This window comes from Bacteroides propionicigenes (assembly GCF_018390535.1).
In the GTDB taxonomy this organism is placed as follows: domain Bacteria; phylum Bacteroidota; class Bacteroidia; order Bacteroidales; family Bacteroidaceae; genus Bacteroides; species Bacteroides propionicigenes.
This window is the reverse complement of record NZ_JAHBBW010000008.1, coordinates 115343-173013: the sequence shown is the minus strand read 5'-3', so window position 1 is coordinate 173013 and position 57671 is coordinate 115343. Positions and strand designations below refer to the sequence as shown.

Below are 57671 nucleotides of genomic sequence, written 5' to 3'. Positions count from 1 at the left end.
CCATTGATTTTTTGGACACTATCAAACTAAACCTGTTTGCTTCGGAAATATTTGTGTTCACCCCAAAAGGCGAAATCAAGACAATGCCGCAAAACTCTACAGCGCTGGATTTTGCGTTCTCCCTGCACACAGACATCGGCAGCCACTGCATCGGCGCCAAGGTGAATCACAAGCTCGTCCCCCTCAGCCATAAACTGCAGAGCGGCGACCAGGTGGAAATCCTGACATCCAAGTCGCAACGTGTGCAACCGGAGTGGGAAGTGTATGCCACTACCGCCCGCGCCCGCGCCAAGATTGCCTCTATCCTGCGCAAGGAAGCAAAGGCTCACCAGAAAGAGGGCGAGGTTATCCTTGCCGACTTCTTCAAGAATGAGGATATCCGCATGAATGATGAGGCATTGGACAAACTCACCCGCCTGCATAATTTCCACACCCGCGACGAATTGTTCGTTGCCGTAGGCAGCCGGAAACTCGTATTGGGAGATGCGGACAGGAATGCGTTCAAAGAGAAACAAAGTACCAACTGGAAGAAATTCCTGACTTTCTCTTTCGGCAACAAAGACAACAAAGAAGCCAAGGAACAACCCGAAGAGAAAGCTCCGCAAGAAAAAATCAATACGAAGCAGATATTGAAGCTGACGGAAGAAACTATCCAGAAAAACTATATCATGGCGGACTGCTGCCATCCCATTCCCGGTGACGACGTACTGGGATACATAGACGAACAGAACCGGATAATTATCCACAAACGCCAGTGTCCTGTGGCGGCACGCCTCAAGAGCAGCTACGGCAATCGTATCATCGCCACCGAATGGGACACCCACAAGGAGCTTTCATTCCTCGTCACCATCTACCTGAAAGGCATTGACTGCATGGGATTACTGAACGAAGTGACGCAAGTTATCTCTCGCCAGCTGAACGTCAATATCCGCAAGCTGACCATTGAAACAACCGACGGTATTTTCGAAGGCAAGATTCAACTTTATGTACATGACGTGGATGATGTACGCAGCATCTGTAACAACTTAAAACTGATACAGAACATCAAGCAAGTGACAAGAATAGAAGGATGATTCTCACAGGCGCTCTTTTGCAAGGTTCTCCTTCAACGCCTCTACATCTTCGTAGGTAAAGGCGTCGAGTGATTCTTTCATTCCGATAAGTTCTTCACGAATACCCTTCAGCCGCTCTACGATTTCAAAATTCCGGAGAGTGGCTTCTTTATTGTCTTTCATGCGCTGGCGCGCGCCGGGCAATGTCATTCCGCGCTCCTTCACCAAGTGATAAATCAGCTTCACTGTTTCAATATCCTCCTTACGGTATTGGCGTATCCCCCGCCCCCCTTTCTTGGGGTTGAGTTGCGGAAATTCTTTCTCCCAGAAACGAAGCAAGGATTCGTTGACATCAAACATCTTTGCAACCTCGCTAATGGAGTAATACAGTTTCAGTTCTTTATCGGTATTCAGCATGGCGGCACTATCAATTAGTCGTTATACAATCCATTAATCGAGCACTTTACCATGATTGGCCGCAATCTGTATCATACGGTCGTAATCTTCGGCACTCAAATCCATAAAATAATAGTTTACAGGATTCACCACCTGTCCCTTTACGTGTACCTCATAATGCAAATGAGGACCCGTACTTTTGCCGGTGCTGCCTACTTCGCCGATAACCTCACCCCGCACTACCCGCTTGCCAAGCTGCGTACGGAAACCCTGCAGATGGGCATACCAAGTCTGATAACCGAAACCGTGGTCTATGATAATGGTATTGCCGTAACCGGTTTCCCATCCCATCTTCACCACCTTACCATCGCCTGTGGCATATACTTCCGTTCCCGGATGGGCCGAGAAGTCCATTCCTGCATGAAACTTGGTAGTTCCGTAAATAGGGTCGATGCGTGTTCCGTAACCGGAAGCAGTCTTACGTAAATCCTTATTTGATATAGGCTGGATGGCAGGGATGCAACGCAACATTTCATCATGGTTCTTACACATCTCCACCACATCATCGAACGAACGGGATTGAATATAGAGCTGTTTCGTAAGCATATCCATCTTCTGCGTAGTGTTTACCACCAAGTCAGAATTAGCCATATCCATCAGATGTTCATAACGGTTTGTACCGCCATATCCCGCTTTACGGATAGCCGACGGAATCGGGTCGGCCTGAAATATTACGCGATACAGATTGTCGTCACGTTGCTGTACATCCTGCAATACCCCCATAGCCTCGTCCATTCTTCGCGAAAGGACATTATACTGCGCTTTAAGTTGGCTGTTTTCTTTCCGCAGTTCCTTCTCGGACGGTGAACCGAAAATCAGCAATAGCAGGATAAAACTGCCGGCTCCCAAGCCCATGCCGAAAAACAACCGACGCAAGATGCTCAACGCCCGTTGCCGAACGGTAGGATAAATCCGGTCATAAGTCTGTGTCCGTGGATTATAAATGTAGTAAACTTTGCGCATTGAGAGTAAATAATTCATTATCAATGCCACAAAAATACGAAAAACAAGCTATCTTTGCACAGTTTTTTCAAGAATTATAAGATTTACTATAAAATAAGAAGTATGTTGACTGCAAATGAAATCAGAGACTCATTCAAGAGTTTCTTCGAAAGTAAAGGTCACCAAATTGTGCCTTCGGCTCCGATGGTGATTAAAGATGACCCCACGTTGATGTTTACCAACGCAGGGATGAACCAGTTTAAAGATATCATTTTGGGTAACCACCCGGCGAAATATAAGAGAGTAGCGGACTCACAGAAGTGCCTTCGCGTCAGCGGAAAGCACAATGACTTGGAAGAAGTGGGTCACGATACCTATCATCACACTATGTTCGAGATGTTGGGCAACTGGTCGTTTGGCGACTACTTCAAGAAAGAAGCCATCTCTTGGGCATGGGAATACTTGGTAGACGTGCTGAAGCTTGACCCGAAAGACCTCTACGCAACCGTATTCGAAGGCAGCCCCGAAGAAGGTTTGGAACGTGATAATGAAGCCGCTTCCTACTGGGAACAATTCTTGCCGAAAGACCATATCCTCAACGGAAACAAGCATGATAACTTTTGGGAAATGGGCGATACAGGCCCTTGCGGACCGTGTTCGGAAATCCACGTGGATTCACGCTCGGAAGAAGAAAAAGCCAAAGTGCCCGGTTCGCAACTGGTAAACAAAGACCACCCGCAAGTTATCGAAATCTGGAACCTCGTATTCATGCAGTTCAACCGCAAGGCGGACGGCAGCCTTGAAGGACTTCCCGCCAAGGTAATTGATACCGGCATGGGCTTTGAACGTCTGGTACGTACACTGCAAGGAAAGACTTCCAACTATGACACCGACGTTTTCCAACCGATATTGAAAGCTATCGGCAATATGGCAGGAACCACATACGGCAAAAACGAACAACAGGACATCGCCATGCGCGTAATTGCCGACCACATCCGTACGATTGCCTTCTCCATCACCGACGGCCAGCTGCCGAGTAATGCCAAGGCAGGTTATGTAATCCGCCGCATTCTTCGCCGCGCAGTGCGCTACGGTTATACATTCCTCGGACAGAAACAGGCTTTCATGTACAAGCTACTGCCTGTATTGATTGAGAATATGGGCGGTGCATATCCCGAACTGAATGCACAGAAAGAACTGATTGCCAAAGTGATTAAAGAAGAAGAGGATTCCTTCCTTCGCACATTGGAGACAGGCATACGTTTGCTGGATAAGACTATGGCAGATACCAAAGCCGCCGGTAAGACCGAAATCAGCGGTAAAGACGCCTTTACGCTTTATGATACTTTCGGTTTCCCCCTCGACCTTACGGAACTTATTCTTCGCGAGAACGGCATGACAGCCGACATCAAAGAATTCGATGCCGAAATGCAGCAGCAAAAACAGCGTGCACGTAATGCCGCCGCTGTAGAAACCGGAGACTGGATTACTCTGCAAGAAGGCGCTACCGAGTTCGTAGGTTACGACTATACAGAGTACGAAACATCCATTCTGCGCTACCGGCAGATAAAGCAGAAGAACCAGACCCTATACCAGATTGTTCTAGATAAAACTCCGTTCTACGCCGAAAGCGGTGGTCAGGTAGGTGATACCGGTGTGTTGGTTAACGAATTCGAGACAATTGAAGTTATTGATACAAAGAAAGAAAACAACCTTCCTATCCATATCACCAAAAAGTTGCCCGAACATCCGGAAGCTCCGCTTATGGCTTGTGTAGACACAGACAAGCGCGCCGCCTGTGCCGCCAACCACTCTGCCACCCACTTGCTGGATGCCGCATTGCGCGAAGTATTGGGCGACCACGTTGAACAGAAAGGCTCTTTGGTCAGTCCGGAATCCTTACGTTTCGACTTCTCTCACTTCCAAAAAGTAACAGATGAAGAAATCCGTCAGGTAGAGCACATCGTAAATGCCAAGATACGCGCCAATATTCCTCTGAAGGAATACCGCAACATTCCTATCGAAGAAGCCAAAGAATTGGGCGCTATCGCCTTATTCGGCGAGAAGTACGGCGACCACGTACGTGTTATCCAGTTCGGTTCTTCCATTGAATTCTGCGGTGGTACACACGTAGCCGCCACCGGAAATATCGGAATGATAAAGATTGTATCCGAAAGTTCCGTTGCTGCCGGTGTCCGTCGCATCGAAGCCTATACCGGAGCCCGCGTAGAAGAAATGCTCGATACATTCCAAGATACAATGCGCGATTTGAAAGCGCTCTTCAACAATGCTCCCGACTTGTCCGGTGCTATCCGCAAATACATCGAAGAAAATGCAGGTTTGAAGAAACAGGTGGAAGACTTCATGAAAGAAAAAGAAGCACAGCTGAAAGAGAAACTTTTGCAGAACATCCAAGAAATAAACGGTGTGAAAGTTATCAAGTTCTGTGCAGCCATGATACCCGCCGACACGGTTAAGAACATCGCTTTCCAACTACGCGGAGAAATCACGGAAAATCTCTTCTTCGTTGCGGGAACCGTATTTGAAGGCAAACCGATGCTGACAGTAATGCTAAGCGACAATCTTGTAGCCGGCGGTCTGAAAGCCGGTAATCTCGTGAAAGAGGCCGCCAAACTGATACAAGGCGGTGGCGGTGGTCAACCTCACTTCGCAACTGCCGGCGGCAAGAACCCAGACGGGCTGAATGCTGCGGTGGATAAAGTGTTGGAACTGGCAAATATCTAAACAACCACTTCAACCACTATAATAAGAACTCCGTTTCGGCTTTGCTTGCTGAAACGGAGTTTCTTTATTCATTCAATCTGTTCTTTTGGATAATTCACCAAATACAACGTTCCCGTAGCACGGGTAAAGGCCGTATACAGCCATCGGAAATAATCGGGTGTCAGATACTCGTCCGTCATATATCCCTGGTCAAGGAAAACATTCTTCCACTGCCCGCCCTGCGCTTTATGGCAAGTCACGGCATAGGCATATTTCACTTGCAAGGCATTGTAGTACGGGTCTGCCTTCATCTTCTTCATCCGGTCACGCTTCACTGTTACATCCGTATAATCTTCAAGGACTGTATAAAACAACCGGTCATTATCCGCTTTCGGCAATGCGGGGGCATCGCTATGCAAAGTATCGAGCAAGAGATTCACTTCCAACTCAAAATCATTATAATCCGGAAATGACAAGGTTACATCAGCAAAACGGAAGCCATATAACTCGCGAGTACGGCGCACCCGACGCACTACGGCCGTTTCACCATTGGCAATAAAGTCCGGAACTTGCGCCACCGCTTCCTTCTTCTCCCCGTTTCGCAGCATATCCGCCTGAAGTTGTTCCGTCCAGAAATAATTATTTTTCGCAACCATCAGCAAGTCTCCCGTGTTCAGTTCATCCTCCCTCCAAAGAATTTGGGCACGGATGCCGTTATTGTAAATATTTGCCCGCTTGTTAGAGCGGCATATCACAATTGTTTCGTCCTCCCCGTCATGGTCGTAGCACGTTTCAAGCATATCAATCAACTCATTGCCCGGCAGCACTTTAATATCCGCAAAGCCCGTCACCTTTATTTTCGGTAATGTCTCATACACAGCTTCGGCTATCAGTTGCCGCAAACGAGTAGCATTCCACAATATTCCCGACTGTTGCTCCTGACGGACAACTTGTGTCAGATCCACTTCCTGCACCTCCAGTCCGTACCCTTTCAACGCATCGGCAAAAAGAGCCGGACTTTGTTCTTCCCCCACCGGCGGAAGCTGTGCCGTATCACCCATCAGCAAAAGACGGCATCCCATACCGGAATAGACAAACTGCACCAAATCGTCCAACAAACGTCCCGTGCCGAATGATGCTCCCGATAATCCCTCATTGGAAATCATCGATGCTTCATCCACGATATACAAAGTATGAGTTGTCAAATTATCGTTCACAGAGAAGTTACTTGTCTCGTTAGAAAAAGATTGCTGTCTATAGATTTTTTTATGAATTGTAAACGCCGGATGTCCTGCGTAAGCGGAAAAAACTTTTGCCGCCCGCCCCGTTGGAGCCAACAATATCACCCTTTGTTGCAACTTGTCCAGTGTTTTAACCAAAGCGCCAACCAACGACGTCTTACCCGTTCCGGCATAACCACGAAGCAGAAAAGCCTCCTCGTTACGGGGCGACAGAAGGAACTCAGACAAAGATTTTATTGCAATTTCCTGCTCCGAAGTTGGTTGGTAAGGAAAATTTTCCTTAATTTGCCTTTCTAAATAGTTATTTATCATTTTTGTAATAGAAAAAAGTAACGGGAACTGTCGTTTTTAAATTTATTTCTTTTATTTTTGCGGTGCGAATATAACAACTAAAAAACATATTTATCATGAAAACAGTATTTAATATCGTTTTAGGCTTATGTGCTCTGGTCTTAGTTTATATCTGCTATGCCAGTATCATGGGTCCTATAAACTTTGAAAAAGCCAAGAAGCACAGAGACGCAGCAGTCATTGCACGTCTGATTGACATTCGTAAAGCACAGTTGGAATATCGCGGTTTGCACGACCAGCAATACACAGCCAGCTTCGATACGTTGATTGAGTTCGTAAAGAACCAAAAGCTTCCGTTCATCTTCAAACAAGGCGAATTGGATGACAAGCAGTTGGAAGACGGTTTGACAGAAAAGAAAGCTATCAACATCATCAATAAAGCCAAGAAAACCGGTAACTACTCAGAAGTTAAAAAATGGGGCTTGGAAAACTTCAAACGTGATACTATGTGGGTAGCTGTATTGGATACTATCTTCCCGAAAGGTTTCAATGCAGATTCTATGAGATACGTTCCTTTCGGAAATGGTGCACAATTTGAAATGGCAATCCGCAACGATACCGCTAAATCCGGCGCTCCTTTCTGTCTGCTCGAAGTTAAGACTCCGTACGATGTATATTTGAATGGTCTGGACAAGCAGGAAATTGCTAACTTGAAAGACCTTCAGACTAAGTTGGGCAAATACTCCGGCTTGATGATTGGTAGCTTGGAAACAGCTAACAACAACGCCGGTAACTGGGAATAATCCACCGACACACGTATGATAGAAACGACTGATTTTAGTAAATCGGAACAATATACCTTATCCATCCGTCTTAGTACGGATGGATTTTCTTTTTCTATATTCAATCCCCTCGGTGACGGTGAACTTGCTTTCTACGAACGCGAGGTAGACGCTTCCTTGTCTCTTACCGCCAACCTAAAACAGGCTTTCCGGGAAGTGGAGTGGCTGAACCGCTCATTCCGCCGTGTCAACATACTCATGGCAAACAAACGGTTTACGTTCATTCCTCTGGAGTTTTTCGAAGACGAGCAGGTAGAAACTGTATTCTATCATAACCACCCCCAACAAGACAATGAACTGGTGCAATACAATATATTGCATAAAAACAATATAGTTGTACTGTTCGGTATGGACAAAAGCGCCTGCTCCCTTTTACGCGAGCAATATCCAGACATCCGTTTCTACTCACAGGCAAGTCCGTTTATAGAGTTCTTTGCTGCCAAAAGCCGTTTGGGCAACTGCCGAAAAATGTATGTACACCTGCGGAAAGAAGCTATAGACATCTATGCTTACGAACGAGGCCGGCTAACTTTTGCCAATGTCTTTGCCTGCAAGGAAACCGGCGACCGTATCTACTACATTCTCTATATCTGGAAACAACTTGGTATGGAGCAGGAACGCGACGAACTTCATCTCACCGGTGAATTGTCCGACAAGGAACAACTGCTGCCCGAACTGAGAAAATTCATCCGACAGGTATTCATCATGAACCCTGCCACTAATCTTGACCTACAAGCCATTAACTTATGCGAGTAATCAGCGGAATATACAAAAGAAGACGCTTTGACGTGCCTCATACATTCAAGGCACGCCCCACTACAGATTTTGCCAAAGAAAACCTGTTTAATGTATTATCCAATTATATAGACTTTGAAGAAGGTGTACGTGCCCTCGACCTATTTGCCGGTACAGGCAGTATCAGTATTGAACTTGTATCCAGAGGTTGTGAACAGGTTGTCAGCATAGAGAAAGACCGCGACCATTACGCTTTTATCTGCAAAGTGATGCAAGAGCTGAAAACCGATAAATGTCTGCCTGTCCGCGGTGATGTATTCAAATATATACGGGGAGGCCGCGAACAGTTCGACTTCATCTTTGCCGATCCACCTTACGAACTAAAAGGACTTGAAACCCTGCCCGACCTGATTTTTGAGAATAATCTTTTAAAAGAAGACGGCCTGTTTGTTTTGGAACACGGAAAAACAAACAATTTTGAAGACCACCCTCATTTTGTAGAAAGAAGAGTATACGGCAGCGTAAACTTCTCACTGTTTAGTTGAAACTTTCAACTACAAAAGCGGTGCCAACAAGCGTACCACGCTTTCCGCAGCTTTACGATACCAAGGACGTTTCGCCCAATTCTTTGAGAATACTTGCACGCATTCCCTTTGATCCTGCAAGAATATTTCACGCATTTGAAGGGCTGTTTCCGTATCATATATAAATGCGTTCACCTCAAAATTATGCTCAAAACTGCGGAAATCCACATTGGTAGAGCCCACTGTAGACAACTCATCATCCGACACCATTAATTTGGAGTGCAGGAAACCTTTCTTATAAAAATAAACTTTCACTCCCGCCCTCAACGCTTCTGCCAAATATGAACAAGAGCCTAAATGCGTCAATCTGTTATCTGCACGATAAGGGAGCATCAAGCGCACATCCACTCCTGCCAAAGCCGCCGTCTGCATAGCGACGGCAACGGCTTCCGTCGGCAGGAAATAAGGTGTCTGAATATAGAAATACTTCCGTGCTCCGGTTATTGCCATGACGAGCCCCTGCATAATTTCTTTCCAAGGCCCTATAGGTTCACTTGTTACAATCTGCGCCAATGAAGTGCCGCAGTTATCCACCTTCGGGAAGTAGCGGGCAGAAGTAATCAGCGTGCGGTCTACAAAATACCAATCGAGCAGAAAGGCTGTCTGCAAACCATGTACAGCCTTGCCTTCCAATAAAAGATGCGTATCACGCCAGATTCCCCAAGAAAAACCGCGCATATAACGCTCTGCCAAATTCATCCCGCCGACAAACCCGATACGACCGTCAATAATCACAATCTTGCGATGGTTACGATAGTTTACCTTGCTGGTAAACAAAGGAAAACGTACCTTCAAGAAGCTTCGCACGTCCACTCCTGCCTCACGCATCTGTTCATAAAACCGGTTGGGAACGTGCCAACACCCCACGTCATCATAAATAACGCGCACCTCCACCCCCTGCTTTGCCTTATCTATCAGCACATCACGCACCATACGCCCGATAGCATCATCCTCAAAGATATAGAATTCCATGTGGATGTGCTTCTCAGCCCTCTGCAACTCGCGCAGCAAAGCCTGAAGCATGGAAAGCCCACGCGTATAGACCTCCACACGATTCCCATCAAACGGAAAAGCCTGATTGGTATTTTGGAACAAGGAGATAAGACGGCTGTAATTCATCGGAAGCATACACGAATCCTGAGCGAGATATTCAGCCATCGGTTTTTTCAACAGACGGTTGTAACTCTTCTTCCCTATGACACGTACACGCCGCTGACTACGACCGAAAAAGAAGTAAAGCACAAGGCCCACTAACGGTAAAAACATCAGTATCAGTATCCACGCCATCGTCTTTACCGGGTTACGGTTATCAAGAATAATAACCGTAATTGTTCCGATAATCGCACCAAAATAGATTATATCGAATGCTACTGTGGCTATGAGGCCGGCTATAAAGTTCCAATCAAGCATACATTTGTCATAAAGGGTAAAACAAATGTATAAAAAACAAAAGAACTTTTACGACCTATTACATTGATTAACATTAGAATGGACGGTGTCCTCCACTAAAGCCGCCCCGATGCCCACCGGGGCCGGGACCGCCAAAGCCCCTTCTGCCTTGCATACTTTCGCGCGCAGACTTATTTCCGAATATATTCAGACGGTAAATAAAGTGTAGCATACAATAGCTGTTGACACCATTGTAAGAAGATACCGAACGGGCATCCGCCGTCAGCGAACGACTGATATTGCTCTGTTGTTTTAGAATATCATACATCTCAAAACTTACGGTAGCTGCACCTTTCAGAAAAGATTGCGAAAGTTGGGCATTCCAAATCAATTCGTTACGGTTCATGCTGCTATCCGTATAGCCGCGACGGCTTTGATTGGTGATATTGGTAGAAAGCGTCATCTTCCAAGGCATCGTTATATTAGTCAAAGCGCCGTAAGAAAAAGTATAAGGTTCCTGATTATTCTCCGGACGCAGTTTGCTACGTTCGGCAGTATAAGAGATAGAGCCGTTCAACCCGAATTCAAACCATTCATTACGATAAGCACCGTTCAACCGCTCACTCAGCGTAAGTCCGGTAGTAGTATTCTTGTCATCCACCTTGGTATCGTTATTATACAAGAAAGCTACATTATTATTATAACTGATATTGGAAAAGGAATTAATTGTAAACTTCTTATTCTTCAATGCCGTATTGAATCCGAACATACCGAAAGCATTCCAGTTACCGTTGATATTCTTTGGAATAGTAGTTCGTCCACCCGTCTGCTCATTATATATGGTGCTGTTGCTGATACTGTTCTGTGTAGTCGAGAAATTGACATGTGCCATCATGCCGCGCTGCAGCTCCGCATTATACGTATTATAGAAAAAACGCATATTATGTGTGAATGAAGGCTTCAAGCCCGGGTTCCCCACCCGGATATTCAATGGGTTTGAATTATCAACAATAGGTAGCAAATTCTCCATACTTGGCTGGCTGCTACGTCCGCGATACATAAAACGCAATTGGCTCACTTTGGAGAAGCGGTAGCGGAAGTCAATATTCGGAGCAAAGTTGAACACATTGCGCGTTGTATCAATCATGTAATCACCACGTTTATAAGACAGTATAGAATGCTGGGGTTGGAAAGACATTCCCGCACTCAACTGATACTTCTCACGAATGAAGCGTAACGATACAGAAGCATCGTGATTATAATACCGATACTCCGCATACTTACCTAAACTATCCACCGGATGTGCCTCATATCCGGAAGGCAAAGGCCCGTTGATGTCCCAGTCCGGAAAACTCAGCATATCGAAAGTAGTCTTGTCACTCTCGCTATATTTATGTTGGAATTGATAACTGAATTGCAAGAAAGTAGCTCTGGCAATCGGCTCACTGTAAGTCAGCTGAACACTGTAATTGTAATTATAAGTGGGAGTCGTAACATATTGATTGCGATACAAAACAGAATCTCCTCCCAATGCATTCAGAATCTGGTAATAACGGGTTTCCGACTGTGTATATTGGTCATTATCATTATCACCGTAACCAAAGCGCCCGCGGAAAGTGATGTTACGCCCTCTGTCGTTCAGCTTTCTGTTCAATTGCAAAGTGGCCGCCGTAGAAATGCTCTTGCTCTTACTCAAAGAAGCGCTGTTTGTAGCATTGACACGAATATCTTTCAAAGGATCATCCTCCAACTGGTCAAAATTAAGAAAGTCGTTCGGGTTGGCAACCAAGTTGTACGGGTCGGTATTGAATGTGCCCGACTCTGAAGCAGATGCATTATCAGTCTTACCATAAGAGAAATTCGGACGGAAAATAATATTCGTCATAGAATCCGGCTTCCACTCCAGACGGAAGTCCGCATTAAAGTTAACATTCTTGTTCTTATTGACAGAATTGGAGTTGGAATATGAATTCCCGTTTTGCAAGAAACGCTCAGACGAATTGGTACTGATAATGTCCGAACCTCTGTAATTATATCGTGCACTACCGCCAATCTCCAATTTGGATGACTCTATGGCAAAGTTTGCACCTAATGTTTTTGTAGCCACCAAACCGTTGTTCCTGCGCCAGCGCGGACCGCCGCCACCACCGGAGAATCCTTGGTCGTTCACATTATTTGCCGAACCGATTAAAGAGAACTGTGTTTTATCCACAAAATGATTCACCATCATACGTGCCATGTAGCGGTCTTCCGTACCATAAGCCACGTCCGCATTGCCAAACCAACCCCTGTTCATACCTTTCTTCACTGTGAGGTCGAGTACTGTTTCTTCTTCACCATCGTCTATACCGGTGATACGGGCCAGGTCCGACTTTTTGTCGTAGGTTTTCAGTTTATCAATCATATCGACAGGCAGATTCTTCAAGCCGGTTTTCACATCACCGCCGAAAAACTCCTTTCCATCCACCATGATTTTCTTCAACTCCTTGCCGTTAATCTTCACATTACCGTCATCATCAATCTCCGCACCGGGAAGTTTTTTCACCAGTTCTTCCAGCATCGCACCTTCCGGCGTACGGTAAGCGGTGGAGTTGTACATTAATGTATCTTCCACCACCTGCACTTGCGGCGCTTCAGCGGTCACTACAGCCTCAGCGAGCATAATGGCATCCGTTTCGAGTGTCAGTGTACCGACATTCTTATTGAGCACGTTAGCATAAAGATGCAGAGGGATAAACTTATTCTTAAAACCAATGTAGGAAACTTTCAATACATACTTTCCGGCACTCACTTTCGGTAAGGTGAAATAGCCTTTGCCGGTAGTGGCAACACCGGCAGCATAGGCGCTGTCCGGCAATGACAACAATTGGATAGTAGCTTGTACCGCGGGTTCATTCGTATCCTCAACCACGCGGCCGGATACAGTAATATTTTTTGTTTGTGAGAAAGCGGACAATGCAGTTGCCAACAACAACATCGTTCCGGTGATAAATCTTTTCATGCCCTGTCTTCTAAATGATCAACAATGTTTATTTGTAACTGCTTCATTTGACAAACTTACGGGCAAAAGGTTTAATGCCTTACAGATTGATTTTGTTTAATTATCGATTATTCCGCTTAAACAACCGATCAACGGTCGCTTTTTTTATACCAAATTCCAAACAAAGAACATTCATAATCAAGAATATCAGGAAAGAAGAGGAGTCTACAGATAAAATATCCCCTTGTGCCACGCGATAAAGCATACCTCCAAAAATGAAAAGCACCGTCAGGAATATAGCGTTACGTGTAGCTTTGTTGCGTATATCCTCCACCTCCTTGCATTCGCCTTTCGTCAAAGCAAATAGAATCATCAATGCTCCCAGCATCATCAAAAGTTTGGAACACTCTTTATAAAACAACAAGTTGGCATCCGTAACCCTGCCCATCATCATCATCAGGAACGGAAGAAACAGGGCGAGTGCTATTACAAAATATCCAAGCGGACGACAATATACGGGAAGTAAAGCTTTCATTTGAATTTCAGATTTATGATTTCAGATTTATTTTCATAAGACAAAGGTAGCATTTATTGCCGAAAGAATTATCTTTGTCCCGCAATAAATCACAAATCCGCAATTTTCTCATGAGTAAACAAGAAGTAATCCTTTGCGAAGAACTTGAAAGCTGCTTGACGCATGCCATTGAGAAGTGTCCGCACGATAAGCTTTTCATCCTGACCGACGAACATACCCACCGCCTTTGCCTGCCGCAACTGCAAAGTATTCCTGCACTGCAAGATGCCGCCGAAATCATTATCGGCGCAGAAGATATACATAAGAATCTGGAAACACTGGCCTCCGTATGGCAAACGTTGAGCGAACGGGGGGCTACCCGCCATTCATTATTGATAAATCTGGGCGGCGGCATGGTTACCGACCTCGGCGGTTTTGCGGCTTCCACCTTTAAGCGGGGAATAGCTTATATCAACATCCCCACCACTTTGCTTGCTATGGTAGACGCATCAGTAGGCGGAAAAACCGGAATCAACTTCAACGGGCTGAAGAACGAAATCGGAGTCTTTGCTCCTGCCGCCAGCGTATTGCTGGAAACAGAATTCCTCCGCAGTCTGGATGCCCATAATTTTTTTTCCGGGTATGCCGAAATGCTGAAACATGGCCTTATCAGCACTCCCGAACATTTGGCGGAGCTGCTCTCTTTCGATACGGAGAAAATAGACTATACCGCTCTCAAAGCCATGGTAGGTCGTTCTGTCCAAGTAAAAGAGGATATTGTGGAACAAGATCCTAAAGAGCATGGCATACGCAAAGCGCTCAACCTCGGACATACCGTAGGACACGCTTTCGAAAGCCTTGCTTTGGCAGAGAACCGTCCGGTGCTGCATGGTTATGCCGTAGCTTGGGGAATCGTATGCGAGCTCTATCTGTCGCACATAAAAACAGGCTTTCCAAAAGAAAAAATGCGCCAAACCATTCAGTTTATCAAGGAGAATTACGGAGCATTTACCTTCAACTGCAAGCAATACGACCGTCTTTACGAACTGATGCTGCATGACAAGAAAAATACCGCCGGCATCATTAACTTTACACTACTGAAAGAAGTGGGCGATATTTGCCTGAACCAAACGGCAGATAAGGAAACCATATTCGAAGTTTTCGACTTCTATCGGGAATGTATGGGGATATAAATCTATCCCCATACTACTTTATTTTATCCTCTGCAGTTCCTTTTTGCTATTCTCTTTCATCTGATATGAACTTTTCGATTTTCCAAATTTAAACATAATGGAGAGACTTATAAAAGAAGAGTCGAAATCAAGTTCTTGCGAAAATCCAATATCATGCATTTGTGTCCATACCTTTTGCTTCCGACTATTAAGCATATCATCATATTTCAGTGACAGAACCATCTGTCCTTTCATTAACGACTTACTTAGCGCGCAATTCATAACATGATTGCCGGAGTGATAAAAAATGCCGTTTACCCCCGCTGAATTGTACTGATACGTCAGAAACAAATTAAAATCAGCAGGAAACCTGAATCCTTGAGAAGTATAAAGATAAACCATTGTCCGCTTCCTCTTCATCGGTATGTTTTCACTCCGAAACGTTACACTATTGAAGGTTACTCCAACAGAATTCTGCATTGTCCAATTCTTATACTGAAAAGGAACAGAAGCCGATGCAGTCCAGATATGTTGCGAATCCAGGTTTTCCGCCATAGCCAAGCATACAGGTGAATCCGGTTCAAGCCGTTTGACAAAGAATGATGTAAGCGGGTTTTGAATCTTATTGTAAGCCAGTGAAACATTGACGAACTTATTATATACGAAATCCAATCCTATATTATAAGAATATTCGGGTCGCAGGTTCATATTTCCCACGTAGTATGTAAACGGGTCAACATAGTGCATAGACGGGTCAAGATCCTGAAACGCAGGATACAAGACTTTTCTCGAAAAAGAAAGATTGGTTTGCAACCGCTCATTTACTTTATAGCCAACTTCCAACGAAGGAAAGAAATCATTGTAAGTTTTGGTATAGTTTTCCCCTTGCTTATTCCTATTCTCATAATTTACATATTCATATCGCACTCCGGCTGTAATATGTATGTCGCTCCATTGTCTACGCAAAGAAACATATCCGGAAAATTTATCCTCATTAATATCAACCCCATTATATGATTCTATTGCTGCTTTTCCGGAATCATAGCTTTCTGTTCCATCCTGCATATTATAGTAACTATTATTCTTATTACGTGAAAAACAGACACCCGCTTTTCCGGTAATCCCCTGTTTCGTCTTATGTGTATAGTCGGCATTCACTGTATATAGTGTAATATCAGCTTCCGAACAAGAACTCTTATCCGTATTCCGGCTATCGTGCAACACTGTTATGGTGTTATTTTCATAAGACGAATAATCAACATATCCCATATTGACAGACAGTTTTTTACCGATAGAGTCAACCTGAAAAGTATAACTCAGATCATAAATATTTCTGAAGTTTTTAAAATCACCGTCTATATTTGTTCCAACGGTTTCCGTTATGGAGTTTGTCCGGAGATTATTTACATTCGTAGTTCTCCTTGTAGGATGCGTATTAAAATTCTGATATTGTACTCCGATAATATGCCGAAAATGTGGAATATAGTCAAAGCCCAGCACCGCATTATGGTTTTTAGCGGTATTCCTTTTCTGAATTATGGTATTATACATCTGACTGCCGTCTGGAAAATCACGACCATATTTTTCAATAAAGTTCCGTTTATTGGGATTATAGTTCGCACTTCCATAAATATTGAACTTATCGGTGGCATATCCTAATTGCAGCGAATTCTCCAAGCGCCAAAAATCTCCCTTTGATACAGTTGAAGTTATCTGTCCGTTAAAGCCTCTGATAAATGCCTGCCGCGTAATGATGTTGACTACCGCCATTCCGCTTGCATTATATTCTGCCGAAGGATTGGTTATTACTTCTATTTCCTTGATATTGTCAGAAGAAAGCAACTCCCAGTTTGTATTCTTGGGCGGAAGTCCATTAACAAGTATTATCGTATTCTTTCTGCCAAACACATCAATCTTGTTTTCAGAAATAGAAAGAAACGGGATTCTCCGGAGCACATCATCCAGTGACGTGAGATGTTTAAAATCCGTATTATTCTGGATATTATAAACCATCTTACCTTCAGTGAACTTCAATTTAGGCGGTGTTGCAACGATTGTAACTTCATCCAGACTCATCACATCCGGTTCCAACTGAATCAGCCCCACATCAACGGTAGCTACACTATCGCAACTTACCGTTTGTGAGTAGGGTTTATAAAGAAGCGGAGACGATATCCGAAGAATAAAGTTCTTCTGTTTGATACCCTCCATGATAAAGTCAGGCGCATCAAAATATCTATAATCAATGATTACAGAATCTTTTTTTGCTTGGACAGAGACATAGTAAAAATCACCTGCATTGATAGATACTCTACCTTTCACAGTAACGTTTTGAGAGCACAGTTCGTACAAAGGATACATCACCATCGTAAATACCAGAACCAATTTTGTAAAATTTTCTTTTGTCATAGCAGCACTATTTTCAGTTTTATTGGCTGCAAACATAAAATGAAAAAAATCAGTATCACAAAAGCTGGGACAGACAGAAAAAATTGGTGGCAAAATGCAGAAAAAGTAGCCTCTCCCCTGCTTTTTGTGGCAAATGACACAGAAAAAAGGTTACATGATTCTTTCTTTTAATACTTGTATATAGGTTCTTGACACAGGTATCTCCTTAGACACATTTAGAAGTTGCAGCTTATATCCTTTTGCATTACCTTCAATGCTGTCAATATGGTTCATGTTTATGATATAAGCTCTGTGACAACGTACAAAAAAGCCATAATTTTTCAGTTGTTCTTCAATTTGCTTTATAGTCGAACGCAACAACTTATGCTTAACTTCCCCTTCTTCCAAATAGTAAATATCCATATAATTATCAGCCGCTTCAATATAAAGGATGTTATCCGGATTTGTTTTTAATTGTTCTTTGGTACTTCCGGTCAATGTGACAGTCTGCTCATCCTCCCTTATCTCTGATTTTATTCTGTCCGATAAAACATTGTTTAATACTAAAGCATCCTGAAGATTCTGATTTAGCACAGCTATCCGCGTTAGTACAAATGTGAAGCCAATCGGTGCAACAGCAATGGCAAACGCAACCAATAAGTCCGTAAGTATAATACGCGTATATCCTTCACCTAAGAATGAAATACTTGTGTGCTCTATATTTAATCCGGGTAATAGAATCTGCTCATACACAATAATCTCTATACTCAACAACAGTACAAACAATAGATTATTCGCTATATGCTTACCTATCGTCCATTTATCAGGTGCATAGAATCCTTTAAACACTTTTGGAAACAGTATAAGAGGAACAGCTGTTCCAAACACCGTTATAAGTACAAAATGAATTAAAATCCAAAACTGGAATATGGAATCCAAACGATAATGAAACGGTTCAAAAACTATTAACACCAAAACAACAAATACAACGGAAGATGCTATTATCTGCCACGGTTTTCCATATTGTGGATAGGGATGACTCAAGTATTTATATATCATACTCATTGACTGGTAATTTTCATGTATTTTGAACACAAAATAAATATAAATCTCCAATGAAACCAAATTAAAAGGATAGTTTTCGTACCTATTCGGATTCAGATTTTAATCCAAAACAGTTCCATTTGTATCATCATAATACACTAATAAACAATAGCATACAACAAATATACAACAAAAAGTTAAGGAATTATTTGCTATTTCAAAATAAAGCCGTACTTTTGCATCCGCAATTCGGGGTGTAGCTCAGCCCGGTTAGAGTACGCGTCTGGGGGAACCAAAGAGCTAATTTTCAAGAACTTAATATTACTTTCAGATATACAAGGAGTTAGAACAATCAGTTCAACTCCTTTTTCTTTTTTCAGTACAACTCTCCTAAAACAATCTCTACAATTTAACTCAAACTGATACAAATCAACATCTAAAACATCCATAACTTTATAGCATTTAATTTCACTATAAAGGTCCGACATACTTTAACCACGGACAACAAAACAGACCATTATTTACAACACAGTTCTTTAATGTCAATCCCCATATATTCAGAACACACAATATTATCTTCCTTATAGTGGCAAAACATATATAAAAAGAATGCCATTCAACAAAATAGTCAAACGGCATTCTATTTTTCGTAATTAAATCCAATATCTACTGAGAAGCTATTTTCTTTTCCAATATAAACAGCCCCCTCTTCGTCTCAATTAGAGATTTAATATCTTCAATATCATTGGCAATCATTTCTGTGATTTCTTCTAAAATAGATTTTCTCATCTTTATATCTATCAAAGTAGGCAGAATTCTCTTTATATATTCAACTCTGTCTGCCACCTCATAATTTTCAAGCAAGTCAATCCCATAATCTCTAAACATATAGAACATATACTGTTCTACCATATCAAAATTACCTTCTTCTATATATTTATCCAAGACACTAATTATATGTTGCTCTGCCAAAGACAACTCTATTTCATGCCCAATTTCCATATATTCTTTTGACAATTTCTCTCTGTACTTTTTCATCCCAAGAGAAATTTTCCGTTGAAGGTCCTTTTCTTCTTGCAAATAATCTTTCTGACAACTCTTCAAGTCTTTTATATTTTGCTTATTCTTGTCAGCATGAAATTTTTCTACATTATTAATTATAGTTTCAACCATCTTTTCTGTTAATTTCTTTCTCTCCTCTTCAGTAGCATGATGAATTATGCTTACACCTCTCGTATCATTCCAACGAGGGTGAACTGAATATTTTCCTTCTTTTTCCATTTTATTATTCTGAAATATAGTTTCTATTAGGGTTAACAAGTCGCAAACTTAGATAGGTTGTTCTTATTTTCTATATTTATGAAATGCCTTTTTATTAAATTATTTTATTCATTAGACCAAATTTATCAAAAAAGTATCAATCATAAAAATGCCAAAAACATTACTATCATTAACAAAACAATAAAAGCCACAAAAATCATTACTATTTTAGAGGTATCCACTTCCCCATTATCCTTCTCTTCTGAATTTACATCTTTTGTGTCAGCAAAAACTTCTTTTTCTTGAGGCAGACTGGATATAACATGTTGCAGTTCTTTCATATCATTACTTACAGACATTATCCATTTTCTTTCTTGAACAAGCCTTTCTTTACGATGTTCATCAGTTTCACCCTTAAGCCACAACGCAAGAGCACCTAACAAAGGAGAAAAAAGAAGAGAGAAAAACACCCATACACCACCATCTCGCCCTAATCTATTAGCATAAGTGTATATACACGATAACAAAATTAGATAAGCAACAACAAATCCAAAAATTAGAAATGTGTTCAAGGCAGACAATAGTCCTAAATACTCATTCGAATTGTACATAATCAATTTATCATTAAAGTTAAAATCATATTTATAGAAAATTCCGTATCAGCCTACTTTTATAATTTAGTTGTTAATTATTAGATCAACCACCCTATTTATAATTGATAACTATCACCCTTTTTTCAATAAATCCCAACGATTAATATAGTCCTTTATATCCTTTTTAAAGATATTATAAGTTTTCCCACCATCTTTTAAGTCATATTTTGTTCTATTCTCTACCACATATTTACTTGGAACAATATAAAATTCAGGTAGAGTAAGAACATCTTCGAACTTATTATTATATATCACAAAGACAACATAATGATTATCCTTAGCCACCACATTACCAACGGGAACAGAATCAAAGGCACGAACTGATTTTACATCTATAGAGATGTCTGATCCATCATCATTCTTTATCCAAATATCTACACTTTTCTTATTTCCCAATGTCATATAAGCATCAATACCAAGACGATACAACATAGAAAGTACCAAATACTCACTCGCAATCCCAGTATCAAAACCCTTATTCTTAGTCTCCATAATCATAATATTTGTCTGTTACAATAATCATACACCATATATAACTATCTATTATAGTGCTATTTAATTAATCACAAAACAAATATATTTAATTAATTTTGACTCTCAAAATATTTATTACATAATTTTTTATAAAACAAAAAAAGGACTTACTATACAGGAAACCAGTAATATAGAAATTATTATCCCACTAATTCAGTCTTAACATAGACCTTTCCACCCCAGGTTTTCTCTGTCCCAATAGGAGAGCCTTTCTTAGCTTTCTCTATAATTTCGTCCACAATCTGATTTAAAAGTTGTTCATCTTCTATTTTTCCCTTAATTATATTTAACTCGTTATCCTTTTCGTTGGTATTCTCAAATTTTCTTACGATATTTACAGCATCAGAAAGATAGTCTTGAATATCATTGTACTGCGGGGTTGACTTTGCTGAGGACAATAATTCAAGACTATCTTTTTTATTTACCCACACTAAAGATTTATTCTCTACAATAGGAGAGATTATATTTTCCATTTCTCTTCCGTGAAACGATTTAATATCATCAACAATAAGAATACCTTTATCTCTATCTTGTTGACTTGGATTGTCCTGATTAAGATGAACCGCAACAAAGATATTCTTATTGTCATTATCTTTAGCCCTAATTAAAACACTATAAGAATCGCCTTCTTTTCTTTTGAAAATCATTAAAGGATCAGAAATAAGAATAGGTAAATTCTTTATTTGTTTAACATCAACATTATGTTTCTTTCTAATCCCCTTTGAAATAACTCTTTGTCTCAAAATGATAGGATTGTTATTAGGAACAATTTTAGCCAATATACCTTTTGCCTTCCCGAGATGAATTACTTCATTTACCTTCATCTCTCCATTTTTATATCTGTCAAGTTCCTCGTTGAATCTATCGTTAAATTTAATAAGTTCTTCGTCAATAAACTTTTTATTACTACCATAAGGTATACCAACTCGACCTAAATGTCTATTCTTAGGGTTATCTTTATAATAACCACTACGGGCTTTCATCAATTCATCAAACCTATTTTGAATTTCTATTTTAAGAATTTCGTCATTCACCATAAAACTATTATATTTGTATCGTTACAAAAAGAACGAATTATAATTATGAAAAATCTTACCAAAATCAAGTGTGCTAAGTGCAAAAGAGAGATGATTGTTCCAATAACAGTTGAAAATATCGTTTGTGACAAATGTGGCTCCATTAATCATCTTTATCTCGTAGAAACGCACCCTTCAGAAGATAGGAAATCTCTAAATAAAGATATAGAAGACAACCCCTCTTGAAGCTCTTCGAAATCAACACCTTTTTCAAGAAGTTCTTTACAATAAAATTCGTCCTGCTTTTCCTCCATTTTAGTAGGATGGAAGATTTCACGAACAGCGTTATCAACCTCCCTCCTACTTAACCGTTGAAAACTTTTACTTTTCAAGCAATATACCTGTTGCTTGTGTAACAACTTACTATAAACCTCTTCTGAAATACCTAAAGAAACAGCCTTCTTCCTTAGTTGTGAGTTAGGTATTGTAAAACTGAACTTTTCTGCTGACATATTTTCAAATCATTTATAAAACAGAGGTTGGAACTTCTTTACAGAAATCTCCAACCTCTCCGAAATACTTAATGCATCTGTAAACGATACTTCGTTTGTTTCAATGTTGCAAGAAAATCCTCTATCCACGACACTTCACCAACATAGGCAGAAAGATTGTAAATAAGCGTTTTTTGCACAATTATAATTTACTACTAATAACGATACCACCTTTAATAAATACCATATCAAAAAACGAATAAAAACGATATTTACACGATATATTTACTATCAATATATTTACTAAGAATCTCCATACGAGCAGGAGTAACATTATATCGCCTTTTCAACATAACATAGACATTCTCTATTTTTTTCGTCAGCTCATCTACTAAAGACACTTTGTCATAATCACAATAAGTTGCCCCTATTCTTCGTAACTCTTGTAAGACAGCAAACTTAACAGCGCTGTTTATCTCTTTTTTTACAAAAGCCTCTTCAACTTTCTCGAACATATTTATTTCAGACATACATAAGGCAACACAAGATTCTTTCATACTCTTTATACCAGTAAACTTTATACCAACTTCCTCCACCTGCTTATCAATATCCATATAACACCTATACCATTTATTCAATAACAACAAACAAAAATCAGGATGATACAAATAGCTACCCCTTACTTCACCCAGCACTTTCGTCACCCTCTTAAACCTGAACTCATATCTCAGCACATTCAAATGTGCCAATTCTTCCAATTCTTCTACACCACAACTTTTTAATTCACTCATCTTGTCATAGAACACCAGTTGAACATCATACTTATCCAAATAGAGGGTCTCTTTTTCTATATTTGAACGATGATAACCATCAGAATAAAGCAACCTCTTCATGTACAACCAAGGCATATATGCCACACTAAAATTAAAAGCTATATCAAGCCTTACCACTTTAGCCATTTCCAATGGAACACCAAGAGCAGAACTTAAACTCTTTATCGCAACCCTAATATCCCATAAGGATAAACTTTTTTCATAATTATTACCTAAAAGCCATTTAGTAAGACTACCCTCAACAACTAAAGTGGTATCACGAACTTCCACCCTCATATTTCTAATATGACCTACCACCTTATTATTATAGTACTTCACATCAGTCAGTCTACAAGAGATTTCTTCCATAAAACTAATTTCATTATTTAGTTCTTCTTCTCTCAATATTAATTTTAAGGTATCATACATAATACTATATTCTTAAATTACTAATATTATATTACTTATTATTATACACACCATCTTGTTGCTCCAAGAATTCATCAACCGTCCCTATCCGATGTCTCAACATCCAAGTTCTAATCTCAGGACGGAGAAAACGCAAGACACTACGTTTACTCAAAGTTGACTTATAAAAAGGTATTTCCTTGTTAGATGTCTTCTTATAAACAGTATACTTCGACAGACCAGTCATTTCACAGACTTCATCTATACCGATTATATCAGAAGGTGGTGTCTCACTTACGTGCATGTGCCCTTTTAACAAATCACATATATTTTTCAAAACTTCTTCTTTGTTATCCATTGTCCCCAACTCCTTTTTCTTCTTAGGAGTATCAGGGCATTTCTCTGACCACAACCTTAATTCACCAAGATAAATATTCAAATTATAGTTCTCAATTTCGTTCAAATCTCCTAACAGACAAGGCAGATTATTCCAATCTTTCTCTACCTCAGACCAAAAGGTCAAATCGTCAGCAAAGTTCTGTCTATATTTGTTAATCTCTTCACGAATATAAGCAAGAGACTGTTTGTCCCCCTCTATCAGCTCAAATCCGTTACCAGTTCTTAAACATTGAATATTATCTTCCATTGTTAGTATTCCATGCCTTTCATAGCGTGCTTCTATCACTTGTTCAACATCAGCAATTTCTTGTTCTGTCATTTCTTTCGAAACAAATATTTCACGTATATACCTACGAATCATATTATTATCAACTCTATAATTAGGATTGATAAGTTTTTGTTTAAAATCTATTTTTCTCATAATTTATAAGTTTCATTATATTATACATTATTATAAATTAACACTGTTTTTATACAAAGCACCTATTGTAACTCTCTCTATTTCAGCATCACCAAAGCTGTCCAAATAAGTATTAGTCGTTTCCAAATCCTTATGTCCCATTACTTGACTTATCATTTCACGGGAAACACCGTCAGCTTGTAAAGTCATAGCCATGGAATGCCTACTTACATAACTCGTCAACTTTTCTGTAAACCCAAGTTCTTCACCTATTTCTTTCAAACGGTCATTATAGCGTGCCAATCTTCTACGTAAGTGATCATATAACTGTTCACCTTTATAATCTTTCGATACCAAAGGAAGAAGATAATCACCAATAAGGGCAGTGTTCATCTCGAACCATAATAGCAGATTTCTTAATTCATCAGTCATGGGTATTCTAATAAATTTGGCATTCTTACTATGTTCTGTTTTGTGCCTCTTATATATAATATATTCTTTTCCTCCCTCCACCTTGATATTTTCTTTTTTTAGGTTTGCCATATCAATGAAACTCATCCCGTAACAAAAATAGGAGAACAGAAACAAGCGCCTTGCCACTTCACGAGGCTTGTTTTCAAACTTACAATTCATCAAAGCTGACAAATACTGCTGTGGCAAATATCTTTTACGGGTTTCTTCTTCCAAAGCGGAAATACAGAAACCACCTTTTCCAAAAGGATAAGTTGTAGGTGAACATTCTTTCAGAGAAATAGCCTTGTTCAACATAGCCCGTAACGTCTTCAATTCATGCTTGCGAGTATTACCACACCAACCTCTTTTTTCCATAAACTGATTGTAGCCGTTTACATACTTCAAGTCTATTTCTTGAAAATAACGTGCAGGCAGTTTCTTATCAAATAAGCGCAGGTTATAGACCACTCGTTCCCATACCTTGGCATTCCCAATATGTCCCGTCTCTTTCATTTCATTAATACGCAGACATACAAAATCAAGAAATTTCCCTTGTTTACTTTTATAGAGGAAAGCGCTTTCAAACTGATTTAAAGTCCAGTCTATTTTATCATATTCAAAATCACGCTCGACAGTTTGTGCACGAGCCAATAGTTGCAATATTCGTGCATTATATTCCTTATAATTAGAACAGACACGTTTGTCACATCTGAAACGTCCACATTCACTATCCCACTCTTCCTTCCTTGCATAAAGTCCAAGTGAGATATACTTAGATTTCATATTCTTTATTATCCTCAAAGAGACGGGATAAGTCCCGTCTTTTCTTCTATTAGAAGCGTGAAGGAGCACTTTAAAAGTTGCCATATAATATTTATTTTTAGGTTTGACAATTTTATCGTGCTACAAAAATATACGATTATTTTCCAAAAAAAGAACGAGTGATATATAAAAAAATCAACGATTTAACACCCGTTAGGAAAATATATATACCTCTTTTTGCGCACATCTTTTCCCTAAAACATTCCTAAAATATTAGAGATAACTTTGTACAAACAGATACAAATAAAATTAGCTCTAATCAACAGAATAAACATTTAATAATCAGCATATTACAACAACAGAAAGAAGAAATATCACCACTAAAGCAAAAAAAGAGGGGAGAAAATTTGCACAATCCCCGTAAATACGTACCTTTGCACACGCAAAACAAAAGTGCGGGGTGTAGCTCAGCCCGGTTAGAGTACGCGTCTGGGGGGCGTGTGGTCGCTGGTTCGAATCCAGTCACCCCGACTAAAAAAAAGCATTGATAATCTGATGATTATTGATGCTTTTTGCTTTTATACAGTTCTTATGGTTGTACCGGTTGACGCTGTGGTTGACTTTTTGGTGGAACACGCATGAACTCGATTAATGTCCATTCCGCCTAAATCTATTCGTCCGACAGCTGTTGAATTATCGTCCGACAGCTGTTGGACGATAATGTAACAACTGTCGGACGATAATTCAACAGCTGTCGGACGATTAAATTTTAGTATCCTAAAAATTTCACCTTTTCTTTTTATTTAGGTAAGAATAGTTACTTTTGCAAAATAAAGGACATAATTATGGGAGCAGGAAAATGGATTGGCGGTATCATCGGCTTTATGGCAGGCGGACCGCTCGGAGCATTGGCAGGATATGCACTCGGTTCATTAATTGAATTCGGCGGCAGCTCTGCAAGCTACACAACAACCTATGGTAATGGGCAAGCAGAAGAAGATATGTTTCGCGGACAGCGGAACAGTTTTCTATTCTCAATGCTGGTAATGGCATCGTACATTGTACGGGCAGACGGACGCATTATGCACAGCGAAATGGAGTACGTCCGCAATTTCTTACGGGCAAACTTCGGTACCGCGGCAGTCAGTGAAGGCGAACGGATATTGCTCAACCTCTTTGAACAACGCAAACGCATGGATATGCAGAATCCTCTTGCATTCAAGAATACAATCCGCGACTGCGGTATGCAGATTGCAGCCAACCTGACATACGAAGAACGCCTGCAGCTACTGGGATTTCTCGCAAATATAGCCCGAAGCGACAATAACGTCTGTCGTGAGGAAATAGAGGCGTTGAAAGAGGTGGCGGCTTATATGGGATTATCCGAAAAAGAAGTGGAATCCATGCTCAATCTGGGAGGAAACTCACTGGATGCAGCCTATAAAGTGCTGGAAATAGCCCCCACAGCCACTGACGAAGAAGTACGTGCCGCATATCGCAAACTGGTGCTGAAGCACCACCCTGACCGGGTGGCTACATTGGGAGAAGACATCAAGCGCGCTGCTGAAGAAAAATTGCAAAGCATCAACAATGCCAAAGAGATTATCTATAAAGCAAGAGGAATCAAATAATAATCCAATATTTTTTTGAGACAAGACTTTAATATAAAATTCCTAATTCAATAGAAATACATCTGTTATGAAGAAAATATTTGCCTACCTCGCACTCGGTTTCACCACTCTTACCGGTTATGCGGCAACTCCGCTCTGGATGCGCGACATACAAATCTCACCCGATGGAACAGAGATTGTTTTCTGTTATAAAGGAGACATCTACAAAGTTCCGGCAAAAGGCGGTGCAGCTACGCAACTCACCACACAGGACTCCTATGAATCCACCCCGGTTTGGTCGCCCGACAGCAAGCAAATAGCATTTGCCAGCGACAGATACGGCAACTTCGACGTATTCGTGATGTCCGCCAACGGCGGAACAGCCCGGCGGTTGACTACCAATTCGGCAGGAGAAATCCCGTCGGCATTTACCCCCGACGGCAAATACGTTCTCTTCTCAGCAGCCATTCAAGACCCTGCCGAGAGCGCGCTCTTCCCCCGCTCTGCCATGACCGAACTCTACAAGGTTCCCACAAGCGGCGGACGCACCGAGCAAGTACTGGGTACACCTGCCGAAGCTGTCTGTTTCGACAAATCGGGTGAACATTTCTTTTATCAAGACCGGAAAGGCTTTGAAGACCAATGGCGAAAGCACCACACTTCATCCATAACTCGCGATATTTGGATGTACGACATCCGCACAGGCAAACATACCAACCTCACCGAGCATGCCGGTGAAGACCGCAATCCCATCCTTGCACCGGACGGGCAAACCTTGTATTTCCTGAGCGAACGTAACGGCAGCTCATTCAATGTATACGCCTTTCCACTCACCCGTCCGGAATCCGTAAAAGCGGTGACTACTTTTAAAACCCACCCCGTCCGATTCCTTTCCATGAGCAGTAACGGCACATTGTGTTACGGCTACGATGGTGAAATATACACGCAGCAAGACGGTTCGACCCCGCAAAAAGTTCAAATAAAAATCATCCGTGATGACCGGCCTCAGACAGTCCACCTGAATTATACCAACGGAGCAACTTCGGCTACTGTATCACCGGACGGCAAACAGATAGCCTTCATTGCACGTGGCGAAGTCTTTGTAACCTCGGCAGACTATGCCACAACCAAACAAATCACCCACACCCCCGCCAATGAGAGCAACCTGTCCTTTGCCCCCGACAACCGTACACTGGCCTATGCCAGCGAACGCAACGGCAACTGGCAGATTTATCTTGCCAAGATAGCCCGTAAGGAAGACCCCAACTTCCCCAACGCTACCATTATAAACGAAGAAGTATTACTGCCTTCCGCTACCATTGAACGTTCTTGCCCGCAATTCTCACCAAACGGTAAAGAATTGGCATTCATAGAAGACCGTATCCGTCTAATGGTACTGAACCTCGAAACAAACAAAGTGCGCCAAGTCACCGACGGTTCCACTTGGTACAGTACAGACGGCGAGTTCAGCTATGCCTGGTCGCCGGACAGCAAATGGTTCACCCTCGAATTTATCGGCAACAAACACGATCCATACTCTGACATAGGACTGGTCAGCGCACAAGGCGACAGCCCCATAATCAACCTGACTAATAGCGGCTACATGAGCGGTTATCCCCGCTTTGCGCTCGATGGCAATGCAATCCTGTTCAAAACAGAACGTTATGGTATGCGCGCCCACGCTTCATGGGGATCGCAGGACGATGCCATGCTCATCTTCCTCAACCAAGATGCATACGACAAGTACTGCCTGAGCAAAGAAGACTATGAACTGCGTAAGGAATTAGAGGTTGAGCAAAAGAAAACACAAGACAAAGATACCGCCAAAGAAAAGAAGAGCAGCAAAAAAGGAAAAGAAAAAGACAAAGACAACGATGAATCCCAAGTGAAAGACATCGTTGTTGAGCTGAAAAACATTGAAGACCGTATCGTACGTCTCACCCCTAACTCCTCGGATTTAGGTAGCGTCATCATCTCCAAAGACGGAGAAAGCCTTTATTACTTCGCTGCCTTTGAAGACGGCTACGACCTCTGGAAAATGGATATCCGCAAAAAAGACACCCGACTGCTCCATAAAATGGATGCCGGCTGGGCTTCTATGGAGATGGACAAGGACGGCAAAAACCTCTTCTTGCTGGGAGGAAAAACCATGCAGAAAATGAATTTGGCATCCGACGAGCTAAAACCAGTCACCTATCAGGCACAAACCAAAATGGATTTGGCGGCAGAACGCGAATATATGTTTGACCACGTGTACAAACAGCAACAGAAATGTTTCTACAACACCAATATGCACGGTGTAGACTGGGACGCCATGACTACCGCTTACCGCAAGTTCCTACCTCATATCAACAATAACTACGACTTTGCCGAGTTGCTGAGTGAATGGTTGGGCGAGCTGAATGTGTCGCACACCGGCGGTCGTTATTATCCGTCCGGACAAAGTGAACCGACAGCCAGCCTCGGACTGCTCTTCGCCTGGAACTACCCAAACAAAGGTGTGCTTATAGCCGAAGTCATAGAGAAAGGTCCGTTCGACAACGCCAATACTAAAGTAAAAGCGGGCATAGTTATCGAAAAGATTGACGGCACGGAGATTACACCCGAAACTGATTACTATACCTTACTGAACGGCAAAGCCAAAAAGAAGACCCTTGTCTCGCTATACAACCCGCAGAACAAAGAACGCTGGGAAGAGGTTGTAATCCCGATAAGCAATAGTACGCTTGATGATTTGCTCTACACTCGCTGGGTAAAACAACGTGCAGCCGACGTAGATAAATGGTCCGGCGGCCGTCTCGGCTACGTCCACATTGAGTCAATGGGCGATGACAGCTTCCGTTCTGTGTACTCGGATATTCTGGGCAAATACAACAACCGTGAAGGCATCATCATCGATACCCGCTTTAATGGCGGAGGCCGTCTGCACGAGGATATAGAAATATTGTTCAGCGGCAAGAAATACTTTACACAGGTAATCCGCGGCCGCGAAGCCTGTGATATGCCCAGCCGTCGCTGGAACAAGCCGTCTATCATGCTGACCTGCGAAGCCAATTACTCCAATGCGCACGGTACGCCATGGGTATATCGCCACCGGAATATCGGCAAGTTGGTGGGTATGCCCGTTCCGGGAACAATGACCAGCGTATCATGGGAACGTTTGCAAGATCCTTCTCTCATTTTCGGTATCCCTGTTGTAGGCTACCGCTTGCCCGACGGCAGTTATCTGGAAAACTCCCAGTTAGAACCCGACATCAAAGTTGCCAACTCACCCGAAGCCATCGTGAAAGGTGAGGATACCCAGCTGAAAGTTGCTGTGCAAGAATTACTGAAAGAACTGGACTCTGCCCAGTAAAGAGATAAATATTCGTCTTACAGGCATAAAGCGTTTCCGCTAATCGTCCATATCATTCAGATGTATCTCCAGAGCCTTCACGGAGATATAAATTTCGTACACGGAAATAGTGAGCGAAATAATCAGAAGCACCAGCGCAAAACCGAAGATATAAACTGAGGCAAGATGAAGCCGGATATAAATAAAGAACATGCTGACTACACATAGCAACAGGCTTGCTATGCCTGTCACCTGCATGGCGCGCGTCAGGTACAACCTTTTGCGCAGGTTGGCAATCTGCGCCGCGGTCACAGAGGAGTGACTCTTTTGGTGTTGCTCCTTCAAAGCACGCACAAGGCCTGCATACGACAGAAAACGGTTGGTGTACGCCAACATAATCAGGGATATTGCCGAAAACAGCAAAGCGGGGGTAGTCAAATCTATTTCCATAAGAGGGATTCCTTTAAATCTTTAGCAACTGCAAAGATAAATAATACTTTCTCTATCTAACTTTTTTCCATTACCTTTGTTCCCTCGAAAAGACTAATTCATCAAGCCTATGTTCACAGACCTGCTCAATTCCTCTTATTTCGCCCTTTTCCTCATCGTAGCTTTAGGCTTCATGTTGGGAAGAATCAAAATCAAAGGATTGTCTCTCGATGTTTCCGCAGTAATCTTCATCGCCCTGCTTTTCGGGCATTTCGGTGTGATTATCCCCAAAGAGTTGGGAAACTTCGGACTTGTATTGTTCATTTTCACTATCGGCATACAAGCCGGTCCCGGTTTCTTCGACTCTTTCCGAAGCAAAGGGAAGACACTCATCATCATCACCTTGCTGATTATTTGTTCTGCCGCCTTGACGGCAGTAGGACTGAAATACGCTTTCGACATTGACACGCCGAGTGTGGTAGGCCTGATAGCCGGAGCACTTACCAGTACGCCGGGACTTGCAGTTGCCATCGACAGCACTCATTCACCGCTGGCCTCCATCGCCTATGGTATCGCTTATCCGTTCGGAGTTATCGGGGTTATCCTATTCGTAAAACTGCTGCCCCGTATCATGCACATCGACCTCGACCGGGAAGCCCGCCGTCTGGAGAAAGAACGCCGCGGACAATTTCCCGAACTGATAACGTGCATCTATCGTATTACAAATCCTGTCGTATTCGGACGTACCCTGATGCAAATCAATGCCCGCGCCATGACCGGAGCGGTAATCTCCCGCCATAAGCATGACGAGCAAATCGCCATCCCGACCGCCCACACCGTACTTCACGAAAACGACTACATACAAGCCGTCGGCAGCGACGAAGCGCTGAACCAACTCGCCACTCTGGTAGGTGAACGCGAAGAAGGCGAGCTCCCCCTAAGCCATACCCAGGACATAGAGTCCCTGCTGCTGACAAAGAAGGATATGATAAACAAACAGCTGGGTGACTTGAATCTGATGAGGAACTTCGGCTGCACCGTGACACGGATTCGCCGAAGCGGTATCGACCTTTCTCCCTCACCCGATCTTGCGCTAAAATTCGGTGACAAGTTGATGGTAGTCGGCGAAAAAGAAGGACTGAAAGGCTTGGCACGCTTACTGGGAAACAATGCCAAAAAACTGTCCGATACGGATTTCTTCCCAATTGCAATGGGCATCGTACTCGGAGTACTGTTCGGCAAGCTGAACATATCCTTCCCCGGCGGTTTGTCATTCTCACCCGGATTGACAGGCGGCATTCTGATAGTTGCCTTGTTCCTTAGCGCTGTTGGCAAGACAGGACCTATTATCTGGTCCATGTCGGGTCCTGCCAACCAACTGTTACGGCAACTGGGACTTTTGCTGTTCCTTGCCGAAGTAGGTACATCGGCTGGAAAGAATCTGGTAGCGACCTTTCAGGAAAGTGGCTGGTTGTTGTTCGGAGTAGGTGCTGCCATTACTTTAATTCCCATGCTGATAGCTGTAATCGTAGGCAGACTCGTATTCAAAATCAGCATCCTCGATTTATTGGGAACCATTACAGGCGGTATGACAAGTACCCCCGGTTTGGCAGCTGCCGACTCGATGACGGACAGCAATATTCCGAGTGTGGCCTATGCTACGGTTTATCCTATTGCAATGGTATTTCTCATACTGTCCATTCAAATCATTGCAACATTGATTTAGGACAATGAGAACATTGGACAAAGAAACAGCTATCGCCCGGATGAACACATTCGGGCGTCAGGACATTCCTTTCCTGTTTATCATCGATTACAAGCAAGAACACTCATTCGTTGAAGCCCTCGCCAAGATAGATACATCCGCCTGCCTCTACCAATTCGGAAAGACGGGCAATGCTCCCGATACGGATACCCGATATACCGGAAGAATAGATTGGGAATTCACTCCCCCGCTTCCCGCCGACTACCACCGTTCTTTCGACATCGTAAAGCGTAACCTGCTGGGCGGCAACAGTTACCTGACCAATCTGACGTGCAAGGTTCCGCTTCGCACTAACCTGACGCTAAAAGATATATTTCTGCATTCCCACGCTCTATACAAACTTTGGCTGAAGGATTCTTTTGTTTGCTTCTCTCCCGAAATCTTTGTACGTATGGAAAAGGGTTTTATAAAATCTTTTCCCATGAAAGGAACAATTGACGCGACCCTTCCCCATGCCGAATCAATATTGTTGGATGACGCCAAGGAAGCCGCGGAACACGCCACCATTGTCGATTTGATACGCAATGACCTCAGTATGGTTTCCGACCACGTTACCGTAACATCCTATCGCTACATAGACCGCCTGCAAACCAACAAAGGGCCTATTCTGCAAACAAGTTCCGAGATATGCGGCATTCTGCCCGATGACTACACCGAACGGCTCGGTGACATCCTTTTCAAACTATTGCCTGCCGGCTCCATTACCGGTGCCCCCAAACCCCGCACCATGCAAATCATTGCCGAAGCGGAAGGCTACGAACGAGGATTCTATACCGGAATCATGGGCTGCTACGCCAACGGCCGACTGGACAGCGCGGTCATGATACGCTTCATTGAACAAGAGAACGAGCAACTCTACTTCAAAGCCGGCGGCGGCATCACCGCCCAAAGCCGATGGGAAAGTGAATACAACGAGGTAAAACAGAAAATATATGTGCCGATTTATTGAAACCATACGTGTTGACGGCGGAGTGGTTCGCAACTTAGCCTACCATGAACGGAGACTGAACGATACCCGAACACACTTCTGGCCGGAAAGTACCGCCCTGCAACTGACAGCATACCTGCCCGCCATTTCTGCAAACGGCATACACAAGTTACGTATAGCCTACGGGCAGAAAGGAATCGAAGATATATCTTGCACTCCCTATGCCCTACGCTCCGTCCGTTCACTGGCTTTGGTACGAGCGGACAACATTGACTACACCTATAAAAGCACCGACCGCGAAGAGCTCAACCAATTGTTTGCACAGCGCGGCTCCTGCGATGATGTGCTTATTGTCCGCCAAGGTCTACTCACCGATACCAGTATCGCTAACATCGCTCTCTTTGACGGCAAACAATGGTACACTCCCCGGCATCCCTTATTGAAAGGGACTAAGCGTGCCGAACTATTGGAAAAAGGCATCCTCACTGAGAAAGATATACACACGGAAGACCTTGTGTTTTACTCCATTGCACGCCTTTTCAATGCGATGATAGATTGGGGTGAACTGGAACTTCCCGTCAATTGTCTAAAGCCAATATTCTGAAAAAGAACAGGGTTGCATAACCATCTAAGAATAAATTCATTATATTTGTAATGAGCAACTAAACCTAAAACCCAATGACAACAAGAATCACCCCAAACAGAATTACCGAACTGAAGTCCAATGAGATATTCGTATTCGGCAGCAATCTTGAAGGAGCACATGGCGGCGGAGCCGCCCTACTGGCATGGCGTGAATGGGGTGCCATCTGGGGACAGGGTAGCGGGTTACAAGGACAGACCTACGGCATTCCAACCATGCATGGTGGTCCTGAAGCTATCCGGCCCTATGTGAATGAATTCATTCGTTTTGCCCGCCAACACTCCGACACCGTATTCCTCGTTACTGAAATAGGTTGCGGCATCGCAGGTTTCAAACCCGTCCAGATAGCCCCGCTATTCAAAGAAGCGGCGGAGGTTCCTAATATTTACCTGCCTCAACGGTTCTGGGACGTATTGAATGCAAATGTATGACAAGCAGACTTCCATTTCCCAAAGATTTATTTTACTTTTGCATCGGAATATAAAGTTTTCTACCACCGTCACTAAACAAGTACAACTATGCGTTATACCGTTTCCGCCCCCGACACCCCGATACATGCCGCTATTCAATTGCCGGCATCCAAGAGTATCAGCAACCGTGCACTTATCCTGCATGCCCTTGCTCATGGTAAGCAAACGCCCTGCAATCTGAGCGATTGCGATGATACCCGTGTCATGGTGCGCGCACTGCAAGGCAATCCCGAACATATAGACATTATGGCAGCGGGGACGGCCATGCGTTTCCTCACCGCCTATTTCAGCGTGACACCCGGCAGCCGTATCATCACCGGAACGCAACGTATGCAGCAACGTCCCATCCGTATCCTCGTAGATTCTCTACGTTTACTCGGAGCAAAAATCGATTACGTCGGGCAAGAGGGATTCCCACCTCTACGCATCACAGGGGCGGAATTGCAAGGCGATGAAATATCTCTTGCCGGAAACGTCAGCTCGCAATATATTTCCGCCCTGCTGATGATGGGAGCTGTGCTCCCCAAAGGACTACACCTACACCTTACAGGCAGTATCATCTCCCGTCCCTACATCAACCTCACGCTTCAGCTTATACACGACTTCGGCGGACGTGCCAGTTGGAATTCCGAAAACAGCATCACCGTATATCCCGGCGGTTATCGGGATGTCCCGTTCACCGTGGAGAGCGACTGGAGCGCGGCATCCTACTGGTATCAAATATTGGCACTGAGGGGAAATGAAGAACGAAGAATAAAGAATGAAGAATCTCTGAAGGGTTATGAACATGAAACGGTGGAGCTGTTCGGGCTGTTTCCTCACAGTTATCAAGGGGATAGTCGCGGAGCGGAGATTTTCTCCCGTCTGGGCGTACATACCGAATATACCGATCTGGGCGTACGACTGACATTGGCGGGTACACCCGTCTCGCGCTTGGAGGAAGATATGGTAGACATTCCAGACCTGGCACAAACCTTTGTCGTAACTTGCTGCCTGATGAACATACCTTTCCGCTTTACCGGTTTACAAAGTCTCAAAATTAAGGAAACCGACCGTATCGCCGCCCTTATCACCGAGCTGCAAAAGTTAGGTTATTTGGTACGTTCCGAACAGGACAGCATTCTGTTATGGGACGGGGAACGTTGTCCTACTGAAAACGCCCCGATTATTTCCACTTACGAAGACCATCGTATGGCAATGGCATTTGCTCCTGCCTGCATCGTATTACCGCAGATAGTGATTGATGAACCTCAAGTAGTTTCCAAATCCTATCCGGCTTATTGGGAAGATTTAAAGAAAACAGGTTTCACAATCTCCAAAGGACAAGGATAAAAGCGATGTTTCTCTTTGTCATTCGTCAGTTTCTCCGAAGAGAATCAACCTTTTTGCCCATTCAAAAGAAGTCAGATACGAAAACAATGTGTATCTTTGTCCGTTCTATTTTATAAGGACACTTTTTTTCAAGGAAAGAGAACGTATGTGGATACTGATTATTAGCCTGATTGCCCTCGCCATCGTAGCTGCCATAGCGGGAATAGTACGCAACCGCAGACTTCAAAAGAAAATTGATAACGGCGAATTGGATGCCATGCCCGAAGTGCAGGAAGTAGATATGGAATGCTGCGGCCAGCATGAAGTATGCGAAAAAGAAAGCCTGCTCGCCGCCGTCAGCAAAAAAATAGAATATTATGACGATGAGGAACTGGACAAATACATCGGGACTGCTTCCGACCGATATACTCCCGAACAAGAAGAAGAATTTCGTGACGTATTCTATACCATGCAATCGGAAGATGTGGCCGGGTGGGTGCGCAGCTTACAACTGCGCGGCATTGCGCTACCGGACAATATAAAAGATGAAGTGTTCCTGATAGTAGGAGAAAGGAGAATTAATCACTAATCACCGCCACATGGAACTGTTACAATATACTTTTTTTCAACATGCCCTTATCGGCAGCCTGCTGGCAAGTATTGTTTGCGGAATTATCGGTACATACATCGTTACCCGGAGACTGGTATTCATCAGTGGCGGACTGACGCATGCTTCTTTTGGAGGTATAGGAATGGGGTTGTACACGGGAATCTCGCCGATTCTTTCGGCAGCTATCTTTTCAGTACTGTCAGCATTCGGTGTGGAATGGCTTAGCAAACGGAAAGATATGCGTGAAGACTCTGCTATTGCAGTATTTTGGACGTTAGGAATGGCATTGGGCATCATCTTTACATTCCTGTCTCCCGGGTTCGCTCCCGACCTGTCCGCTTACCTGTTCGGAAACATCCTGACAATAACGTTTGGTGACATCGCCTTGCTGGGCGGGCTGGCAATATTGCTTATCTTGTTTTTTTCGTGTTTCCTGCATCCGATAATCTATGTAGCATTCGACCGCGAGTTTGCCCGTTCACAAGGTATTCCGGTACAAGCTTTTGAATATGTACTGATGATGTTCATCGCATTGACTATCGTGGCCTGCCTCCGTATGGTGGGCATCGTGTTGGTTATCTCATTACTGACAATTCCACAAATGACAGCCAATCTCTTTTCGCACAGGTTTCACCGTATTATATGGTTATCCATCGGTATCGGCTATCTTAGCTGCCTGGGCGGCTTGCTCATCTCATATTATCTCAATGTTCCTTCGGGAGCAGCCATAATCTTCTTCTCCATTATTATTTATGCAATCTGTAAAGGAGGAAAAAGTTTTTGGCTATCTTTGCAGAAAAATACAAGATAATGGAAATCAAGATTCAGTCCTTAGACCAGATTCATGAAGCCGCCCGCCAATTTATAGAGGCAATGGGTGACAATACAGTATTTGCTCTTTATGGCAAAATGGGAGCCGGTAAAACAACCTTTATCAAGGCTGTCTGCGAAGAGCTCGGTGTATCCGACGTTATTACTTCTCCTACATTTGCCATCGTAAACGAATATCGTTCCGATATTGCCGGAGAGTTAATCTATCATTTCGACTTCTACCGTATCAAAAAGCTGGAAGAAGTGTACGATATGGGATATGAGGACTATCTGTACAGCGGTGCGCTCTGCTTCATTGAATGGCCGGAACTGATTGAAGAACTTTTACCCGGAAATACCGTGAAAGTCACTATTGAAGAGGTGGAAAACAGTGAACGGAAAGTTACATTGGAACAACTGGATTAATACACGTTACTAATCATACAACCACCAACGCCCCACATGAGCCAATACATCGTTCAAGGCATCTTTGTCGTAGCGGGAGTTATCTCCCTATTAGCCGCAATTCTGGATTGGAATTGGTTCTTTACCGCCCAAAACACCCAGTTTGTAGTACGAAACGTAGGTCGCCGACAAGCACGCTGGTTTTATGGCGTATTAGGAGTGATACTCATCGGAATGTCAGTATTCTTCTTTCTGAATACTCCACCGATAGCATAAAAAGGAAAAACAATAAACAAACATTTATAAAGAAAAAAGGCGCGGATTTAAATCCGCGCCTTTTTTCTTTTTGTCTAAGCTGTGACTTACTCATCGTCCAAAGATTCAGTATATTCCATTTCACCTTGTACAATGAACAGAATTTCATCCGGATCGTAATCGCCCATCTCATCTTTATGAGCTTCCTTGATGATGTAGTCTACGATTTTTCCCAGATCAACTTCGATATATCCATCACCGTCGGGCTGCACATCAAGGATGCCGCTCTCGGAATAATACTCGTCAATCAAATCGAGGAAATAATAAAACTCGTCGTCAGAGAACTTCTCTTTCAACTCCTGCGGCAAATAGTTTTTGATGTACTCAATGGTCTTTTCATCATCGAGATCATTCTTCAAAAAATCGTCTTCCAGTCCCATAGCTTTATATTTTAAAAGGATTATAACAATGCCTCAATTTTTGTTACATAAGTAGGTTTGGGGGCAGAACCTACTTGTTTATCCACCAACTCTCCGTTCTTAAAGAACAATACGGTAGGAATGTTACGGATACCGTATTCGGCAGCCACATCACCGTTGTCGTCTACATCACATTTACCGATAAGGACTTTGCCTTCATATTCACCTGCCAGTTCTTCAATGATAGGACCTACCATTTTACAAGGTCCGCACCACGGTGCCCAAAAGTCAATTACTACAGGTTTACCCTCTGCCAAGATTTCCTTGAAATTGTTGTCTGTAATTTCTAATGCCATTTTTCTAATTATTAAGTTTAAATATTAATTCAATACTCCTGTATCAAGCATCATCCACTCATTATTATCAGTGAAGCAAAGATAATTAATTTATCCGAAACTCAAGCTCCGGACGCTCTTTTAAATAAGAGATAAGTTCACGACCTACGGAAAGCTTCACCGGACGGGACACTAAGTCAACAGTCATCTTATTATCCGGATCAGTCACTCTGAAATAGAGTTCCGTAGTGCCGGGACGGTCTTTCGTCAGTTCCGCCAACTCCGTCACCAAAGCCTTGTTCAATACACTGAGCGGAATAAGAATCGTTATCTTCTCTATCAGCTTCTCTTTTACGTCAGGCAGCAACTCCATAGAAGTAATCTTCAATTCCAATTCATCTTGCCGCCACTGTTTAGGTTGACAACGCGCCTTTATATAAAGGAAAGTACGCTCACCTAAATAACCCTGATAAGTCACCCAGTCATTTCCGAAGAAAGGCAACTCCGCCGAACCTGAATAATCCTCTATCTTGGCAATACCATAAGGGTTGCCGTTTTTGCTGATACCCCGGCGAACAGAAGTAACGATACCTCCCATAGTAATTTCACGTCCCACAAGGGCTGTTTTATCTTCCAACTCCGCCATATGAGTATTACAAACGTGTTCCAATACTACGGAATATTCATCCAGCGGGTGAGCGGAAAGGTAAATACCAACTAAATCACGTTCTTTATTCAAACGGTCAAGGTCACTCCAATGCTCTGCAGGAAGAATCTCCGGAGTAGCAATATCCACTACATTCTCACCACCGAACAAAGAATTGACCGCCGCCGCTTTATCCGCTTGATAACGGTTGCCGTAGCGTACCAATGTCTCAATAAAGGCTTCATTCTTGGCATTGACGGCAAAGTACTGTTCACGCTTCAACTCCGGGAAACTGTCAAAACCACCGGCAAGAGCGAGGCACTCCAAGTTCTTCTTGTTACAAGCGTTCAAGTTGACACGCTGTACAAAATCGAAGATACCCGTATACAGACCGTTTTTCTGACGTTCTTCCATAATGCTTTGCACAGCTCCTTCACCCACTCCTTTCACAGCTCCCAATCCGAAACGGATGTTACCCTCAGGGTTGACGGTGAACTTCAAGTTCGATTCATTTACGTCCGGGCCAAGTACTTTAATACCCATTGACTTACATTCGTCCATGAGTTTGGTTATGGTTGTTATATCAGACAAACTTCGGCTCATTACGGCAGCCATGTATTCTGCCGGGTAATTGGCTTTCAGGAAAGCTGTTTGATAGGCTACCCATGAATAGCAGGTGGCATGAGATTTATTGAAAGCATAAGATGCAAACTTTTCCCAGTCCGTCCAAATTTTTTCGAGCACCTTTGGGTCATGACCGTTTTTCTGCCCACCGGCAATAAACTTCGGCTTCATATGGTCCAGTTTATCACGCAGCTTCTTACCCATTGCCTTACGCAAGGCATCGGACTCACCGCGGGTAAAGTCCGCCAACAAACGGGACAGAAGCATGACCTGTTCCTGATAGACAGTAATACCGTACGTGTCCTTCAGATATTTCTCCATTATGGGAATATCATACTCGATAGGCTTGCGTCCCCACTTACGGTCGATGAAGTCAGGGATATAATCCATAGGTCCCGGACGGTAGAGGGCATTCATGGCAATCAAATCCTCGAAGGTGCCTGGCTGCAACTCACGCAAGTATTTCTGCATACCGGCAGATTCAAACTGGAACGTACCGATAGTCCGTCCGTCACAATATAATTTATAGGCGGCAGGGTCGGTAATGGAAATCTTGTCAATATCCAACGCCATTCCCCGATGCAAACGTATATTTTCAACAGCTTCTTTAATGATTGAGAGAGTCTTCAATCCCAAGAAGTCCATTTTAATCAAACCTGTATCCTCGATAACAGAGCCTTCATACTGAGTAACGAGCATCTTCTCACCGGTTTCCTTATCATCCGCCGTGCTAACCGGAACCCAGTCGGTGATGTCGTCACGACAGATAATTGTACCGCAAGCGTGTACACCTGTACCACGAACATTCCCTTCCAGCATCTTGGCATACTTCAGCGTATCACGAACCAATGGGTCGGGTGACGCTTCGGCTGCCTGCAACTCCGGTACATAAGCTATGGCATTGGGAAGATTCAGCTTCTTATCAGGGATTTTATCGGGAACTAGTTTCGCCAAGCGGTCGGATTCCGATAAGGGCAGCTTTTGTACACGGGCAACATCCTTAATAGCCAATTTGGTTGCCATAGTACCATACGTAATGATATGCGCTACCTTTTCTTGTCCGTATTTTTCCGTTACCCAACGCAGCACTTCACCACGTCCGTCATCATCGAAGTCAACATCGATATCGGGTAAGGAGATACGGTCCGGATTAAGGAAACGCTCGAACAGCAAGTCATACTGAATAGGGTCTATCTTGGTGATGCCCAAACAATAGGCTACTGCCGAACCGGCTGCCGAGCCGCGTCCCGGCCCCACCGAAACTCCTAATTGTGTACGAGCTGCATTGATAAAGTCCTGTACAATCAAGAAGTAACCGGGAAAACCCATTGTCTTCATGATATACAACTCAAATACCAAACGTTCTTTTACCTCATCCGACAGCGGATCTCCATAAATCCGTTTGGCACCGTCAAACGCCAGTTTGGCAAGATAGTCGGCCTCCAGTTTGATACGATAAAGTTTCTCATAACCGCCCAAACGCTTAATTTTGGCTTTGGCGGCTTCTTCATCCAAAACTACTTTGCCGTTTTCATCTTGCGTAAACTCATCAAACAAATCCTTTTCCGTATATTTCTTCCGATATCCTTCTTCCGTTCCAAAATCCTCGGGAATGGCAAAAGTGGGCATGATAGGCGCATGGTCGATTGAGTAATACTCCACTTTATCCAAAATCTCCAACGTATTGGAAAGAGCTTCGGGAACATCAGCAAAAAGCGCATTCATTTCCACTTTTGTTTTCATCCACTCTTGCTTGGTATAAAGCATGCGGCTCGGGTCGTCCAAATCCTTACCGGTACTCAAACAGATAAGACGATCGTGTGCCTCAGCATTTTCTTCATCCACAAAGTGAACATCGTTGGAACAGATTACTTTCACATTATATTTCTTGGCATATTCAAGCAACTTGGCATTGGCTTTCTGCTGCAAGGGATAAGCTTCGTGGTTGGCACGAGAAACAGTTGCCTTATGGCGTTGCAACTCCAAATAGTAATCATCCCCGAAAAGATTCTTATACCAACGAATAGCTTCTTCAGCTTCCTCCAATTGGTCGTTGATAATTTTTTTAGGGACCTCACCACCGATACAGGCAGAGCAGACAATCAATCCTTCGTGATATTTCTCCAGCTCGTTTCGGTCGGTACGAGGACGCATATAATATCCCATGGTCCATGCACGAGATACCAGCTTAATAAGATTGTGGTAACCTTTTTCATTCTTCGCCAATACAATCAAGTGATAACCGCTTTGGTCGGGCTTACCCTCTTTCTTGTCCATCGTACGGCGCGCTACATACATCTCGCAGCCGATAATAGGCTTGAACAGCTTATTCTCCGCTTCCGTTATTTTAGCCTTGCAAGCCGCTATTTCAGCTTTCTTATCCTCACACGCAATTTCGCCACTCTCTATGCCTGCAATCCGTTTCTTCAGATCTTTTATTTCCCCTTTCGGACCACCGTTCTTTTTATTAACATAGTTGGTGAACTCTTTGATGCCAAACATATTGCCATGGTCGGTAACGGCAATACCTTTCATACCATCTTTCATCGCCTTGTCTACCAAACGGCTTACACTGGCCTGACCATCAAGGAGTGAATATTGGGTATGTACGTGCAAATGAACAAAATCCTGCATAAATATATCCTTTCTATAAGTGAGCATAAAGGTACGACCTATGCGGTATCTAACAAAAATATTCCTCGAAAAGTTATCAACACCTATAATTCTATGACTAAATTCTTGTTAGATTTTCAAAATAAGCCTATTTTTGCAGATAATTTGCATCAAAAAGAATAAAACAAGATACATGGGTCGACTTAAAAAATTAAAGAAAATACGTATTCACCGTGAAGGAACACATACACTGGCCGGCAGTTTATTGTTGATACTCGCTGTAAACGCCGGGCTTTACTTTGGTTTGGAGTGCAAAGTTCCTTTCTACGTAGTGGCAGTCATCAGCCTTGTTATTTATGGCATCTTAGTAAATTTCTTCCGCTGCCCTATACGTTTGTTCGGCCAGGAAGAAACTGAGAAAATCGTAGTTGCCCCTGCTGACGGAAAAATTGTGGTAGTAGAGGAAGTTGAAGAAACTGAATATTTCCATGACCGGCGCATCATGGTTTCCATATTTATGAGCCTGGTCAATGTACACGCTAACTGGTATCCCGTAGACGGAACCGTTAAATTGGTATCTCACCAGAACGGCAAGTTCATGAAAGCATGGCTACCTAAAGCAAGTACTGATAATGAGCGTTCTACCGTAGTAATTGAGACCCCTGAAGGTGTGGAAATCATGGCACGCCAAATTGCAGGTGCTATGGCACGCCGCATCGTAACTTATGCAGAACCGGGCGAAGAATGCTATATTGACGAACATATGGGCTTCATTAAATTCGGTTCACGCGTGGACGTATTCCTCCCTTTGGGCACAGAAGTTCTCGTTAAACTCGGACAACTGACTACCGGTAATCAAACCGTAATAGCAAAACTTAAATAACAATGGCAAATTGCATCACCCGTTCTATCCCTAACACCTTAACCTGTCTGAACTTATTCTCCGGGTGTATTGCTTGTGTCATGGCATTTGAAGCCAACTACAATCCGGCACTTGTATTCATTATCCTTAGTGCCGTATTCGACTTCTTCGACGGTATGATGGCACGCTTATTAAACGCACATTCTCCTATCGGAAAGGATTTGGACTCTTTGGCAGATGATGTCAGCTTCGGTGTAGCACCCTCATTAATAGTATTCTCCTTATTTAAAGAGATGCATTATCCGGTATCTATGGAGTTTATCGCCCCTTATATGCCTTATACCGCATTTCTTATTTCCATATTTTCGGCTTTACGTTTGGCAAAGTTCAACAACGATACCCGCCAAACAAGTTCTTTTATCGGAGTTCCAGTTCCTGCCAACGCTCTCTTCTGGGCATCATTGGTGGCAGGAATACACCCCATACTCATATCCGAAAACTTCAATCCCTTTTATCTGTTAGTGCTGGTTTGCCTGTTTTCGTGGTTGTTAGTATCGGAGATACCGATGTTCTCATTGAAGTTCAAGAATCTCGCATGGAAAGACAATAAAATAAGCTTTATTTTCCTGATTGTCTGTATTCCACTTCTTGTTTTTTTAAAGGTTAGCGGCTTTGCAGCGGTAATTGTATGGTACATCTTACTGTCACTTCTAACAGGAAAACGTAAATAAACATTTTCTTGGCACAGTTGTTGTACTATCGTTCGCTGAAAACGAACACATAAAAAGACATTAGCCCATGTTTCATTTTTTAGGTTTCTTATTTATTATTCTAATAGCTATTCTGTTTATCGGACTTAGCATCATTGGTACCGTTATCCGAAGTATCTTCGGATTAGGAGGACACCGTTCATCAAAAACATACCGGAATGACAACGGGAACTACCAATCAGGAAAGGGATATTCTTATAATGACGGACAACAATCCACTTCTACCAAAGAAACGATACGAGAAGAAGAAATAACTCCGCACTCGGCTTCCCGCAAGAAACTATTCTCACAGGATGAGGGAGAATATGTGGATTTTGAGGAAATTAAAGATTAGCGGCGCTTTGCTGCAAAAAATTCTTTCATCAATGCAGCGCATTCATCCTCCAATACTCCTTTTACAACCACTGTCTTAGGATGCAGGGCTTGCGGCGCATAACGTTGATATCCCCGCTTTTCATCTTCCGCTCCAAATACCAAGCGCCCCATTTGCGCCCAAGCAATAGCGCCGGCGCACATCACACAAGGCTCCACAGTAACATAAAGGGCACATTCATTCAGATATTTACCACCAAGAGTAGACGCAGCGGCAGTAATAGCCTGCATCTCGGCATGGGCAGTGACATCCGTCAAAGTTTCCGTTAAATTATGGGCACGAGCAATGATACGGCCTTTGCAAACGACCACTGCACCTACAGGCACTTCGCCACGTCCCCCTGCTTTTTGTGCCTCAAGAAGGGCCTGTCTCATATAGTCAGTATCTGTCATCTTTTCTCCTCAAAACTTTCATTCAAAACGTATCAACTCACCTTCGCATATCATGTTCGCCAAACAAGGTAGGATAATCTTCTTCCATATTCTTATGGATAAACATGAGAATAGTCTCCCTTAACCAGCGTGATTTGTTCGTTATCTTATACTTCTCCAGATAACGGTCTACAATCCGCAGTTCTTCTTCGCTCATCAGGCATACCATGCGCTGCTCGCGTTTAGGTTCTTCGGGTGTGGCTTTCGCACACGTTTTGTCTCTCTTTCTCATATTTCTTTGCAAAATTAGTTTTACTTCTGTAAAAACAAAGCAGAAAAAACGTATTTTTGTAGTGAAAGAAAGAAAATCATAACTATGGCAATACATAATGCTTTAGGAAAAGCTGGAGAAGATGCAGCTGTATTCTATCTGGAACGTAACGGATATGCGATACGCGACCGGAATTGGCGAAAGAATCATCTGGAGTTAGACATTATTGCAACTAAAAATGATGAGTTGATCATTATAGAAGTAAAAACCCGAAGTAACACAAAGTGTATTGAGCCACAAGATGCCGTTAACCGACAAAAAATCCGCCGTATTGTCATAGCTGCCGATGCGTACATTAAACATTTTTGTATTGATGCACCTGTACGTTTTGACATTATTACAGCCGTAGGTGATACCGATGCTTTTAAAATAGAGCATATCAAAGAAGCATTCTATCCACCTATGTTTTAAGAATCCTCATAGCTAAAATAATATGGATATAGAAACTGCCCGCGAATATTGCCTCAGCAAAAAAGCTACGACCGAAGATACTCCTTTCGGTGAAGATTTCCTTGTTATCCGAGTATTGGGAAAGATGTTTTTATGCATCAACCTCAACACTCCAAACCGCATCACCATGAAATGCGACCCGGAATATGCACTGGAATTACGTGACCATTACAATGCCATTGAAGGTGCCTGGCACTTCAATAAGAAATACTGGAACCAGGTATTTCTGGACCGTGATGCAGATGACAAATTAATAAGACATCTTATAGACCACTCTTACGAAGAAGTAATAAAGAAATTCACTAAAAAAATGCACAATGAGTATGAAACCCTGCCCTGAATTCTTTCCTTATCCGCTGATAGCATTGGATGAAACAGACTCAACCAACCGATACCTCAGCCAATTATGCAATGAGTTACAAGAAACCATTGAAGAACTGACTACAGTTACAGCTGAATTCCAAAGTGCCGGTAAAGGGCAGCGCGGTAATACTTGGGAAGCCGAAAGAGGCAAGAATCTACTTTTCAGTTTTGTTCTTTATCCCACTTTTCTGGAAGCACGCCGCCAGTTTATCCTATCGCAAATCGTTTCTCTCTCCATAAAAGAAGAGTTGGACAGATGGTCAAACGAGATTACAATAAAGTGGCCGAATGACATTTACTGGAAAGACAAAAAGATTTGCGGTATATTGATAGAGAATGATCTGTCCGGCCAATTCATCGGACGCAGCATCTCTGGTATCGGAATCAACATCAACCAAAATGAATTTTACAGTGACGCTCCCAACCCGGTATCTCTGAAACAAATCACCGGACAGGAGCACAACCGCCATGAAATTTTGTCGCACATCCTGAAACGGATACAAATCTACTATAACGGTTTGCGAACAGAAGAACACAATACTTATTCCGCTGAAATAGCCACCCGTTATGCCCGTGCCCTATTTCGCCGCAGAGGCTTTCATCCTTATGAAGATGCCAACGGTAAGTTCTCCGCCCGCTTGCTGCGTGTGGAACAAGATGGGCGTTTTGTCTTGGAGGACGAAAGTGGGAAAGAACGGGAATATCTATTTAAAGAGGTACAATACATTGTTTAATCAAACAATTTGGTAAACATTATCTTAACAGAACATATTCTGTACGAAGCTAATCTATAAAATCATGAAAATACAAACTTTAATCGTAATCGCCCTATCAAGTTTTATTTTATATAGTTGCGAAGACAATGAAACCAACTATTTAGAGCTATCTGAATCGTCATTCAGTAACGTCAGCAGCGATGGAGCGACATTGACTGTCGATATAACGAGCAATGTAGAGTGGCAAGTATCTAAAACCGCACAATGGTGCAATATTACCCCCGATAAAAGCTTCGGCAACCAAGCACTAACTCTGCAAATAGAAGCCAACCCTGACAATAAAGAAAGAAAGGTAATAGTAACAGTTACATCGGCTGTTCTCAAAATGAGTAAAAAAATAGAAATCACTCAGGCAGCAGGATATACATCGATAGAACAGTATCACTACAAACTCCCCGTGATTTTCCATGTGCTATACAAAGATAAATCAGCCCCAGAGCAATACGTCAGTCAAAATCGTCTGTCAAAAATATTAGATAGGGTAAACAAACTTTATAAAAATAGTTCACAGAGTGTAGACATGAATTTAACATTCACACTCGCTACTATCCGTCCAAATGGAGAAACCATGGAAAAACCGGGTGTAGAGTACATTTCATGGCCGGATAGTTATCCGATAGATTGCGATATCTTTATGAATGACGATGTAGAAACGGGAAAAGGTTATGTGAAATACCTATGGGATCCTAACGAGTATATTAATATAATGGTCTATAACTTCACAAATAATCCAACTGACAATGTAACAGCATTAGGTATATCACACTTACCTTATACTACAAAGGGGCCAAATAGTTTGGCAGGTCTCACCAACATCAATGAGTCTCATTTAGAATTGAAGAACTTAGCCTTTCCCTATTGTGTATCCATCAACAGTTTGTTTATTAACGAAGAAAGTACGGAAACCATGTACAACACAGCAGATGTTACTGTTACATTAGCCCATGAATTAGGGCATTACTTAGGTTTGCATCATGTATTCTATGAGACAGAAAGCGAGACTGAAAGCAAAAACGGTTGTAAAGATACTGACTATTGTACAGATACTCCTACTTATAATAAGGAACAATACGATATTGATTATGCATACATTGCATCAGCAGAACCGGACAAGTTTACATTTGCCTATCTGGTGAACCGTGACAATTGCCTGACCGGTGAACGGTTTACCTCACGTAACATCATGGATTATGCAGTCAGCTATTCAGACCAATTCACCCCAGAACAGCGAACACGCATTCGCCATGTTTTGATGTACAGTCCTCTGATACCAGGGCCAAAAGTAGGTCAGGAAACAAGTACACGTTCTGTACCGAAAGGACTTATAAAATTGCCGATTCAAACAATCAAGTAAACATCACACAATATACAATAAAAAGAGATGAACATCATTTGTTCATCTCTTTTTCCAATATCTTTATCCGTTCCAATGTTTTTCCCGCTTCGGTGGAAGGAAACAGTTGAAGCACTTTCTGCAAATAGCTCTTAGCTTTGTCATATCCGTTGGAGAACACATCCGATAGCCCGTTACGGTAACGGGCATATTGCATACGTGTGGGAGAAACGATTTTCTTGTAGTCATCCTCCAGCGTTTTCTTCTCTTGTTCTGCCTGAAGATAGTAATAGTTACCCAAAAATATATTTGCCTGAAGATTATCCGCATCCAATGCCAGCACCTTTTCATAAAGTTTTAGAGCTTTTTTCGACTCTCCGCGCATCAACTGCATCTCCGCGCATGCCACAAGTCCGGGAACATCTTCCGGATAATATTGCAACCACTCTTTATAAAAAAGGTATGCTTTGTCGTAGTTCCGCTTATCTTTGTAGTAAGTAGCCAGTTCCCGTACGAAGCGGGAAGCCACAGCACTGTTTTTCTCAACGTGCGTCCAATAGAACATCTCTGTCTGCTCCGCTCCCATACTCGCAGCCTGGCGGAATAAACTCACGGCATAATCATCCTTACCAACCGATAAGGCATCAGCCACCTTCTGCAGCAGCACATCTGCTGATTGTGCCAGAAGTGACATTGGGCACAGCAAGAGCCCAAAGAAAAGTAAAGTTAAGGTTTTCATCTTTTAAGTCTATATTGTTTTACAGCCCGAAATCCTCCCATAGAGAATCACCCACAAATTTACAAATTTCCACATCAATCCTCAACAGCTAAAAGTAGAAATATAGTTAATCTTTCCCGTCATTTTTCCTTTTCTGCGTACCTTTGTCCTCCACCAAACAAGATATTACAAATGAAGCCTATAGACAAACAGATATTACAGATAGCCCTGCCGTCCATTGTATCGAATATAACCGTGCCTTTGCTCGGACTAATCGATGTAGCAATCGTAGGGCATCTGGGTTCTCCTGCCTATATCGGCGCCATTGCAGTAGGAGGTATGCTGTTCAATATCATCTACTGGATATTCGGTTTTCTGCGGATGGGAACCAGCGGCATGACCTCACAGACCTATGGTAAACGGGATTTATCGGAAATAGTTCGATTGCTGATGCGCTCCGTTGGTATAGGACTGGCTGTGGCGCTTTGCCTTATCATACTGCAAGTACCTATCAGGCAAGCCGCATTCCTCATTATCCACCCTACGGAAGAAGTCAGGGAAATGGCAACGCTCTATTTCCACATTTGTATATGGGGTGCTCCTGCCATGCTGGGGTTATACGGACTCTCCGGATGGTATATCGGCATGCAGAACTCACGTATCCCCATGTACATAGCTATCACACAGAATATCGTGAACATCATAGCCAGCCTCAGCCTTGTCTATGTCTTCAAGATGAAGGTGGAAGGCGTAGCGTTGGGAACATTGATAGCCCAGTATGCGGGCTTCTTCATGGGACTCATACTGTGGACGAACCGCTATGGGAAACTGAAAAAGTATATCGTCTGGAAGGGAGTACTGCAAAAGGAGGCAATGATACGTTTTTTTCAAGTGAACCGTGATATATTCCTACGGACACTGTGCCTGGTGGCTGTCACACTGTTCTTTACTTCGGCAGGCGCCTCACAGGGTGAGATTATTTTGGCTGTAAATACATTACTGATGCAACTCTTCACCCTTTTCTCTTATGTAATGGACGGTTTCGCCTATGCGGGAGAAGCCCTAAGCGGACGATACATAGGCGCTCGTAACCGGAAAGCCTTTACCAACACCACCCGGCATCTGTTTATGTGGGGAGGTTGGCTGGTCATACTCTTTACATTGATTTATGCATTGGGCGGAAATGCTTTCTTGGGACTGCTGACCGATGACAAGAATGTAATAGCCGCCGCCGACACTTATTTCTATTGGGCGCTTGCCATACCTGCAGCAGGAGTCGCCGCCTTTATTTGGGACGGCATCTTTATCGGCGCTACGGCAACACGCGGTATGCTCATGTCTATGGCAGCGGCAGCCGTCAGTTTCTTTATGATATATTACGGACTTCGCCCGGCCTTAGGCAACCATGCCTTGTGGCTTGCCTTTCTTGTCTATCTCTCCATGCGGGGAATCGTGCAAACCTTACTCAGCAGAAAAGTTATAGAAAGAAGTTTCAATTAGCCCGTCGCAAAGATAAAACCAGAAAAATAGTTAGAATAATATCCGTTCGTGCTATCTTTACCCCAAAAAAGAACCAGATGCCTGATACAACATTTAATTCGGACAATACGCTACACATCAAAAACATGGTATGTAACCGTTGTATCATGGTAGTGAAAAGCCAGCTTGAGCAGCTGGGACTGCACCCCCTGTCGGTAGAACTGGGTATCGTTACTCTGCCCGATAAAATTACCGATGAAATATACCGGAGCGTAAAAGAGTCGTTGGAGCCTTTCGGGTTCGAATTGATTGATGACAAGAAATCCCAAACAATAGAACAAATAAAAGATACCATCATAGAACTGGTACATTATAATGACAACGATTCAAAAGTCAACCTGTCCGATTACTTGGTTTCCAAATTACATCGGGATTACAGTTCATTGAGCAAACTCTTCTCGGAAGTCACCAATACCACCATCGAGAAATACCTCATTGCGCAGAAGATAGAGCGTGCCAAAGAACTGTTGGTGTACGGAGAATTATCTTTGAACGAAATAGCCGACAAACTAAACTATTCGAGCGCCGCCTACCTCAGCGCCCAATTCAAAAGCGTAACAGGACTGACGCCCAGCTATTTCAAGAAGATAAAAGAGAACAAGCGCAAGCCGCTTGACGAGATATAAGCATAATCTTGTAAATCATATCCCGAATTTTACAACACTCAGACAACTTCCTTGCCGTATATTTGTTCCACATAAAAGTTTAAAACGAGAGAACTATTAGTTTCAACCGTAGAAACCGGCAGTTTCATACTAAGAACTAAATAATTACATACAATATTATGGCAAATAAAAGCATTGTTCAAGAAACCTTTCCCGTATTAGGGATGAGTTGCGCCTCATGCTCCGCACGGGTGGAAAAGACACTGAATCACCAGTCCGGTGTCCGGAAAGCAAGCGTAAACTACGCATCGGCAATGGCAACAGTAGAATACGACTCGCAACATTGTTCTCCCGAAGTCTTACAACAAGCTGTGCAAAATGCCGGATACGACTTGCTGATAAGGCAGGACGAAGGCACAGCGGATGAAGTGGAACAGGCACACGATAAAAAATATCGCGCGCTGAAATTCCGTGCGACATGGGCCATCGTCCTGTCTGTACCGATTATGGTTATCGGTATGTTCTTCATGGATATGCCGTATGCCAATCTTATCATGTGGCTACTCTCCACTCCCGTTGTGTTTTGGTTGGGAAGAAGTTTCTTTGCCAGCGCATGGAAACAACTGAAGCATGGCAGCGCCAACATGGACACTTTAGTAGCCAACAGTACCGGAATTGCCTATCTGTTCAGCCTGTTCAATATGCTTTTCCCCGAATTCTGGCTGGAAAGAGGGATTCATCCGCACGTCTACTTCGAGGCGGCAAGCGTCATCATCGCCTTCATTCTGCTGGGACGCCTGTTGGAAGAAAAGGCTAAGGGCAACACTTCTTCCGCCATTAAGAAACTGATGGGACTGCAGCCCAAGACAGTAACCGTCATCGTTGATTCTTCATCGGAAAAGGTTGTCCCGATTGAGCGGATTCGTCCAGGAGACATTATTCTGGTAAAACCGGGAGAAAGAATTGCTGTAGACGGCAAAGTTACGGAAGGCAGTTCGTATGTGGATGAAAGTATGTTGAGCGGCGAACCGATAGCGGTAGCCAAACAAAAGGAAGCCAAAGTTTTTGCCGGTACTATCAACCAGAAAGGAAGCTTTCGGTTCAGTGCCGAGAAGGTAGGTACAGACACGCTACTGGCCAAAATTATCCACATGGTGCAAGATGCACAGGGCAGTAAAGCTCCCGTCCAGCAATTGGTGGATAAGATTGCGGGTATCTTCGTGCCGGTCATTATCGGCATTGCCATATTGTCTTTCATAATCTGGATGCTACTGGACGGGCAGAGCGGATTTACACACGGGTTGCTGGCACTGGTCACGGTGCTCATCATCGCCTGCCCGTGCGCTTTGGGGCTTGCCACTCCCACCGCCATCATGGTAGGCATCGGTAAAGGCGCCGAAAGAGGTATTCTGATAAAAGATGCCGAAAGTTTGGAAATCGCCAAAAAGATTGACACAGTGGTATTGGACAAAACCGGAACCGTAACCGAGGGAAAACCGGTAGTCAGCGATTTAGTTTGGGCTGTACGGACTGCGGGCATAGAAGATGTCTTTTACAGCTTGGAAAAGCTATCCGAGCATCCGCTTGCGGAAGCGGTGGTCCGTCATTTTCAAGACGCCCGAAACGTGGATATAGAAAGCTTTGAGAGCATCACCGGCAGAGGCGTAAAAGGCGAATGGAATGGAAAGACTTATTATGCCGGAAACCGGAAACTACTGGAAGAAAACCGAATTAACGTCAGTCAATCGCTAAGCGATGAAGCCGCCCGCATGACGGCTGATGCACAGACCGTCATCTGGTTTGCCGACTGCGAAACCGCACTGGCCATCGCAGGAATTACAGACCAAATCAAGCAGAGTTCCATACAAGCTGTCGGCGAACTGCAAGCCGCCGGCATCGATGTCCATATGCTGACAGGCGACAATGAAGCCACCGCCCGAGAAATTGCACGTAAAGCCGGCATCCTTCATTATAAGGCGGGAGTACTGCCGCAAGATAAAGCCGCCTTCATCAACAATCTCCAGAAAAACGGCAAGATAGTAGCAATGGCAGGCGACGGCATCAACGACAGCGCCGCACTGGCACAAGCCGATTTAAGCATAGCCATGGGAGGCGGCAGCGACATTGCCATGGATGTAGCCAAGATGACCATCATCTCTTCCGACCTGACCAAAATACCCGAAGCACTGAAACTCTCCAAGCTGACCGTACGCACCATTCGTCAAAACCTGTTCTGGGCATTCATCTATAATATAATAGGTGTACCCATCGCAGCCGGTGTACTCTACCCCATCAACGGATTCCTGCTGAATCCCATGATAGCCGGAGCAGCTATGGCATTCAGCAGTGTAAGCGTAGTAACCAACAGTCTGCGGCTGAAAAGAAAAAAGACAGGGAACCCGGAAAACTCCGTTGACAACCCAACAGGGCTACCGGAAAAAGAAGTAGAACCATTAACAGAAAAAATCATGAAGAAAGAATTCAAGGTAGAAGGCATGATGTGCAACCACTGTCGTATGCATGTAGAAAAAGCGTTGAACAGTATGGACGGCATACACGCCACCGTAACCCTCAATCCGCCGGTAGCAACCGTAGAGTTCTCGGAAGGCGAAAAGACACTCGACGAACTGCAGACCGCAGTAACCGCAAAGGCAGGTGACTACACACTGAAAGAATAACTGAAAATTGTTTATACCGATTGGCATTATTTTCCTATCTTTGCCGCTAAGCGAAATAAATTAATAAACTATGGCAACATACAAAAGAATCTTATTGAAACTCAGCGGCGAGAGCCTGATGGGAGAAAAGCAATACGGTATCGACGAAAAACGTCTGGCCGAATATGCAGCGCAAATTAAGGAAATCCATGAACTGGGCATACAGATTGGCATCGTTATCGGCGGCGGGAACATCTTCCGCGGACTGAGCGGTGCCAACAAAGGGTTCGACCGTGTAAAAGGTGACCAAATGGGTATGCTGGCAACCGTTATCAACAGCCTTGCACTGAGCTCGGCACTGGTGGCGGCAGGCGTAAAAGCACGTGTGCTGACAGCCGTCCGCATGGAGCCTATCGGCGAATTCTACAATAAATGGAAAGCCATTGAGTGTATGGAAGCCAGCGAAGTAGTTATCATGTCGGCCGGAACGGGTAATCCTTTCTTCACAACAGACACCGGTTCCAGCCTTCGCGGCATCGAAATAGAAGCGGATGTTATGTTGAAAGGCACACGCGTTGACGGCATCTACACCGCCGACCCGGAGAAAGACCCGACAGCAACGAAGTTCCACGACATCACTTACGACGAAGTACTGAAACGCGGTCTGAAAGTGATGGACCTTACGGCTACCTGTATGTGCAAGGAAAACAACCTGCCCATCATCGTTTTCGATATGGACACCGTAGGCAATCTTAAGAAAGTAATGCAAGGCGAAGAAATAGGCACGCTGGTACACAACTAAAAAAGGAAATAATCTGTGTAAATCTGTGTAATCTGTCGTGAAACGATTATATTTGCAGAGTTTCAAATTAAAAGCTACTTCAAACAATAGAAATATGAAAGACGTAAAAGACATCTTAGACGAAGCACAAGAGAAAATGGATATGGCTGTAATGTATCTGGAAGAATCATTGGCCCATATCCGTGCCGGAAAAGCCGACGTTCGTTTGCTGGACGGAATCCGTGTCGATTCTTACGGAAGCATGGTCCCTATCAACAACGTAGCGGCCGTAACCACCCCGGATGCCCGCAGTATCGCCATCAAGCCGTGGGACAAGAGTATGTTCCGTGTCATTGAGAAGGCAATCATCGACTCCGACCTCGGCATTATGCCCGAAAACAACGGTGAGATTATCCGCATCGGCATCCCTCCATTGACAGAAGAACGCCGTAAACAACTTGCCAAACAGTGTAAGAATGAAAGCGAAACTGCCAAAGTGAGTGTACGCAACGCACGCCGTGATGCCATCGACGCCTTTAAGAAATCTGTGAAAGAAGGATTGGCGGAAGATGCACAAAAAGGCGGTGAAGAAAAGTTGCAAAAGATTCACGACAAATATATCAAGCAGATTGATGATATGCTGGCAGCAAAGGACAAAGAAATTATGACAGTATAAATCTGAATTGACAATTGACAGTTGACAATTGACAATTACATGGTTGCACAATAGCAAGCAGGGATTGTCAATCCGGTCATTGTCAATTGTCAATTATTAATTGTCAATTGAATTGAGAGGACTGGTAATTAAAAATACAGGGAGTTGGTATCTGGTAAAGACCGACGAAGGAACATACGTTGAATGTAAAATCAAAGGCAACTTTCGTCTGAAAGGCATCCGAAGCACCAATCCGGTAGCGGTAGGCGACTATGTGCAAATCATCCTGAATCAAGAAGGGACGGCTTTCATCAGCGAAATTGAAGACCGGAAGAATTATATTGTCCGACGCTCTTCCAACCTATCCAAGCAATCCCATATCCTTGCAGCCAACCTCGACCAATGTATGCTGGTGGTAACGGTGAATTATCCGGAGACTTCCACTACATTCATTGACCGTTTCCTCGCCTCAGCCGAGGCATACCGCGTACCCGTCAACATCATATTCAATAAAACGGATGCCTACGACGAAGACGAACTTCGCTACTTGGACGGACTTATCAATCTTTATACCGCCATCGGTTACCCTTGTTTCAAAATCTCCGCCAAGACAGGCGAAGGTATCGATATCATAAAGGAAGAACTTAAAGGGAAAATAACGCTTTTCTCCGGCCACTCCGGAGTGGGCAAGTCCACCCTCATCAATGCCATCCTGCCGGAGCTGGACATCAAAACCGGTGAAATCTCCACCTACCACAACAAAGGTATGCACACCACTACTTTCTCCGAGATGTTCCCTGTACCGGGTGACGGCTATATCATCGACACTCCGGGCATCAAAGGCTTCGGAACATTCGATATGGAAGAAGAAGAAATAGGACATTACTTTCCGGAAATATTCAAAGTTTCCGCCGACTGCCGCTATAATAACTGTACCCACCGCCATGAACCGGGATGTGCTGTACGTGAAGCAGTGGAACATCATTACATCAGCGAATCCCGCTACACCTCTTACCTGAATATGCTGGAAGATAAGGAAGAAGGGAAATACAGGGCAGCGCATTAATATGAATATGCGGTAAGGTGATAAAACGATAGGATACACCTTATTACTTTATCACTTTTCTTAACTTTTCTTACTTTAAACTTTTCCATATTTCTTCCGTCCAAATCAATGGCTAAATATACTACTAATACTACAACATGAATAAGAAAGTAAAATGGGGCATCATTACATTCATTGGTGTCGGACTGATAGGCGGAGGTATTTATTCTCAGCTTCCTAAAACAAATGAAGAACTGGCGGCAGCCGATAAGGTAATGACCGGCAAACGCGGAGAGAAAAAGATTCTGAACGTAAACGCCAAAATAATAAAACCGCAACTACTAAAAGACGAAATACAAATCAGCGGTAGCCTGTTGCCCGATGAAGAAGTAGATCTTTCATTCGAGACATCCGGCAAGATTATCGAAATAAACTTTGAAGAAGGCAGTTTCGTGAAGAAAGGGCAATTACTCGCTAAGGTAAATGACCGTCCTCTCCAAGCACAGCTACAAAGATTGGTCTCGCAACTGAAGTTGGCGGAAGACCGTGTATTCCGTCAAAACGCATTGTTGGAAAGGGACGCCGTCAGTAAAGAAGCCTACGAACAGGTCAAGACCGAACTGGCGACCTTGAATGCCGACATCGACTTGGTAGAATCCAATATCGCGCAAACCGAACTTCGAGCCCCCTTTGATGGAGTTATCGGTCTGCGGCAAGTCAGTGTAGGAACATACGCTTCTCCCTCTACCATTGTAGCCAAACTCACGAAACTCTCTCCCTTGAAAGTAGAGTTTGCAGTACCCGAACGATATGCCAATGACGTAAAAATAGGTGCAGGACTAGACTTTATACTCGAAGGAAAGTTGAATACTTTCCATGCCACTGTCTATGCACGCGAATCCAAAATAGACCCTACCACCCATACACTAACTATCCGCGCGCTCTATCCCAATACCAACAGCGCCGTACTACCGGGCCGTTATGCCAGCATCAAGCTAAATAAAGATGAGATACAGAATGCGCTTGCCGTACCTTCCGAAGCTATCGTACCGGAAATGGGTAAAGACAAGATATTCCTCTATAAATCCGGGAAAGCCCAACCGATAGAGATAACGACCGGCATCCGCACTGAAGCCGAAGTACAAGTGTTGCAAGGGCTGAGCATAGGTGACACCATCATTACCTCAGGCACCTTGCAACTCCGTACAGGACTGCCAGTGACATTAGACAATATAAATTAATGATGAACTATAATCCATACTTCTCATCATGAATATATCCGAATTAAGTATA

Annotated in this window: 55 protein-coding genes and 1 tRNA gene (2 of these 56 running past the window's edge); 33 read left to right on the top strand and 23 right to left on the bottom strand. The window is 43.2% G+C overall.

Translation table 11 applies throughout. From position 1 onward, the window contains the following. Positions 1 to 1073: the end of a RelA/SpoT family protein gene (locus KG118_RS11465; RefSeq protein WP_117711033.1), read on the top strand. The gene continues 1186 nt to the left of window position 1, outside the view; 1073 of the gene's 2259 nt are visible here — the last part of the coding sequence; the start codon falls outside the window, past its left edge; the stop codon is at positions 1071 to 1073. Between the two features lie 3 nt (positions 1074 to 1076). On the opposite strand, the gene KG118_RS11460 is transcribed toward KG118_RS11465, so the two are convergent. After that, the gene (locus tag KG118_RS11460) at positions 1077 to 1469 is read right to left on the bottom strand and encodes a MerR family transcriptional regulator (RefSeq protein ID WP_117711032.1); all 393 of its coding nucleotides are present in this window, start codon (positions 1467 to 1469) and stop codon (positions 1077 to 1079) included. Positions 1470 to 1502: 33 nt separating this feature from the next. Next, the gene (locus KG118_RS11455) at positions 1503 to 2471 is read right to left on the bottom strand and encodes a M23 family metallopeptidase (RefSeq protein WP_117711031.1); all 969 of its coding nucleotides are present in this window, start codon (positions 2469 to 2471) and stop codon (positions 1503 to 1505) included. Positions 2472 to 2573: 102 nt separating this feature from the next. Between KG118_RS11455 and alaS the strand changes: the two genes are divergently transcribed. Continuing rightward, positions 2574 to 5195 carry an alanine--tRNA ligase gene (gene alaS, locus KG118_RS11450; protein ID WP_117711030.1) on the top strand — a complete coding sequence of 874 codons (2622 nt, stop codon included), beginning with the start codon at positions 2574 to 2576 and terminating at the stop codon, positions 5193 to 5195. Positions 5196 to 5263: 68 nt separating this feature from the next. Here the strand turns inward: alaS and KG118_RS11445 are convergent, their stop codons facing one another. Continuing rightward, on the bottom strand, positions 5264 to 6727 hold the full coding sequence (locus tag KG118_RS11445; RefSeq protein WP_117711029.1) for an ATP-dependent DNA helicase: 1464 nt from the start codon (positions 6725 to 6727) through the stop codon (positions 5264 to 5266). Between the two features lie 95 nt (positions 6728 to 6822). On the opposite strand from KG118_RS11445, the gene KG118_RS11440 reads away from it, so the two are divergent. From KG118_RS11440 to rsmD, 3 genes are read left to right on the top strand one after another with little or no spacing between them, the layout of a single operon-like run. After that, positions 6823 to 7509 carry a hypothetical protein gene (locus KG118_RS11440; protein ID WP_117711028.1) on the top strand — a complete coding sequence of 229 codons (687 nt, stop codon included), beginning with the start codon at positions 6823 to 6825 and terminating at the stop codon, positions 7507 to 7509. Between the two features lie 15 nt (positions 7510 to 7524). After that, positions 7525 to 8304, top strand: a complete 780-nt coding sequence (locus KG118_RS11435) for a DUF3822 family protein (RefSeq protein ID WP_117711027.1) — start codon at positions 7525 to 7527, stop codon at positions 8302 to 8304. After that, positions 8295 to 8828, top strand: a complete 534-nt coding sequence (rsmD, locus tag KG118_RS11430) for a 16S rRNA (guanine(966)-N(2))-methyltransferase RsmD (RefSeq protein ID WP_117711026.1) — start codon at positions 8295 to 8297, stop codon at positions 8826 to 8828. Before KG118_RS11435 ends, rsmD begins: the two co-directional genes overlap by 10 nt. 9 nt (positions 8829 to 8837) lie before the next feature. Here the strand turns inward: rsmD and cls are convergent, their stop codons facing one another. The 3 genes from cls to KG118_RS11415 all read right to left on the bottom strand — a co-directional run bounded on the left by cls (position 8838) and on the right by KG118_RS11415 (position 13771). Beyond that, a complete protein-coding gene (gene cls, locus KG118_RS11425; protein WP_117711025.1) occupies positions 8838 to 10277 on the bottom strand; it encodes a cardiolipin synthase in 1440 nt (479 codons plus the stop codon). A 73-nt stretch (positions 10278 to 10350) separates the two neighbouring features. Beyond that, positions 10351 to 13257 (bottom strand): TonB-dependent receptor, encoded by a 2907-nt coding sequence (locus KG118_RS11420; protein WP_117711024.1) that lies wholly within the window; start codon positions 13255 to 13257, stop codon positions 10351 to 10353. A 100-nt stretch (positions 13258 to 13357) separates the two neighbouring features. Further along, positions 13358 to 13771 carry a hypothetical protein gene (locus KG118_RS11415; protein ID WP_117711023.1) on the bottom strand — a complete coding sequence of 138 codons (414 nt, stop codon included), beginning with the start codon at positions 13769 to 13771 and terminating at the stop codon, positions 13358 to 13360. 110 nt (positions 13772 to 13881) lie between these two features. Between KG118_RS11415 and aroB the strand changes: the two genes are divergently transcribed. Further along, entirely contained in the window at positions 13882 to 14943 is a 1062-nt protein-coding gene (gene aroB, locus KG118_RS11410) for a 3-dehydroquinate synthase (RefSeq protein WP_117711022.1), read from the top strand. 18 nt (positions 14944 to 14961) lie between these two features. On the opposite strand, the gene KG118_RS11405 is transcribed toward aroB, so the two are convergent. From KG118_RS11405 to KG118_RS11360, 10 genes are all read right to left on the bottom strand, one after another. Next, complete coding sequence (locus KG118_RS11405; RefSeq protein WP_158560989.1) at positions 14962 to 17331, bottom strand: outer membrane beta-barrel protein; 2370 nt, start codon at positions 17329 to 17331, stop codon at positions 14962 to 14964. 150 nt (positions 17332 to 17481) lie between these two features. After that, a complete protein-coding gene (locus tag KG118_RS11400) occupies positions 17482 to 18375 on the bottom strand; it encodes a LytR/AlgR family response regulator transcription factor (protein WP_117711020.1) in 894 nt (297 codons plus the stop codon). 645 nt (positions 18376 to 19020) lie between these two features. After that, entirely contained in the window at positions 19021 to 19635 is a 615-nt protein-coding gene (locus tag KG118_RS11395; RefSeq protein WP_147331360.1) for a hypothetical protein, read from the bottom strand. A 140-nt stretch (positions 19636 to 19775) separates the two neighbouring features. Further along, complete coding sequence (locus tag KG118_RS11390) at positions 19776 to 20225, bottom strand: hypothetical protein (protein WP_187119993.1); 450 nt, start codon at positions 20223 to 20225, stop codon at positions 19776 to 19778. 114 nt (positions 20226 to 20339) lie between these two features. After that, a complete protein-coding gene (locus tag KG118_RS11385) occupies positions 20340 to 20759 on the bottom strand; it encodes a hypothetical protein (RefSeq protein ID WP_117711237.1) in 420 nt (139 codons plus the stop codon). A gap of 182 nt (positions 20760 to 20941) precedes the next feature. Beyond that, complete coding sequence (locus KG118_RS11380) at positions 20942 to 21838, bottom strand: MuF-C-terminal domain-containing protein (protein WP_117711018.1); 897 nt, start codon at positions 21836 to 21838, stop codon at positions 20942 to 20944. Between the two features lie 152 nt (positions 21839 to 21990). Continuing rightward, a complete protein-coding gene (locus KG118_RS11375; protein ID WP_117711017.1) occupies positions 21991 to 22329 on the bottom strand; it encodes a hypothetical protein in 339 nt (112 codons plus the stop codon). A gap of 251 nt (positions 22330 to 22580) precedes the next feature. Then, complete coding sequence (locus KG118_RS11370; protein ID WP_117711016.1) at positions 22581 to 23549, bottom strand: phage/plasmid replication domain-containing protein; 969 nt, start codon at positions 23547 to 23549, stop codon at positions 22581 to 22583. 31 nt (positions 23550 to 23580) lie between these two features. Beyond that, a complete protein-coding gene (locus KG118_RS17500) occupies positions 23581 to 24348 on the bottom strand; it encodes a helix-turn-helix transcriptional regulator (RefSeq protein ID WP_233514864.1) in 768 nt (255 codons plus the stop codon). A gap of 30 nt (positions 24349 to 24378) precedes the next feature. After that, positions 24379 to 25647 carry a site-specific integrase gene (locus KG118_RS11360; RefSeq protein WP_213388456.1) on the bottom strand — a complete coding sequence of 423 codons (1269 nt, stop codon included), beginning with the start codon at positions 25645 to 25647 and terminating at the stop codon, positions 24379 to 24381. 351 nt (positions 25648 to 25998) lie between these two features. On the opposite strand from KG118_RS11360, the gene KG118_RS11355 reads away from it, so the two are divergent. The 3 genes from KG118_RS11355 to KG118_RS11345 all read left to right on the top strand — a co-directional run bounded on the left by KG118_RS11355 (position 25999) and on the right by KG118_RS11345 (position 30507). Continuing rightward, positions 25999 to 26073 (top strand) — tRNA-Pro (locus tag KG118_RS11355). Between the two features lie 314 nt (positions 26074 to 26387). Continuing rightward, positions 26388 to 27173 carry a DnaJ domain-containing protein gene (locus tag KG118_RS11350; protein ID WP_117711014.1) on the top strand — a complete coding sequence of 262 codons (786 nt, stop codon included), beginning with the start codon at positions 26388 to 26390 and terminating at the stop codon, positions 27171 to 27173. Between the two features lie 67 nt (positions 27174 to 27240). Further along, a complete protein-coding gene (locus tag KG118_RS11345; RefSeq protein ID WP_213388454.1) occupies positions 27241 to 30507 on the top strand; it encodes a S41 family peptidase in 3267 nt (1088 codons plus the stop codon). Between the two features lie 39 nt (positions 30508 to 30546). Here KG118_RS11345 and KG118_RS11340 read toward each other — a convergent pair whose 3' ends face one another. Then, positions 30547 to 30936, bottom strand: coding sequence for a DUF2721 domain-containing protein (locus tag KG118_RS11340; protein ID WP_117711012.1), 390 nt, complete (start codon positions 30934 to 30936; stop codon positions 30547 to 30549). 109 nt (positions 30937 to 31045) lie between these two features. Here KG118_RS11340 and KG118_RS11335 point away from each other — a divergent pair, with 109 nt between their 5' ends. The 9 genes from KG118_RS11335 to KG118_RS11295 all read left to right on the top strand — a co-directional run bounded on the left by KG118_RS11335 (position 31046) and on the right by KG118_RS11295 (position 38133). Beyond that, positions 31046 to 32641, top strand: coding sequence for an aspartate:alanine exchanger family transporter (locus KG118_RS11335; protein WP_117711011.1), 1596 nt, complete (start codon positions 31046 to 31048; stop codon positions 32639 to 32641). 4 nt (positions 32642 to 32645) lie between these two features. Then, positions 32646 to 33629: an aminodeoxychorismate synthase component I gene (locus KG118_RS11330; protein ID WP_117711010.1), complete on the top strand. Its 984-nt coding sequence runs from the start codon at positions 32646 to 32648 to the stop codon at positions 33627 to 33629. Then, positions 33613 to 34212, top strand: coding sequence for an aminotransferase class IV family protein (locus KG118_RS11325; RefSeq protein ID WP_117711009.1), 600 nt, complete (start codon positions 33613 to 33615; stop codon positions 34210 to 34212). Before KG118_RS11330 ends, KG118_RS11325 begins: the two co-directional genes overlap by 17 nt. A 74-nt stretch (positions 34213 to 34286) precedes the next feature. Continuing rightward, positions 34287 to 34682 carry an A1S_2505 family phage non-structural protein gene (locus tag KG118_RS11320; RefSeq protein WP_117711008.1) on the top strand — a complete coding sequence of 132 codons (396 nt, stop codon included), beginning with the start codon at positions 34287 to 34289 and terminating at the stop codon, positions 34680 to 34682. A gap of 87 nt (positions 34683 to 34769) precedes the next feature. Then, complete coding sequence (locus KG118_RS11315) at positions 34770 to 36053, top strand: 3-phosphoshikimate 1-carboxyvinyltransferase (protein WP_117711007.1); 1284 nt, start codon at positions 34770 to 34772, stop codon at positions 36051 to 36053. A gap of 145 nt (positions 36054 to 36198) precedes the next feature. Beyond that, the gene (locus KG118_RS11310) at positions 36199 to 36621 is read left to right on the top strand and encodes a phospholipase (protein WP_117711006.1); all 423 of its coding nucleotides are present in this window, start codon (positions 36199 to 36201) and stop codon (positions 36619 to 36621) included. A 10-nt stretch (positions 36622 to 36631) separates the two neighbouring features. Further along, a complete protein-coding gene (locus tag KG118_RS11305; protein ID WP_117711005.1) occupies positions 36632 to 37453 on the top strand; it encodes a metal ABC transporter permease in 822 nt (273 codons plus the stop codon). Beyond that, positions 37453 to 37878, top strand: a complete 426-nt coding sequence (gene tsaE / locus KG118_RS11300) for a tRNA (adenosine(37)-N6)-threonylcarbamoyltransferase complex ATPase subunit type 1 TsaE (RefSeq protein ID WP_117711004.1) — start codon at positions 37453 to 37455, stop codon at positions 37876 to 37878. The genes KG118_RS11305 and tsaE overlap by 1 nt, the downstream gene beginning before the upstream one ends. A 36-nt stretch (positions 37879 to 37914) precedes the next feature. Then, positions 37915 to 38133, top strand: coding sequence for an immunity 17 family protein (locus KG118_RS11295; protein ID WP_117711003.1), 219 nt, complete (start codon positions 37915 to 37917; stop codon positions 38131 to 38133). 86 nt (positions 38134 to 38219) lie between these two features. Here KG118_RS11295 and KG118_RS11290 read toward each other — a convergent pair whose 3' ends face one another. The 3 genes from KG118_RS11290 to dnaE form a co-directional block, all read right to left on the bottom strand. Beyond that, positions 38220 to 38552, bottom strand: a complete 333-nt coding sequence (locus tag KG118_RS11290; protein WP_117711002.1) for a hypothetical protein — start codon at positions 38550 to 38552, stop codon at positions 38220 to 38222. A gap of 20 nt (positions 38553 to 38572) precedes the next feature. Next, positions 38573 to 38887, bottom strand: a complete 315-nt coding sequence (trxA, locus tag KG118_RS11285) for a thioredoxin (RefSeq protein ID WP_117711001.1) — start codon at positions 38885 to 38887, stop codon at positions 38573 to 38575. An 85-nt stretch (positions 38888 to 38972) separates the two neighbouring features. Continuing rightward, entirely contained in the window at positions 38973 to 42770 is a 3798-nt protein-coding gene (dnaE, locus tag KG118_RS11280; RefSeq protein ID WP_117711000.1) for a DNA polymerase III subunit alpha, read from the bottom strand. Between the two features lie 172 nt (positions 42771 to 42942). Between dnaE and KG118_RS11275 the strand changes: the two genes are divergently transcribed. The 3 genes from KG118_RS11275 to KG118_RS11265 all read left to right on the top strand — a co-directional run bounded on the left by KG118_RS11275 (position 42943) and on the right by KG118_RS11265 (position 44715). Further along, a complete protein-coding gene (locus KG118_RS11275) occupies positions 42943 to 43632 on the top strand; it encodes a phosphatidylserine decarboxylase family protein (protein WP_117710998.1) in 690 nt (229 codons plus the stop codon). A gap of 2 nt (positions 43633 to 43634) precedes the next feature. Then, on the top strand, positions 43635 to 44342 hold the full coding sequence (pssA, locus tag KG118_RS11270; protein ID WP_117710997.1) for a CDP-diacylglycerol--serine O-phosphatidyltransferase: 708 nt from the start codon (positions 43635 to 43637) through the stop codon (positions 44340 to 44342). Between the two features lie 67 nt (positions 44343 to 44409). Next, a complete protein-coding gene (locus tag KG118_RS11265; RefSeq protein ID WP_117710996.1) occupies positions 44410 to 44715 on the top strand; it encodes a DUF4834 family protein in 306 nt (101 codons plus the stop codon). Here the strand turns inward: KG118_RS11265 and KG118_RS11260 are convergent. Both KG118_RS11260 and KG118_RS11255 read right to left on the bottom strand, forming a co-directional pair. Next, the gene (locus tag KG118_RS11260; protein ID WP_117710995.1) at positions 44712 to 45146 is read right to left on the bottom strand and encodes a nucleoside deaminase; all 435 of its coding nucleotides are present in this window, start codon (positions 45144 to 45146) and stop codon (positions 44712 to 44714) included. The two genes, KG118_RS11265 and KG118_RS11260, sit on opposite strands and share 4 nt — an antisense overlap. 37 nt (positions 45147 to 45183) lie before the next feature. Beyond that, a complete protein-coding gene (locus KG118_RS11255) occupies positions 45184 to 45417 on the bottom strand; it encodes a hypothetical protein (RefSeq protein ID WP_004293731.1) in 234 nt (77 codons plus the stop codon). A gap of 84 nt (positions 45418 to 45501) precedes the next feature. Between KG118_RS11255 and KG118_RS11250 the strand changes: the two genes are divergently transcribed. From KG118_RS11250 to KG118_RS11235, 4 genes are all read left to right on the top strand, one after another. Continuing rightward, positions 45502 to 45867 (top strand): YraN family protein, encoded by a 366-nt coding sequence (locus KG118_RS11250; protein ID WP_117710994.1) that lies wholly within the window; start codon positions 45502 to 45504, stop codon positions 45865 to 45867. Between the two features lie 22 nt (positions 45868 to 45889). Beyond that, complete coding sequence (locus KG118_RS11245) at positions 45890 to 46246, top strand: MmcQ/YjbR family DNA-binding protein (protein WP_117710993.1); 357 nt, start codon at positions 45890 to 45892, stop codon at positions 46244 to 46246. After that, on the top strand, positions 46230 to 47003 hold the full coding sequence (locus tag KG118_RS11240; protein ID WP_118322913.1) for a biotin--[acetyl-CoA-carboxylase] ligase: 774 nt from the start codon (positions 46230 to 46232) through the stop codon (positions 47001 to 47003). The genes KG118_RS11245 and KG118_RS11240 overlap by 17 nt, the downstream gene beginning before the upstream one ends. 64 nt (positions 47004 to 47067) lie before the next feature. Beyond that, positions 47068 to 48399 carry a zinc-dependent metalloproteinase lipoprotein gene (locus KG118_RS11235; RefSeq protein ID WP_117710991.1) on the top strand — a complete coding sequence of 444 codons (1332 nt, stop codon included), beginning with the start codon at positions 47068 to 47070 and terminating at the stop codon, positions 48397 to 48399. Positions 48400 to 48433: 34 nt separating this feature from the next. On the opposite strand, the gene KG118_RS11230 is transcribed toward KG118_RS11235, so the two are convergent. Next, positions 48434 to 49117 (bottom strand): tetratricopeptide repeat protein, encoded by a 684-nt coding sequence (locus tag KG118_RS11230; RefSeq protein WP_117710990.1) that lies wholly within the window; start codon positions 49115 to 49117, stop codon positions 48434 to 48436. A 171-nt stretch (positions 49118 to 49288) separates the two neighbouring features. Here KG118_RS11230 and KG118_RS11225 point away from each other — a divergent pair, with 171 nt between their 5' ends. The 8 genes from KG118_RS11225 to KG118_RS11190 form a co-directional block, all read left to right on the top strand. Then, positions 49289 to 50596, top strand: a complete 1308-nt coding sequence (locus KG118_RS11225) for an MATE family efflux transporter (RefSeq protein WP_117710989.1) — start codon at positions 49289 to 49291, stop codon at positions 50594 to 50596. Between the two features lie 77 nt (positions 50597 to 50673). Continuing rightward, positions 50674 to 51261 carry a helix-turn-helix domain-containing protein gene (locus tag KG118_RS11220; RefSeq protein WP_117710988.1) on the top strand — a complete coding sequence of 196 codons (588 nt, stop codon included), beginning with the start codon at positions 50674 to 50676 and terminating at the stop codon, positions 51259 to 51261. Between the two features lie 158 nt (positions 51262 to 51419). After that, positions 51420 to 53918, top strand: a complete 2499-nt coding sequence (locus KG118_RS11215) for a heavy metal translocating P-type ATPase (protein ID WP_117710987.1) — start codon at positions 51420 to 51422, stop codon at positions 53916 to 53918. A gap of 70 nt (positions 53919 to 53988) precedes the next feature. After that, positions 53989 to 54699, top strand: a complete 711-nt coding sequence (gene pyrH / locus KG118_RS11210) for a UMP kinase (protein ID WP_117710986.1) — start codon at positions 53989 to 53991, stop codon at positions 54697 to 54699. Between the two features lie 94 nt (positions 54700 to 54793). Continuing rightward, positions 54794 to 55354, top strand: coding sequence for a ribosome recycling factor (gene frr / locus KG118_RS11205; RefSeq protein ID WP_009122921.1), 561 nt, complete (start codon positions 54794 to 54796; stop codon positions 55352 to 55354). Between the two features lie 112 nt (positions 55355 to 55466). Beyond that, on the top strand, positions 55467 to 56399 hold the full coding sequence (gene rsgA / locus KG118_RS11200; protein ID WP_117710985.1) for a ribosome small subunit-dependent GTPase A: 933 nt from the start codon (positions 55467 to 55469) through the stop codon (positions 56397 to 56399). A gap of 137 nt (positions 56400 to 56536) precedes the next feature. Beyond that, on the top strand, positions 56537 to 57619 hold the full coding sequence (locus tag KG118_RS11195; RefSeq protein WP_117710984.1) for an efflux RND transporter periplasmic adaptor subunit: 1083 nt from the start codon (positions 56537 to 56539) through the stop codon (positions 57617 to 57619). A gap of 28 nt (positions 57620 to 57647) precedes the next feature. Then, on the top strand, positions 57648 to 57671 hold the 5' end (the start) of the coding sequence (locus tag KG118_RS11190) for an efflux RND transporter permease subunit (protein WP_117710983.1). Its footprint extends 3009 nt past the window's final position; 24 of the gene's 3033 nt are visible here — the first part of the coding sequence; it begins with the start codon at positions 57648 to 57650; its stop codon lies beyond the right edge, outside the window.

Coding starts and splice junctions, on each gene's coding strand:
- KG118_RS11230 (WP_117710990.1), bottom strand. CDS start 49,117: ATGAAAACCTTAACTTTACTTTTCTTTGGGCTCTTGCTGTGCCCAATG.
- KG118_RS11400 (WP_117711020.1), bottom strand. CDS start 18,375: ATGAGTATGATATATAAATACTTGAGTCATCCCTATCCACAATATGGA.
- KG118_RS11445 (WP_117711029.1), bottom strand. CDS start 6,727: ATGATAAATAACTATTTAGAAAGGCAAATTAAGGAAAATTTTCCTTAC.
- alaS (WP_117711030.1), top strand. CDS start 2,574: ATGTTGACTGCAAATGAAATCAGAGACTCATTCAAGAGTTTCTTCGAA.
- pssA (WP_117710997.1), top strand. CDS start 43,635: ATGGCAAATTGCATCACCCGTTCTATCCCTAACACCTTAACCTGTCTG.
- dnaE (WP_117711000.1), bottom strand. CDS start 42,770: ATGCAGGATTTTGTTCATTTGCACGTACATACCCAATATTCACTCCTT.
- KG118_RS11380 (WP_117711018.1), bottom strand. CDS start 21,838: ATGGTGAATGACGAAATTCTTAAAATAGAAATTCAAAATAGGTTTGAT.
- KG118_RS11405 (WP_158560989.1), bottom strand. CDS start 17,331: ATGACAAAAGAAAATTTTACAAAATTGGTTCTGGTATTTACGATGGTG.
- KG118_RS11235 (WP_117710991.1), top strand. CDS start 47,068: ATGAAAATACAAACTTTAATCGTAATCGCCCTATCAAGTTTTATTTTA.
- KG118_RS11275 (WP_117710998.1), top strand. CDS start 42,943: ATGGGTCGACTTAAAAAATTAAAGAAAATACGTATTCACCGTGAAGGA.
- KG118_RS11310 (WP_117711006.1), top strand. CDS start 36,199: ATGTGGATACTGATTATTAGCCTGATTGCCCTCGCCATCGTAGCTGCC.
- KG118_RS11375 (WP_117711017.1), bottom strand. CDS start 22,329: ATGTCAGCAGAAAAGTTCAGTTTTACAATACCTAACTCACAACTAAGG.
- rsmD (WP_117711026.1), top strand. CDS start 8,295: ATGCGAGTAATCAGCGGAATATACAAAAGAAGACGCTTTGACGTGCCT.
- KG118_RS11225 (WP_117710989.1), top strand. CDS start 49,289: ATGAAGCCTATAGACAAACAGATATTACAGATAGCCCTGCCGTCCATT.
- KG118_RS11255 (WP_004293731.1), bottom strand. CDS start 45,417: ATGAGAAAGAGAGACAAAACGTGTGCGAAAGCCACACCCGAAGAACCT.
- KG118_RS11455 (WP_117711031.1), bottom strand. CDS start 2,471: ATGCGCAAAGTTTACTACATTTATAATCCACGGACACAGACTTATGAC.
- KG118_RS11395 (WP_147331360.1), bottom strand. CDS start 19,635: ATGGAAAAAGAAGGAAAATATTCAGTTCACCCTCGTTGGAATGATACG.
- cls (WP_117711025.1), bottom strand. CDS start 10,277: ATGCTTGATTGGAACTTTATAGCCGGCCTCATAGCCACAGTAGCATTC.
- KG118_RS11320 (WP_117711008.1), top strand. CDS start 34,287: ATGACAACAAGAATCACCCCAAACAGAATTACCGAACTGAAGTCCAAT.
- KG118_RS11250 (WP_117710994.1), top strand. CDS start 45,502: ATGGCAATACATAATGCTTTAGGAAAAGCTGGAGAAGATGCAGCTGTA.
- KG118_RS11420 (WP_117711024.1), bottom strand. CDS start 13,257: ATGAAAAGATTTATCACCGGAACGATGTTGTTGTTGGCAACTGCATTG.
- pyrH (WP_117710986.1), top strand. CDS start 53,989: ATGGCAACATACAAAAGAATCTTATTGAAACTCAGCGGCGAGAGCCTG.
- KG118_RS11435 (WP_117711027.1), top strand. CDS start 7,525: ATGATAGAAACGACTGATTTTAGTAAATCGGAACAATATACCTTATCC.
- KG118_RS11345 (WP_213388454.1), top strand. CDS start 27,241: ATGAAGAAAATATTTGCCTACCTCGCACTCGGTTTCACCACTCTTACC.
- KG118_RS11330 (WP_117711010.1), top strand. CDS start 32,646: ATGAGAACATTGGACAAAGAAACAGCTATCGCCCGGATGAACACATTC.
- KG118_RS11335 (WP_117711011.1), top strand. CDS start 31,046: ATGTTCACAGACCTGCTCAATTCCTCTTATTTCGCCCTTTTCCTCATC.
- KG118_RS11370 (WP_117711016.1), bottom strand. CDS start 23,549: ATGTATGATACCTTAAAATTAATATTGAGAGAAGAAGAACTAAATAAT.
- aroB (WP_117711022.1), top strand. CDS start 13,882: ATGAGTAAACAAGAAGTAATCCTTTGCGAAGAACTTGAAAGCTGCTTG.
- KG118_RS11460 (WP_117711032.1), bottom strand. CDS start 1,469: ATGCTGAATACCGATAAAGAACTGAAACTGTATTACTCCATTAGCGAG.
- trxA (WP_117711001.1), bottom strand. CDS start 38,887: ATGGCATTAGAAATTACAGACAACAATTTCAAGGAAATCTTGGCAGAG.
- KG118_RS11290 (WP_117711002.1), bottom strand. CDS start 38,552: ATGGGACTGGAAGACGATTTTTTGAAGAATGATCTCGATGATGAAAAG.
- KG118_RS11195 (WP_117710984.1), top strand. CDS start 56,537: ATGAATAAGAAAGTAAAATGGGGCATCATTACATTCATTGGTGTCGGA.
- KG118_RS11385 (WP_117711237.1), bottom strand. CDS start 20,759: ATGGAGACTAAGAATAAGGGTTTTGATACTGGGATTGCGAGTGAGTAT.
- KG118_RS11325 (WP_117711009.1), top strand. CDS start 33,613: ATGTGCCGATTTATTGAAACCATACGTGTTGACGGCGGAGTGGTTCGC.
- KG118_RS11340 (WP_117711012.1), bottom strand. CDS start 30,936: ATGGAAATAGATTTGACTACCCCCGCTTTGCTGTTTTCGGCAATATCC.
- KG118_RS11260 (WP_117710995.1), bottom strand. CDS start 45,146: ATGACAGATACTGACTATATGAGACAGGCCCTTCTTGAGGCACAAAAA.
- KG118_RS11295 (WP_117711003.1), top strand. CDS start 37,915: ATGAGCCAATACATCGTTCAAGGCATCTTTGTCGTAGCGGGAGTTATC.
- KG118_RS11360 (WP_213388456.1), bottom strand. CDS start 25,647: ATGGCAACTTTTAAAGTGCTCCTTCACGCTTCTAATAGAAGAAAAGAC.
- KG118_RS11305 (WP_117711005.1), top strand. CDS start 36,632: ATGGAACTGTTACAATATACTTTTTTTCAACATGCCCTTATCGGCAGC.
- KG118_RS11215 (WP_117710987.1), top strand. CDS start 51,420: ATGGCAAATAAAAGCATTGTTCAAGAAACCTTTCCCGTATTAGGGATG.
- KG118_RS11440 (WP_117711028.1), top strand. CDS start 6,823: ATGAAAACAGTATTTAATATCGTTTTAGGCTTATGTGCTCTGGTCTTA.
- KG118_RS11350 (WP_117711014.1), top strand. CDS start 26,388: ATGGGAGCAGGAAAATGGATTGGCGGTATCATCGGCTTTATGGCAGGC.
- frr (WP_009122921.1), top strand. CDS start 54,794: ATGAAAGACGTAAAAGACATCTTAGACGAAGCACAAGAGAAAATGGAT.
- KG118_RS11220 (WP_117710988.1), top strand. CDS start 50,674: ATGCCTGATACAACATTTAATTCGGACAATACGCTACACATCAAAAAC.
- KG118_RS11265 (WP_117710996.1), top strand. CDS start 44,410: ATGTTTCATTTTTTAGGTTTCTTATTTATTATTCTAATAGCTATTCTG.
- KG118_RS11415 (WP_117711023.1), bottom strand. CDS start 13,771: ATGAAAGCTTTACTTCCCGTATATTGTCGTCCGCTTGGATATTTTGTA.
- KG118_RS11390 (WP_187119993.1), bottom strand. CDS start 20,225: ATGTACAATTCGAATGAGTATTTAGGACTATTGTCTGCCTTGAACACA.
- KG118_RS17500 (WP_233514864.1), bottom strand. CDS start 24,348: ATGAGAAAAATAGATTTTAAACAAAAACTTATCAATCCTAATTATAGA.
- KG118_RS11245 (WP_117710993.1), top strand. CDS start 45,890: ATGGATATAGAAACTGCCCGCGAATATTGCCTCAGCAAAAAAGCTACG.
- tsaE (WP_117711004.1), top strand. CDS start 37,453: ATGGAAATCAAGATTCAGTCCTTAGACCAGATTCATGAAGCCGCCCGC.
- KG118_RS11240 (WP_118322913.1), top strand. CDS start 46,230: ATGAAACCCTGCCCTGAATTCTTTCCTTATCCGCTGATAGCATTGGAT.
- KG118_RS11315 (WP_117711007.1), top strand. CDS start 34,770: ATGCGTTATACCGTTTCCGCCCCCGACACCCCGATACATGCCGCTATT.